Below are 56,990 nucleotides of genomic sequence, written 5' to 3' on the forward strand. Positions count from 1 at the left end.
AGGACCGCAACGTCGAGAAGCATTTCGTCGAATCCGTCGCGGGCGTACCCGTGGCGCCCCACTGCGCGGTACTCTCCGAAGAGGATGCGGCGGGCGTGGACGAAGCGCTCTTCCCCGGCATTCTCAAGACCGCCCGCCTCGGTTACGACGGCAAGGGCCAGTACCGCGTCAAGAACCGCGACGAACTCCTGCAGGCCTTCCGCAGCACGAACGGGGTCGAGTGCGTGTTCGAAAAGATGCTTCCCCTCAAGCTCGAGCTCTCCGTCATCGTGTGCCGCTCGCTTACGGGCGAAACGAAGACCTTCGACGCCGCTGAAAATTACCACCGCAACGGCATTCTTGCCGTGTCGGTGTTGCCCGCGCGCATTTCCGAGGCGATCGCCGAAAAGGCGCGCGCCCATGCGGTGCGCATCGCCGACGCGCTGGAGTACGTGGGCGTTCTTTGCGTCGAATTCTTCCTCCTTGAAGATGACACGCTCCTTGTGAACGAACTCGCGCCTCGCCCCCACAATTCGGGCCACGCCACGATCGACGCGTGCGTGACGAGCCAGTACGAGGAACAGGTCCGCGCGATGACCGGCATGCCTCTCGGCGACACGAGCCGCCACTCCTCGGCGGTCATGCTCAACATCCTCGGCGACGAGTGGTTCGACGCCGAAAACCGCTTCCGCGACCCCGACTGGCAGGCCGTGCTCGCCGTTCCGGGGGCGAAACTTCATCTCTACGGGAAAAAGGAAGCCCGTCGCGCGCGCAAAATGGGGCACGTCACGTGCGTGGCTCCGACGCTCGACGAAGCCTTCGAGCGTGCGCGCGCCGTCGCCCGCATTCTCGGCCTTCCCGATCCCGAGTAACCAACAAGGATTTCCATGACGACTCCTCCCGTCGACCTTCAAGCCGTCGAGCGCGCCCGTGCCATTCTCGAAGCGGGCGGCCTCGTGGCCCTTCCCACCGAAACGGTGTACGGCCTTGCGGCCGACGCCGACAACGAAGCGGCCGTGACGGCCACGTTCGAGGCCAAGGGACGCCCCAAGGATCATCCGCTCATCGTGCACGTGTGCGGTCCCGAGGCGATCGACGCCTGGGCCGAAGACGTGCCGGAGAGCGCCCGGGTGCTCGCGCGCGCCTACTGGCCGGGTCCGCTCACGCTCGTTCTGAAGAAAAAGCCCCGTTGCGGCCTTTTCGTCACGGGCGGTCAGGATACGGTCGCGCTGCGTTGTCCGTCGCACCCCTGGGCGCACGCCCTTCTGAAGGCCTTTGCGGGCCCGACGATGAAGGGGCTCACGGCCCCCTCGTGCAACACGTTCGGTCGGATCAGCCCGTCGTGCGCGGAGCACGTGCGCGAGGACCTCGGCGTCAAACCCGAGGGGAAGCTCGACATGATCCTCGACGGGGGACCGTGCGAATTCGGGATCGAGTCGACCATGGTGAATCTTTCCTCGGGCGAGCCGACGATTCTTCGTCACGGCGTCGTGACGCGCGCGATGCTCGAAGAAACGCTCGGCTGCCCCGTGCCCGACGCGGGCTCGAACGCGCCGCGCGCTTCCGGGCGTCTGAAGAGCCACTACGCGCCGCGCACGAAGCTCGAACTCGTCGCCCCAGAAGCCTTGGCGGAGCGTGTCGCCGCCTGGACGCAGGAAGGCCGCACCGCGGCCGTCATGGCCCGCGCGTCGACCCTTGAAGCGCTCGAGGCACTTGATGCGCCCGTGCGCCTCAAGCTCGTCTCCCCCGAGACGCACCTCGAGTACGGCGCCCGCCTCTACGAAGCGCTCCACGAGCTCGACCACGCAGGCGCCGACCGGATCTTCATCGAGATGCCGCCCGAAGCGCCCGAATGGACCGCCGTGCACGACCGACTCGGTCGGGCGGCCGCCTGAGGTACGCAGCATGACCGCGCCCGCCGCTCCGACCCTTCTTCCGGTGCTCGCGCTCGTCCTGGCGACTTTCTTTTGGGGAAGTTCCTTTCTGACGATCTCGACCGCCCTTGAAGAGACCAATCCGTTGACGCTCGTTCTGTGTCGATTCGGAACGGCCGCGTTCCTGCTTGCGCTCGCTCTCAGGGGACGCATCCGTGCGATCCCTGCGTCGACCTGGAAAGGGGGCGCGTGGTGCGGTCTTGCGATCTACTGCTGCTACACGGCCAACACGGCGGGCCTCATGACGATCGAAAGCTCGATGTCGGGCTTTCTCACGGCGCTTTACGTGCCGCTCACGCCCTTTCTCTACTGGATCGTCTACGGACGCACACCGAGCAAGGCGGCCTTTGCGGGCGCGGGGCTTGCGTTTGCGGGGCTCGTGCTCCTTGCGAACCCCTTCACCCTGAGTCTCTCCAATAACTGGGGCGAATGGGTGACGATCCTCTCCGCGCTCCTTTCGGCCGCGGAAATTCTCATCGTCGGGAAGTTCGCTCCGCAGGCAAAGCCCGCCGAACTCGCGTTCGCGCAGCTCGTCTTCGTCACCCTTTTTGCGGCGCTGGGGCTCGGCGTTGCCATGGCGGCGGGCGTTCCCCTCAAGGAAACCGTCTGGTCGCCCGTCGTCCTCGGCAGCATCGCGTGGCTTGCGGTGATCGTAGCCTTCGTGCAGGTGCTTCTCGCCTACGGGCAGCGCTATGTTCCGCCAGGACGCGCCTGCGTCATCTTCGCCATGGAGAGCGTCTTTGCGGCCGCGCTCGGCTGGCTCGTCGGCGAACGGCTCGGCGTCGGGGGCCTCGCGGGCGGCCTTTGCATCGTGGGCGGCATTCTCCTCTCCGAACTTCCCGCACTCTTCAAACGGACACGCAAATGACCGCTCGCTGCGACACGACTTCGGCTCCCGTAGGACTTTTGGACTCGGGCTGGGGAGGACTCTCCGTGGCGCTTGAAGTGCGACGGGCGCTCCCCGGAGAAGACCTCATTTTCGCCGCGGACTGCGGCTTTGCGCCCTGGGGCGAGAAGCCCGACGCGTTCGTTCTGGAGCGTATCGACGCCGTCGTCGACTTTCTGCTTTCGCGCGGCATCAAGGCGCTCGTCGTCGCCTGCAACACCGCGACGTCGCTTGCCGTCGTGCGCCTGCGGGAGCGGTTGGCGATCCCCGTCGTCGGGATCGAGCCCGCCGTCTTTCCGGCCGTTCGGGAAACCGTCACGGGCACCGTGGCCGTTTTGGCCACGCCCAAGACGATCGAAGGACTCAAATACCGGACGTTGCGCGACGAAGCGCTCGGCTGGGCGCGCGAGCACCGGTCCGTCCCCGTCGACGTGATCGACGTGCCGGCCCCGGGCCTCATGCAGTGCGTGGAACGGGGCGACTTCACAACGCCCGAAACCCGAGCGCTCGTTCGGCACTTTCTCGAGCCCGCTGCGGCCCGAAGCGCCGACCGAATCGTGCTCGGCTGCACCCACTATCCGTTCCTTACCGAAGCGATCCGCGAGAGCGTGCCGGGCGCCGAGCCGATCGACCCCGCACCCGCCGTCGCGCGTCAATTGGTTCGACGCCTCCGGGAAGAAGGGCTCGCAAGCTCCCGCACCGCGGGCGGAACCTCCCGCTTTTTCGCGACCGACCCCACGCCCGAGCGCGAAGCCGTGCTCCGCACGCTCTGGCGCGCGTCGGGCGAGGCGGAACCCCGCCTCGAAGCGCTCGTTTGAGGATGCAATCGCCTCAGGCGCGCAGGCGCAGGGGCGGCGTCGTTTCGTCCGCCGCGTAGGGCGCGAGCTTCGCTCGAAGCTCATCGGGAATCGGCGTCGAGACGAGACGCCCGTTTTCGAGCTTCACGCACACGACCGTCTCGATGCACTGAAGTCGCAGCTCCTCGCCGCAGTGCATCGTGATCGCAAAGCGAATCGACTTCTCGCCGACATGCTCCGCCCAGAGGCGCGCCGTACAGACGTCGCCCACGCGACCGGGCGCGGCGAAGTCGCAGCGCACGCCCGCAACGGGCAAGCCCACGCCGACGGTTTCGACGTCGTTGAAGGTGATCCCGAGCACGTCGCGGAAAAAGTCCTCCATCACGTAGTTGAGGATCGCAAAGTACTGGGGGTGGTAGACGATCCCCGCGGGATCGCAGTGTCCGAAACGGATGCGGACGACGGATTCGTAGATCTGGGTCATGCTTGAAAATCGGGTTTATTGAAGTCGGATGGTCGGAGTCGGGCTCTCATGCGAGCGGACCGAGCGGTCCGCGAAGCACGGCGCGAACGGGCGCCGCATCGAGGCCTACCAACGCCGTCGGGAGCGCCCAAAGCTCGTAGCGCCCTTCGGGGACGCCCTCGAGCACCAGGTTTTCCAGAACGACCGTCCCCGCGGCAAGCGCCGCGCGATGCGCAGGCAACGTCTCGGCTTCGGGTCCCGTTTCGGGGTCGATGCTCGACAATTCCAACCCTATGAGCCGCACGCCCCGTTCGCAAAGCGCCCGCACGAATTGGGAATCGAGTCCCGTGACGGGACGCCCTCCCGTTTTGAAAAGGAGCCGAACGACGGGGCCCGTCCCAGCCGCCTCAACCGCCTCAAACGCATGTTGCAGTGCGCCGGTCGCGTCCTCGAGTCGAACTGAAAAGGGCGCTTCGGGCTCGACACCTTCGGGCGCACGGGAAAGATCGACGACGACGCACTCGCCCGTCAGCACCTCCAGGGGAATCGCGTCCGCGTCGCCCTCGAATCCGAGGTGACTCGGCGCGTCGACGTGGGTGCCCGCATGAACGCTCATCGAAAAAGCCGACACGTTCGCCGCGTCGCCCCGGTCGATCGACGCCGTGCGTCGGAAACGAACGGGTTCGTCCCCGGGATAGACGGGCGTCTCGGGCGAAAGCGGCGCGGTAATGTCCCAAAGCGGCATCTTGGACGGTCCTCCGAAAGGAATCAAGCTTAGCGGAGATCGCACGGAAAAAACGACCTCGAAACGGCGACTTCGACGCCGCCTCTCGGGCCGGACCCCCGCGAATTCCCCGAATTCCCGATTTCCCGCGCGATTCGGCCCGATTCATCTCGAATGCGGCGGACTATACTCGTTCGCAGGGCCCGGGGCGAAAGACGCCCGACCGAAGCCGTCCCGTCCGGGCCGCGTTCACATGCATAGGAGAGAGACCGTGTCGTCGCTTCACAACCTCATCATGCACCGCACCTCGACGGGTGCCAAATACCTCACCGAACCCGCTCCGGGCGAAGCCGAACTGACCCGCGCCGTGACCTGCGCGATGCGCGCCCCCTGTCACGACGCCGAGTTCCCCGTGCGCTTCGTGCGCATCGATTCGCGCGAACGTCTCGCCGACCTCTTCGAAGCGCGCCTTCCCGCCGAGGCGACGCCCGAAGAGCGCGCCAAGGCCCGGTCCAAAGCGACGAAGGGACCGGGGCTCATTGCCCTCGTGATTCGCCGCACCGCCGACAACGCCCGGCTGGAGCGCGAAAACCTCATGACGGCGGGCGCCGCCCTCATGAATTTCCTTCTGAGTCTCGAAGCGGACGGCTTTGCCGCAAAGACCGTGTCGGCTCCCGAATTCGCGGACCCGAAAGGCCTCTACGACCCGGCGACGGAATTGCTTCCGGCCTTCATCCTCTGCGGCACGCCCCGGGAGGACCGCCCCGAAGCCGACGTCGACGAAGTGGACTGGATCGGTCACTGGTGATCGACGGGAAGCGCAAGACGCCGATCGCGCGCCGCGGCTTCGAGTTCCGTACGCCGTTCGCGCTCGAGCCTCCGATCGTTCATCGCCACCACGGCTTGCGCGACCGCCCGAACGGTTTCGGGCGCACAGCCTTCGGCCTTGTTGTTGACTGCCATGAAGGTGGGAGCACCGCTTGCGTGCGCCCGCACGATGAGGCCCGCAAGCGCCGCGCGCGTGGCGGGGTCGGGGGCGGCGACCGCGTTGAAGGGCGACCAGTCGGCCTTCGCGGTGTCGTAGAAGCGGTTGGCCGCAAGCGACCACCGAACGACCAGAGGCCCCGTAATCGGCCAGTCGCCTCTCGGGTCGGCGGCGCGCTCGCCCGTTTCGTAAAAGCGCAGCGCCGTCATCTGCCGCACGAGCGGCGGCATCGCGGGGTGGAGCCCTATCACGGGTCGAATGCCCGCCCGACGCATCGCGCCGTAAAGGCGCGGCGTGACGAATTCGTAATTGCGAAATTCCGCCGCGACGAGGCGTCCGCTCGTGTTGGCTTGCGCGACGGCGTCGAAAAACCGCACGAGCGCGTCGGTCGCGCGTTCGCGATCCTCGGGTCGTCGCAGGGCTTCGTGCGGGAAAGGTGAGAACTGCAGCACCTGCACGCCCGTCTTGTCACCGAGCCCCGCTTCGACGGGTGCGAAATAGGTGCTCTTGAGGCGCTCGACGTTGAGGTAATTGGGATTGGCCCGAAGCGGCCGCCCCGTGGGGGCGCGCAGGTACGGGTCCGTCAGATCGCGCGGCGCCTTGACGATGAAGCGAAAGTCTTCGGGCACCTGAGCGGCGAAGTTCGCGAGCTCCTCGACCGCGTAAGGGCGGTAGAAATTCCGGTCGAGCCCCACCGTGCGAAAGAGCGGCCAGGCCGCGTAGGCTTTGAGCCCTTCGGCGTGCAGGCGCCTCTCCCCCGAGCCCGCTCCGTAGACGAGGCCGAGCCATCCGGGGAAATTCCAGCTCGACGAGCCGAGCCGCACGTCCCGCGGCAGCTGCCGCCCGAGCAGTGCGAGCGCTTCGCCGACGGGTGCGGGCGTCACGCCTCCCGAGCGCGAGGGCAGGTCCTCGAAGAGGTTGCCCGTCGATGCGTTGGCGGCGCCGTACCCGGCGCCATTCGTCGAGAACGTCATAGGGTTGTCTCCGATGGGGCCCGCGCAAAACGCCTCGGGACGCTCGCCCGGCCGGTCCCGCGTTTCGAGCCCCGATTCTCCGATGCGATTTCTGAGAGAATGTCTTTTAAGTCATTATGAGGCAATACGCCCGAAACCGCCGTCCGCACTCCGTGCGGTCGACTCGCCCAGGAACATGACCACTCCCACGCTTTTCCCCGAACTCGTTCCGCCCGAAGTCGCCAAAAACGCCGCCTCGGGGCCCGTCTGGATCATCGACAGCGAAGAAGTCCGCTTTTCGCTCACGTTCGCGCTTTCCCGCAACTACAACGTCATCCCGTTCATGACGCACGACGCGTTCTTCGACTCGGTGGCGCTCGACCGTCCGGGCTGTCTCATCACGGACATCGGCACGCCCGAACTCGAAGATGGTCTGGCGCTCCAGCGCGAGCTTGCGGCCTTGAAAAGCCCGATTTCGATCATCTTTCTCTCGAACGACGATCAGGTCGAAACGGCGGTCGAAGCCATGGCGGGCGGAGCCGTCGACTACCTGCTCAAACCCGTCGACCCCGCGCGACTGCAGCACTCGGTCGACCGCGCGCTGGCGCTCAGCAATCAGAAAGCCCGCAAGCGGCGCATCTACGACCTGCTCAACAGCTTCACGCCGCGCGAGCGTCAGATTTTCGAAAAGCTCTGTCGGGGTCTGCGCAACAGCGAAATCGCCGAGCAGCTCTATCTCTCGCAGCGCACGGTGGAAGTGCACCGCGCGCACTTCAGCCGCAAGATGAACGCGAAACCCGTGAGCGCGCTCCTCTACGAGCTGTGCCTTGCGAACGGCGACGAGATTCTTTGAGGCTCGAACGAAGCCCGAAAGAGACCGACAGAAGGCTCGCAACAAACCGACGAAGAAACAGGCACCGCGCTCGAACGAGCCGCGGCGCCCTTTTTTCGGGGGCTTGGGGCGAAAGGACGCCCGGGGCCGCTTAGCGGCCGAACGCCTTCGTGAGGTCGATCGGCAGCGCGCGGTAGCCGAACGTGCCGTGGAGCTTCATTTCAAAGGCGGGTTCCTTCTCGCCGTAACGGAACTCGGTGAGGACCGGGTTGGGGCCCTGGGCCTTCGGGTCCGTCAGGTCGATCGAAGCCCAGTAGACCACGAACGAATTCTTGTCCTTCTTGTATTCGACCGAGCTCGTCACGGGGCTGTAGAGCTCGTGACCGCGTTCGCGACCGTAGTCCCAAACCTGCTCGACCGTCATCGCCTTCTGGTCGATCTTGTAGAGAACGGCACGGCTGTACTTTTCCTTCGGATCGTCAGGCTGACGGAAGGCGCGCCCGTCGCCGTTGTCGAAGACCGAGAGGTAGAGGATGTCGCCCTTGCTCAGTTCGTCGACCTTCCAGCCCGTGTGCTGCGTCCAGGTCCAGTCGAAGTCGCCTTCGCAGCGGCCGAGTCGGCACTCGAGCTTCTTGCCGTTTTTGTCGACGGGCGTGAGCACCTTGCCGCGCAGCGCTTCGTTCCAGCCGTTCGGGGCGGCGAGGATCCACTTCACCTGCTTGTCGCGACCGATCTTGACGACCGCCGACTGGTGGCGCGAGGAGAGGATGATCGAATCGTCCGCTTCGTCGTAGTCGATCGAATTGACGTGCGCCCAGTTGCGGCCCATGCCCGTACCGGTGATGTCACCGAAGGCGTGCTGGGCTTCGAGCTTGGCGATCTGCGCGGCCGTGAGCGTCTTGCCCGACTGCGACACGTCGACGTTGAGGCACACCGCCCCCTGGTCGATCGACTTCAGGACGATGTTGCGCTGCGGATCGAGAATGTCCCAGAGGCGCCATTCGTCGGTCACGCGGCCGTTGGCGTCGACCTCGATGATGAGGTCGCGCACGGTGCGAACGCGCGTGTCGTCCGCACGGCGCACGTCCGCGCCCGCGACGCGCAGGAAGTAGCGGCCGTCGGGACCGAGCGCCATGGCGTGGCTGAAGTCGGCGTAGCCGTCGGGGAGGCGCCGGTTGAAGACTTCACGGCCCATGAGGTCGTACTTCGCGTAGCGCTGGCCGTAGCCCCACGAGAGCGCGCCGTCCTCGTTCTGATGGAACCCCATCATGATGCCGCTCTTCAACATGTCGCGCGGATCGTAGATCGACTGCGGCTGCATGTACCAACGCACTTCGCCCGTCGTGTCGACGATGGCGTTTTGCGGATAGAAATTCCACTCGAGCGCGCCGCCCGTGGGATTGTTCCAAACGGCGCGCACGCCCTTCGGAGAAGCGGGCAGGAGGTTGTTGATGAAGTAGAGGCGGTCGGCGAATTCCTTCGACGGCTTTTTCGTCACTTCGACGTCGAAGGTCTTGTAGGGGCGGCCGTTCCCCCAGGTGGGTTCGAGCCACACGGGCGGCGTCCAGATGGAATAGGTTTCTTTCTTTTCTTCCTTCACGCCGTGCGCGACGCGGGTGTAGGAAACTTCGACCTTGTTGAGGTAGTCGGCGTAGAGGCCGAAGACCGGGATCCCGCCGTAGGTGCGAAGCGCCGTCGGACCGACGTCGTAGGCGATTTCAACGCCGCCCGTCTTCGGAAGCACGCGCACGTGCGCCTTCAGGAGTTCGTACCCCCCGTTTCGAATCACGGACGTCAGAGGGGCGATGTCGTAGGGGTTGTTCACCACCTCGCCCAATTCGCCCTGGGTTTCAAACGTCACCTTGGTGCCGCTCGCACCGCCGCTCGCCCAGGCGGGCAGGGCGCAAAGCGCCAAAACACAGTGAGCCGCAATCAGGGTTCTTTTCAGCATTCCTCTCTCCACTAGATCGACGGATTCGACGGGAACAGAGCCCGCCGCATTGAATTTCGTTGCAATCATACGGTCTTGCGCCCTGCGTGCGGTAGCGAAAAAACGCTTGGGTTCTCCTGAAATCCCGCAAAAACCGCCGATGCGTCTCAGGTCGGCCTATCGGTCCGATCGGTTCGCGCTTTTCGTTAAAATAGCGAGTTTTCCGATTTTTCGATCGTCCGCTTCGCGGCTTCGGCCCCGGCCGCCCTTTCGCTTTCGCGCCCCGCCGAAGCGCACGATCCGACCGATTTTTTCGTCTTTTCAACTTCAATTTGAGGAACCCGGAACATGGCTCTCAATCCTCTCACCGCGCTCTCTCCGATCGACGGCCGCTACGCCTCGCAGACCGACGTGCTGCGCGACATCTTCTCCGAATGCGCCTTCATGAACGCCCGCGTTCGCGTCGAAGTCGAATGGCTCATCGCCCTTTCCGAAGCGGGCTTCGAAGAGCTGCCCCACCTCTCCGACCACGGCAAGGCCTTCCTTCGCGGCCTCGCCGACAACTTCTCGCTCGAAGACTGCGAAGCGGTGAAGGCGATCGAACGCACGACCAACCACGACGTCAAGGCCGTCGAATACTGGATCAAGGACCGCGTCGCGCACGACGAAGAACTCAAGAGCGCCGCCGAGTTCGTTCACTTCGCCTGCACGAGCGAAGACATCAACAACACCTCGCACGCCCTCATGCTCACGAAGGGCCGCGCCGAGCTCGTCGCTTACCTCAAGCGCATCCACGCGACGATCGCCGACTTTGCCAAGCAGTGGGCCGACATTCCGATGCTCTCCCGCACGCACGGCCAGACCGCTTCCCCCACGACCGTCGGCAAGGAGTTCGCCAACGTCGCCGTGCGCCTCAACCGCGTGATCGAAGCCATCGAAGCCGTGAAGATCTACGCCAAGATGAACGGCGCCGTCGGCAACTACAACGCCCACCTGATCGCCTACCCCGACTTCGACTGGGAAAGCTTCTCGCGCAAGGTCGTCGAAGAACGCCTCGGCGTCGTCTTCAACACGCACACGATCCAGATCGAACCGCACGACTACATGGCCGAACTCTTCCATGAGATCGAACGCGCCAACACGATCCTGCTCGACTTCGACCGCGACGTCTGGGGCTACATCTCGCTCGGCTTCTTCCGTCAGAAGCTCAAGGAAGGCGAAGTCGGCTCCTCGACGATGCCCCACAAGGTGAACCCCATCGACTTCGAAAACTCCGAAGGCAACCTCGGCATCGCCAACGCCCTGCTCGGCCACCTCGCCGGCAAGCTCCCCGTTTCCCGCTGGCAGCGCGACCTCACGGACTCGACCGTGCTGCGCAACCTCGGCGTCGCGTTCGGCTACTGCTTCATCGGCTACAACGCGCTCACGCGCGGCCTTGGGAAGCTCCAGGTGAACGAAGCCCGTATCGCCGAAGACCTCGATCACGCCTGGGAAGTGCTCGCCGAAGCCGTCCAGACCGTCATGCGTCGCTACGGCGTGCCGCACCCCTACGAGCAGCTCAAGGCTCTCACGCGCGGCAAGGGCATCACGCCCGAAACGATGCGCACCTTCATCGAAGGCCTTGAGATCCCCGCCGACGCCAAGGCGCGCCTCATGGAACTCACCCCCGCCACCTACATCGGCAAGGCCCCCGAGCTCGCCCGCCGCTGCTGATCGGCTTGAGGTCCGAGCGTCCCGACGCACATTGAGCGCATTGAGCACATTGAAAGCGTCGGACGCCCCGGATCGACCGGTACCGGTCGGCTTCGACCGGCACCGAAAGCCCTGAAAAAAAAGGCCGCACGATTCCGTGCGGCCTTTTCCGTTTTTTTTCGCGGGATTCGGCTCGGGCGCTCAGAGGACGACGCCGGCCGACTTCACCTGCGCCCAGAGGGTCATGCCCCGCACGAGGCCGAGCTCGTCGACCGAGTGCGCGAGAAGGCGCGCGAGCATCCGTCGGCCGCCCGTTTCCTCTTCGAGTACGACGTGCACGTACGGGTCGTCCGGCCGCTCGGCCGGCACGAACTCCGCAATGCGAACGTGAAGAACGTTGCGAATCGACGTGCGTTCGGGCTTCTCCAGCACAAGACTCACGTCCCGCGCGAGAACGCGAAGGCGAACGCGGCCGCCGGGTCGAAGCGCCCCCGCGGGCACTTCGAAGGTCCAGTCGCCCGCCGCCACCGAGGCCGTATGCCACGCGTCGGAAATCGAGCGCACCTCGCCCTCCAGGACGACCCCGCGGCCGTCGCCCGCGGGAACGGAAACCCTCGGGTCGGCGAGAACGTCGCGAAGCGCCCCTTGGGCAAGCACGCGCCCTTGCGAAAGCACAACGAGGCGGTCCGCCAAGCGCGTCATCTCCTCGGTCGAGTGGGTGACGTAGAGAATGGGGATGCTCAGTTCGTCCTTGAGCTTTTCAAGCCACGGGAGGAATTCGCGCTTTCGCGCCCAGTCGAGGGCCGAGAGCGGCTCGTCCATGAGGAGAATGTCGGGGCGAAGAGCCAGAGCGCGCGCAATGGCGCAACGCTGCTTTTCGCCGCCCGAAAGTTCGTCAACCGACCGATCCAGGAGTCCGCCGATGCCGAGCAACTCCACGGCCTCGGCAAGACGCGCTTCGCCGTCCGTCGTTCGGGCGCGCTTCAGGCCGAAGCGCAGATTCTCCCGAACGTTCAGGTGCTCGAAAAGGCTCGCTTCTTGAAAGACGTACCCGAGGTTGCGCCCGTGGGTGGGAACGAAAACACCCGAAGCGTCGTCCTGCCAGAGGTTCCCGCCCGCAAAGACGCGGCCGCGCGCCCGTTCGAGCCCCGCCACGCAGCGAAGCACGGTCGTCTTGCCGCAGCCCGACGGGCCGAAAAGCACCGTAATGCCTTTTTCGGGAATCATAAAGTCGACGTCGAGCTCAAAGCCCGTCGAGCGCTCGAGCGTGAGGCGCACGCTCCCCGAGGCGTCGCTTGCGCCGTGCGCGGGATGCGCCGAGGGGCGCTTCCCCGTAAAGAAATCGAAAAACGTCATGCCGCACCCCTCAAGAAGCCGCCCGCCGGCGGTTCAGCAGATTGAGCCCCGCCAACACCAGGAAACTGAAAACGAGCATGCCGCCCGCGAGGACGTGCGCCTTGTCGTATTCCATCGCTTCGACGTACGTGAAGATCTCGGTCGAGACGACCTGCGTTTCGCCCGGGATGTTGCCGCCGATCATCAGCACGACGCCGAATTCGCCGATCGTGTGCGCGAAGGTCATCAGCACGCCCGTGACGATGCCATGCCGCGCGAGCGGCATCACGACGCACCAGAAGGCTTCGAAAGGCGGACAGCGCAACGTGGCGGCCGCTTCGATCGGGCGACGCCCGACGGATTCGAAAGCGGTCTGCAGAGGCTGCACCATGAAGGGGAGCGAATAGATGACGGAGCCGATCACAAGCCCCGTGAACGTGAAATTGAGAATGCCGAGCCCGATCGTCTGGGTGACCCACCCGAGCGGGCCCGCGGGCCCCAGGGCGACGAGGATGTAAAACCCCAGGACGGAGGGCGGCAACACGAGGGGGAGCGTGACGATCGCACCCACGATCGCACGCCCCGTTCCCCGCCCGCGGGCGAGCCACCACGCGATCGGCAGCCCGACGAGCAGCAGCACCGCCGTCGTCACCGCGGCGAGTTTGAGGCTCAGGAGAATCGGCTCGAAGTCCGCCGCGGTGAACATGACCGCGCCTTACTTGGCCGTGCCGTAGCCGTACGCTTCGCGAACGCGGGCGGCTTCGGGGCTCGACTTCAGGAATTCGAGGAAGCGCTTCGCACCCTCGTTCTTTTCACCCTTCTTCAGAAGGACCGCGTCCTGAGCGATGGGGTTGTAGAGGTCGCCCGGGATGATCCAGCCCGAACCCGACGTGAAGGCGCCGTCCTTGTAGCACTGCGAGAGCGCCACGAAGCCGGCCTGGGCGTTGCCCGTCTTCACGAACTGGAAGGTCTTGCCGATGTTGTCGCCTTCGACGATCTTGGGGGTCACCGCGGCTTCGATGCCGAGCTTCTGCATCGCTTCGTGGGCGGCGAGGCCGTAGGGCGCGAGCTTCGGGTTCGCAACGGCCACGTGCTTCACGGCGTCCGTCGTGAGAACGGCGGCGTCGCCCTTCACGAGGTTCGCGTCGGACGACCAGAGCACGAGCTTGCCGATCGCGTAGGTGAAGGTCGTACCGGCCACACCGTGGTTTTCCTTCACGGCCTTGGCGGGCGTTTCGTCGTCGGCGGCAAGAAGCACGTCGAAGGGCGCGCCGTTTTTGATCTGCGCGTAGAAAGCCCCCGTCGAACCGAAGGAAAGAAGGAGCTTGTCGCCCGTCGCCTTTTCGTAAATCGGCGCGAGTTCCTGAGCGGGCGCCGCAAAGTTGGCGGCCACCGCCACGCGCACTTCTTCGGCGTTGACGGCCGTGCACGCCACTGCGGCAAGCACCGCACCGAACAGAATGTTTTTCGTCTTCATGCTGAAATCCTCCGACGCAATGACTCCGCCCGTCGCGTTCGGAGCCCGGAATTCGGGGTTCGCCAACGCGCGGTCGGTCTACAATTTCACCCGAGACTTGCCCCGAGCGCTATTCCGAAAAAGAATAGCGAAAGCGTTTTGCTTTCGCAATACGCCGAAAGGGAGGCTCCCGCTACCTCTTACACCCTACCCAAGACCGAACGCTTTTCGAGGTGATCATGGCAACCGACGAAGCCCGAACCGCCAACCCGATCCTTCTCGCGGATCTTCTCAACGAGCAAATCGACAAGCGCATCGACATTTTGCGGCGCATCGACGACGTGGGCTCGATTTCCCAGGCCGCCCGCGGCGCGGGCGTAAGTTACAAAGCGGCCTGGCAGGCGATCGAGACGCTCGGGAACCTCGCGGGCGGTCCACTCGTCGAAAAAGTGGTGGGCGGCGCCCGAGGGGGCGGTACGAAGCTCTCGGCCACGGGCCGCGAAGTGCTGGAGTTGGCCGACGAACTCGCGCGCGCCCGGGCCGAGGTGCTCGCACGCTTCCGAGCGCGCGGCTCGAGCGCCTTCGAGCGTATCGGGAGCACGACGCTCCAAACATCGCTTCGGAATCAGTTCCCCGCCACGATCGTCAAGATGAAGATCGGCTCGGCGCTCGTGCGACTTACGCTGCGCATCGACGACACGCACCTCTTGCGCGCCTCCGTCACGAAGGAGTCCGCCCAACTTCTCGGGCTTGCCGAAGGGAAGTCGGTCCTTGCGCTTACGAAGGCGACCGGCGTCGAAATCACGGCGGATTTTCCAAAAGAGACGCACGGGGGCGAAAACCCCTCGGGCGAAAAGCGCCCCGAAAATCAGTTGGTCGGCGAGGTGATCCGAAGCGAGCGCGCCGCGAAGGGCGGCGAGTGTTCGCTGCGCCTTCCCTCGGGTCTTATCATCGTCGGGTTTGCGAAACGCAACCACGGTCTGCATATGAATCAGAAGGCCGTCGCCTCCATTTCTCCGTCGGCCATCGTCATCGGCCTTACCTCCTGAACTCTTGAAGTCGGTCCTCGGAGCCGAAAAATCTGAGTACTCTTCCTTATTTTGCGGTAGGTATTCGGTTTTTCTTAACGAGTTTTCATCTTTCGATTGATTTCGATCAATCTGCTGTTTCCCTTCTTTACACATTTGCCCATAATATTGCACCTTGCCTTGTGGTCGCTTCTTTGAAGCCCGACCGCAGAATCCTCAGAAAAACAGACCCCGCCTCCACGCGCCTCGCCGGTCCGCTCCGGTTGCAAGCCCGGAGGTTATTCATGAAGGTTCATCCAAATGGAAAAGAACAGCAAATGGTATCTCGCCGGCATCTGCCTGATCGGCGTCGTGGTCGGCATCGTGTTTGTCGGCGTTCTGACGAGCGTCGTGCATTGGGCCGGCACGCCGAAGTTCTGCGGCGAATTCTGCCACTCGATGACGGTGACCTACCAGGCCTACCAGAAGGGCCAGCACTTCCGTACGGCTTCCGGCGCCACGGCCGGCTGCTCGGACTGCCACCTGAAGAACCACTCGAATGAACACGTCGGCCCGATCGACTACGTGGCTCTCCTCCTCGACAAGGCTCACGCCGGTTCCGTCTCGCTCATCGGTCAGATCCAGGGCTCGCTCAGCACGGTCGAAAAGCAGATCGAAAAGCGTCCCCACATGGCCGAAGCCGTTCATCAGCAGATGATCGACCGCAACTTCTCCGCCTGCCGCGGCTGCCACGAAGTTGAAAAGATGTACAACCCGAAGAAGCCGATGGTTGCCGCCATCCACAAGGGCATGGGCCCCGACTCCGAAAAGAAGGTCGACTGCCTTGCCTGCCATCCGACGGCCGGCCATGACTACACGGGCCTCGGCATGGAAGACCTCGTCGCCAAGACGGAAGAACCCGCCAAGAAGTGATTCTCGGCCCGTTCGGAACATTTCCTGAAAAATCCCGAAGCGGAAACGCTTCGGGATTTTTTGTTTTCGTCCCCTTCGGTCGAAGTCGGCGGGCGGTACTCGGTCTAAAATCGAGAAACCGCACGCCCGGCCGACGTTGCGCCGGGCCACTTCCACGAATCTCTTACGCCATGGCCAAGACTACGATTCATCGTTCCGACTACCGCGTCCCGACGCACCTCATCGACACCGTCAAACTCGAGTTCGATCTCGACCCGGAGAGCACCGGCGTCACCAACACGATGCACGTCGTGCCCAACCCCCAGAGCACCGAAAAGGGCGCGCCCCTGGTGCTCAACGGCGAAGAACTCACGCTCGTGAGCGTGACGGTGAACGGGCGCCTCCTGAGCGAAACGGAATACGACGTGTCGCCGACGGCGCTCACGATTCCGAACATCGTGGGCGAAAGCACGATTTCGATCGTCAACCGCTTCAGCCCCGTGCAGAACACCGCCCTCTCGGGCATCTACGTCTCGGGCGGCAACCTCATGAGCCAGTGCGAGTCGGAAGGTTTCCGCCGCATCACGTACTTCCTCGACCGCCCCGACGTGCTCGCCCGCTACACCGTGGCGATTCGCGCGCCGAAGGACCTCTACCCGATTCTTCTCTCGAACGGCAACCGCATGGAAGAGAAGGACCTCGGCGACGGGCGTCACTACGCCCTCTGGGTCGACCCGTTTCCGAAACCCTCGTACCTCTTCGCGCTCGTGGCGGGCAAGCTCGTGTGCCGCAGCGAAATCTTCCCGCTCAAGGACGGCCGCCAGGCTTCGCTTGAAATCTGGGTCGAACCGCAGGATCTCGAAAAGACCGCGCACACGCTTGAAAGTCTGAAGAAGTCCATCCGTTGGGACGAAGAACGCTGGGGGCTCGAACTCGACCTCGAGGGCTTTCGCATCGTCGCGACGAACGACTTCAATTTCGGCGCCATGGAGAATAAGGGCCTCAACATCTTCAACGCCCGTTGCGCCCTCGCCAACCCGAAGGTTGCTACCGACGACGACTATCTGCGGGTCGAATCCGTGGTGGGTCACGAGTACTTCCACAACTGGACGGGCAACCGCGTGACGCTGCGCGACTGGTTCCAGCTCGCCCTGAAGGAAGGTCTCACGGTCTTCCGCGACCAGGAATTCTCCGCCGACATGCTCGGAGAAGCCTCCGCGCGCGCCGTGCAGCGCATCAAGGACGTGCGCTTCCTGCGCACGAACCAGTTCCCGGAAGACGCGAGCCCGATGGCGCACCCGATTCGCCCCGAGAGCTACCTCGACATCAACAACTTCTACACCATGACCGTTTACGAGAAGGGTGCGGAAGTGATCCGCATGCTTCAGACGCTGCTCGGTCGCGAGACGTTCCGTCGCGGGTTCGATCTCTACATCGCGAAAAACGACGGCGGCGCCGCCACGCTCGAAGCGTTCCTCGAAGCCATGCAGGAAGCCGCAGGGCGCGACCTCGGTCAGTTCGCCCTCTGGTTCTCGCAGGCGGGTACGCCGCGCCTGAAGGTCGAAACCCGTTGGGACGACGTGAACCACACCTTCACGCTGAGCGCGACGCAGACGACGCCCGCCACGCCCGGGCAGCCCATCAAGCGTCCGTTCCTGATCCCGTTCCCCGTGGCGCTTCTCGACCCGACGACGGGTGCGGAAATGCCCGTGCAGCTCATTGAAGAAGACGAAGCGCCCGCCCCCGGAACGCGCATGCTCGAACTTCGCGAAACGCATCACGAATGGGTGTTTGCGGGCCTTCCCGCCTGCCCGGTGTCCTCGCTCAACCGCGGTTTTGCGGCCCCCGTCATTCTCGAGGCCGACTACGACGACGCGACGCTCGCCTTCCTCGCCACGCGCGACGGCGACCCCTTCAACCGTTGGGACGCGATGAACGAGCTGATGCTGCGCACGCTGCACGCGCAGGTGCGCGCGAAGCTTACGCACGAACCGAAGGACGTCGACCCGCTCTTCCTCAATGTCGTGGGCGAACTGCTCTCGGCTCCGGACCTCTCGCCCGCCTTCAAGGCCGTGGCGTTAGAGCTCCCGAGCGAACGGCTCGTTTCCGAGCGCGAACCCCTCATCGACCCTCAGGCCGTGCACTACGCGCGCGAATACGTTCGCGCGGCGATCGGCAAGCGCTGGATCACGAAGTTCCTTGAAACGGTCGACGCGAACCGCACGCCCGGCGCCTACTCGCCCGATCCTGAAAGCGCCGGCCGACGCGCGCTCAAGAATCTCGCGCTCGGCTACGCCCACGCCTCCGGGAACCCGCGTGCGACCATCGCGCTGCGCGACCAGTTCAACACGGCCGACAACCTTACCGACAAGCTCGCCGCTCTGCAGCACATGGTGAATTCGCAGTCGCCCGCGAAGCAGGACATGGCGGTCGAGGCGCTGCGCGAGTGGTACGCCGAGCCCTTGCTCATCAACAAGTGGCTCACGATCCAGGCGACGGCTTCGCTCTTCCCGGGCGAAGAACCCGTGCTCGAGCGCGTTCGCGAGCTGATGCAGACGAACTTCTTCTCGATCAAGAACCCGAACAACGTCTATGCGTTGCTCCTTGCGTTCTTCACGCAGAACGCGGCCGAATTCCACGCCGTCGACGGGTCGGGCTACCGCTTCTGGTCCGAGATCGTTCTCGAACTCAACCGCATCAACCCGCACGTGGCGGCCCGCGTCGCCCGCGCGCTTGAGAACTGGCGCCGCTACACGCCTGCACTCTCGCGCCAGATGTACGACGCGTTGCAGTTCGTTTATTCGCGCAAGGACGAGCTCTCCCCGAACGTCCTCGAAGTGATCGAAAAGACGCTCGGCAACCCCGTCTGAGTCGGCTCGCTCTCGGGGAGGCACGCCTCCCCTACCCCCGCTTCGAAGGAATCGCCTCGTACGACGGCGAAGCGATTCCTCAAAACCATCGTCGGCATTCCAACAGCATCCCAAGCATCAAAAGGAATCTTCATCGTGTCCATGTCGCTCCATCAGTACCTCGCCCGCGAAGAGTCGCTTCACGACCTCGATCCGGTCCTCTCGCGTCTCATCGTGAGCGTGTCGGAAGCCTGCAAGGAAATCAGCTTCAAAGTCCGCAACGGCGCCCTGGCGGGCGTGCTCGGTCTGGCCGGGACGGAAAACGTTCAGGGCGAAGACCAGAAGAAGCTCGACGTCATCAGCAACGACATCTTCGTTGACGCCGTGGCCCGCTCGGGTTCGGTCTGCGGCATGGTGAGCGAAGAAATCGACCACGTGATGTCCGTGCCCGAAGAGCTTCCGCTCGGCCCCTACCTCATCTGCTTCGACCCGCTCGACGGCTCGAGCAACATCGACATCAACGTGTCGATCGGTTCGATCTTCTCGGTCCTTCCCGCCGTGCGTCCGAAGCGCGTCGCCGCGGACGAAGACTTCCTCATGTCGGGCCGCAACCAGGTGGCGGCGGGCTACTGCATGTACGGCCCGCAGACGCAGCTCGTTCTTACGTTCGGCCGCGGCGTCGTGATGTTCACGCTCGACCCGACCACGGGCACGTTCCTCCTCACGCAGGAAAACGTGAGCGTTGCGCGCGAAGCGAAGGAATTCGCCATCAACTGCTCGAACATGCGTCACTGGGAAGCCCCCGTGAAGCGCTACATTGCCGAACTCCTCGAAGGCAAGACGGGCGTTCGCGGCAAGGACTTCAACATGCGCTGGATCGCCGCCATGGTGGCCGAAGTGCACCGCATCCTGCAGCGCGGCGGCATCTTCATGTACCCGCGCGACCACCGCGACCTCTCGAAGCCCGGGAAACTGCGCCTCATGTACGAAGCCAACCCGATGGCCATGCTCATGGAAAACGCGGGCGGCGCCGCCACGACGGGCCGCATGCCGATTCTCGACGTCGTGCCGCAGAAGATTCACGAACGCGTGGCGGTCTTCCTCGGCGCGGCCGACGAAGTCGAACTCGTGACGGGCTACCACCGCGAAGCCGACGCGGCCGAAGCGAAGTAACGCCCGAACGTTTCCCTCGGCAAAAGGGACGGCCGTGCGTCGCCCCCTTGCCGAGAACGCCCGAACGAAAAAGCCCCGGACCGTCGACGTCCGGGGCTTTTCGTTCGTTATTCGGGCTTTCAGAAGAGGTCTTCGAAGATTTCCTTCTTCTTCGCTTCTTCAACCACTTCCGCGCGCGGCGCGGGGAGCGCGGCGAGCACGCGCTTTTCAAGTTCGCCGAGCGTGTCGGAAAGCTTCGTCTGCGCTTCCGTCTGACGGCGCTCCTGCGCTTCCGCAAGCGCGTCGAGGCGCTTTTCGAAGGCGGCGTTGCGATCGCGCGTCATCTGCAGAAGTTCGTCCGTGCGATCCGTGAGAAGCGTTTCGAGCTTATCCAGACGGGCGGCGAACTCCGTACGAATTTCCGCCACGCGGCTCTTGTCGGCGTCTTCGGCCACCTGACGGGCGGCGCGGGCTTCTTTGTAGGCCGCGCGCAACTCCATCATCATGCTCGCCTGCTGCCAGACGGTATAGACGGCGAGAAGCAGAACCACGATGCCGAAGCCGCCCACGACCAGGATGCCGAGCGGAGCCTGAATCTCGGTATAGACGAGGTTCACGGTCGTCACTTGGGAGAGCGCTCCCCAGTTGATGATGAGGAACACGGCAAGAACGATGAGGACGAGCAACATCCCAACGGTTCGGAACTTCAATTTTCTCTCCTAAAACTAAACGCACGGCCCTTCGGGCATTCGGCGCACGACGATAGTGCTCCCGAGGTGACAAATCTATAATAACAGGCCGTATCGGTTTCCTTTGGACGCTTCTGGGAGATTCTCACTCATGCAGACCGACTTCCGCTTTCCCCGTCTTCACATCGTCGACCATCCGCTCGTGCAGCACAAGCTCTCGCTCATGCGCGACAAAAACACGTCGACGCGCGACTTCCGCGAACTTCTGAAGGAAATCGCCATGCTGATGGGGTTCGAGCTCACGCGCGACTTCCCGATCGACTACGAAGAAATCGAAACGCCGCTCACCTCGTTCAAGGCCCCCTTCATGAAGGGCAAGAAGTGCGTGATCGTCCCGGTGCTGCGCGCCGGTCTCGGCATGACCGACGGACTGCTCCTTCTCATGCCCTCGGCCCGCGTCGGTCACATCGGTCTTTACCGCGACGAGAACAAGATGCCGGTCGAATACCTCGTGCGCCTCCCCGAACTCGAAGACCGCACGTTCATCCTCGTCGATCCGATGCTTGCGACCGGCAACTCCGCCGCTCACGCCGTCGACGTCCTCAAGAAGCGCGGCGTCCCCGGCGACCACATCCGCTTCATGGCGCTCGTGGCCGCCCCCGAAGGCGTCGGCGTCTTCCAGGAACTTCACCCCGACGTCGACCTCTACGTGGCCGCCCTCGACGACCACCTCGACGAGAACGCCTACATCGTTCCGGGGCTCGGCGACGCGGGCGACCGCATCTTCGGCACCAAGTAAGCCCGCGCTCTCCCGACGAGCGCCCCGACTTCGAACGAGCCCCCGAGGGAGAACCCTTCGGGGGTTTCATTTTGTTCGGTCGTTCGTTTATTTCGTACGCCCCTGCGCGCGGCCCGCGGTCCCGCCCCGTAAAAATTACGTATTTATACTTATTTCCAGAATCGATTTTTCACGGCATTTTTGCAACCACAGATTTAAGGGTTTTTACCCAGTGTCCGCTTACATTTTAAGCAAATTCTGACAATTTCTACTCACTTCAGGGTATTTTTCGCGCTCTTCTCCGAAAAATTTTCGGCTTCTGCGCCTTGCTTCCGGCGCTTTGCTCTTCTTATCCGCAACTTAAAGGAGCATCATTACTCCCGAACGAATTACGCGCATTCCCGGAGCTTTCCTTGTTGCGCGACCTTTTTCCCTTTACCGACCAAACCTTCTAGGACCAGTCATCATGACGACCCCTGATTCCGTCAAGTACAGCAACACCCCGACCGCGACCGAAAACGTCTGGGGCGTCGGCCTCAAGGATGCGAAGCGCCGCAGCAAGTACCTCGCCTACTGCGACGTCGCTCAGTCCGTCACCGGCCTCATCCTCGGTCTCTTCCTCTTCTGCCACATGGCGTTCACGAGCTCCGTGAACTTCGGCAAGGACCTCTTCGCGAACCTCATCGAAACCTCGGGCGGCGCCTTCATCAACGGTGAAGAACACCTCTGGATGCACGTCGTTTTCGTCGGCTTCATCTTCGTTTGTGTCGTGATTCACGCCCTGTGCGCCCTGCGTCGCTTCCCGACCTCCTACCGTCAGTGCCGTGACATCAAGGCTCACTATCGCCTCCTCCGTCACGAAGACACGACCCTCTGGATGGTTCAGCTCGTCACGGCCTTCCTCCTCTTCCTCCTGGTGTTCCCGCATCTCATGAGCATGCTCACGAACCCGGGCGGTTTCGACCCGAACCTCATCGGCGTGCACACCTACCACAACGGTCTGCTCTACACGTTCATCTTCCTCGTCGTGACGGAACTCCACGGTATGATCGGTCTCTACCGTCTCGCCGTTAAGTGGGACATCTTCGCGAAGAACCCCGAACGCGACATCATCGACCAGCGTCAGGGCGACCGTGCCGGCCTTCGCAAGACCATGCTCGGCGTTGCTCTCCTCATGATCGTCATGGGTTCGATCACGATCTGGACGAACTACTCGATTGGCGCCGAACAGGTGGCCAACGGTCAGGAGGCCCAGCGCTACGAACTCCCCGCCGACAAGGCCTGGTTCCACTAAGAACCCACCTCGTTCTCCTCTCGCGGAGGGTTGCCCCGCAACGCTCCGCGCGCGAACAAACAAAGCCCGCCGACTTCGGTCGTGCGGGCTTTGTCTTTTTCAACGCCGCTCAGAGGGGCTTTGCGGCGCGGCTCAGCCACCGGCGTGCGCGCTCCGAGAGGTGCGGGCGCAGACGGCGCGCGCACGCGGCGTTGAAGCGGTTGAGCGCCTCGCGCATCGGGAAGTCCTTGGGAAGCGTGCGAACGTCGACGGGAAGGCACGTGAGGGGTTCCGTGCGCAGGAAGCGCCCGAAGGGCGTCGTGCCGCCCTCGACGACGGCGATGAGGTTTTCGACCCGCACGCCCCAGTGACCCGGTCGGTAGAGCCCTGGTTCGTCCGAAATTACGTTCCCGAGCGCAAGCGGCTCCGAAACGCGCGGCGAAATGCCGCAGGGGCCTTCGTGCACGTTGAGGACGTAGCCTACGCCGTGGCCCGTACCGTGACCGAAGTCGCACCCCGCCTGCCAGAGGTCGTAGCGCGCGAGAGCGTCGATTTGCGAACCCTTCGTCCCCTCGGGGAAGCGGCAGCCGAGCAGTCGAAGCATCCCCGCCGTCACGAGGGCGACGTCGGCCTTCATCGCGGCGCTCGGTTCGCCAACGGCGGTCATGCGCGTGATGTCGGTGGTACCGCACTCGTACTGAGCGCCCGAGTCGATCAAAAGCAGGCCGTTTCCTTCGATGCGCGCGTCTTCGCCGCGATGCGGCTGGTAGTGGGGAAGCGCCGCGTTCGGGCCGAAGGCGCAAATCGTCTCGAAGCTCTCTTCAAGAAATTCCGGATCCTTCGCGCGCCACGCGTGCAGCATCTCGACGACGTCGCATTCGGTCGGGCGTTCGCCCGCGTCGAGCCGCTCTTCGAGTTCGGCGTAAAACTCCGCAAGCGCGATGCCGTCCTTCAGCATTGCTTCGCGAATGAGTTCGAGCTCGGCCGGGGACTTGTGGCTCTTCATCGCGGCAACGGGCGAAGCGCCGTACCGCACGCGGGCACGCTCGGCCGCGCGGGCGTAGGCGCGCGACGTCCGGCGCGGGTCGAGTAGGAGCGTCGTCCCTTCCAGTGCTTCGAGCGCCGTCCCGAGCGCCTCGGGTTCGCGCAGATCGATCCCCGAAGCCGCAAGCGCGGCTCGGGCCGTCTCGTCAAAGCGCACGCCTTCGCTGAAGAGCTCCGCACGGTCGGCGCAAACGAGCATCGCGGCGCCGAACACCGGATTGCAGGGGACGTCCCGCCCGCGCAGGTTCGTAAGCCACGCAATATCGTCGAGCGACGTCAGAAGCACCGCATCCGTCGCCTCCGACGCGAGCGTCTGGCGCAGTACGGCAAGCTTCACCCGCGCATCGACCCCCGGGCGCTTCATGGGACGAACGGCCGACACGACGGGACTCGGCCGATCGGGCCAGATTTCCGGATGCCCCGCGAAGAGGTCGCTCCCGAGGAGTTCGATCCCGACCCCGGCCAGCACGGACGAAATCTCCTCGAAAGCCTCGTGCGAAACGAGTCGCGCGTCGATCGCGACGCGCGCCCCAGCGGGCAGTGTCTTCAGAAGACGCGCCGTCGCTTCCTTCAGAGGATCGCGCTCGGCGCGAAGGAGTTCGACCCCATCGAAGAGCGTTTTTTCGGCCTGCACCCAATAGCGGCTGTCGACCGCGAGCACCGCAAAGTCCGTCGCGACGCAGAGCACGCCCGCGCTGCCTTCGAACCCCGAGAGGTGCGCTCGAAGCGCCCAACTGGGCGCCACGTATTCGGAAAGATAAGGGTCCGCCGTCGGAACGATCACGGCATCGAACGCTTCGCTGCGAAGCGCCTTGCGGGTAAGTTGAAGGGCGTCCATGGTGGTGAAACGGTATGAAAAAAGAGGAAAAGGCGGCCCGAACGGGCCGCCTTCGTTATGGAATTTCGGCGCGCGTCAGAAGAGCTTTCGTACGACGATCGTCACGGGAAAGCCGACGTGGTTGTCACTTTCGGAGTCTTCGCCGATGTCGAGGCTCACGATGCGCCAGCCCGCATCTCGGATTTCGTCGATCGTCGCCGAAACGCCGAGATCGGCGCAGGCAAAGGGCACTTCCTTGATGCGCTGCAGAACCGTCACGGGTTTTTCCGAGGCGCAGCTCGTTTCCGCACGATAAGGCGCGTCGATGAGCGGGTCGTGTCCGCCGCGCGACGCGTCTTCGCGCGCCGTCGTGTCGGGGCCGCCGACGACGTCGCCCGTGTAGTAGCCCGTCCCCGTCGAGCACCCCGCAAGAAGCAGAGCGGCGAGAGTTGCACCCCAAAGAGCGCGCGAGGCACGGATCGGGCGCAAGCCCCGAGAGAAAAACGATGTGGTCACGATACGCAAAGCCAAAACGAGAGGTAAAGCGGCATTCATTGTAGTCGGCAAAGCCCGCCGGGCTTTGCCGCTTCAATTTTTCGTTACGGTTTCCGCGCGAAAGCTCAGTCCTTCGAGGGGCCGCCCCGACGCCCGCCCTTGCGCGCGCGATCGGAGGCGCCCTTCCCGGGGGCGTTCCCCTTGGGGTTCGCACTCGCTTTCGAGGGCTGTCGGGACTTTTGTCCCTTCGAGGACGAGCCGCGTTTCCCCGAAGGCGCCTTGTCGCGCATCGGCGGAATGCGGGCGCCCGAATAGGGGTCGGTGCCGGAGCCGAAGACGTGCACGGACGGCGTCCTTCCGGTCAACCCCGGCATCGTCTGCGGCAGACTGAGCGAACCGTACGGATCGGGCGTGTAGATCCCGAACGAGGTCGCAAGCGGCGACGGGATGCCGTCCGAGGTGCGGGCGTTCTTCGGTCGGGCCTTCGCCGCCTGACGCTCGGCGATCGTTCGGTAGTGAATCGAATTGCCGAAGTCGTCGTCGAGGAACTCCTCTTTCGGTTCGGGCAAAGCGCGGTTGCCGTTCACGTCCCCGGCTTCGTCGCGCTCGGGACGATTCTGCGCTCGGGCAGGCTTTTTCGGACGAGCATCGCGCCGCCCTTTGGCGCCGCGGTTTTTGTCGCTTCGCTCCGAGGGCTTCTCCGCGCTCTTCGCGCGCTTGCCGGAGGAGGATTTCGACCCTTCCGCACGACGGGGTGCTTTCGCGCCGTCCTCTTCGACGGCGGAGGTCGGCAGGTCGGCGGACTTCGGAGCGTTCGGTACCGGGGCTTGCGGAGCGCTCTCGACGCCCTTCGTTTCCTTCGCGACGTCGGTCGGGGCGGAGGTCGCAAGAGCGGCCGAATCGACCGCATCGGTCGCAGCGGCGACATGGCCCGTACGGGCTCCGCGGCCTCGTTTTCCGGGGCGCTGCGTCTTCTTTTTCGCATTCTCGCGACGAGCGGGCTGCGCTTCGGCGGCTTCTGGAGCGATAGGAGCAGCCGGAGCCGACGTTTCGATGGGCTCAGCGGTGCTCTCCGAGGCCCGAGCGGCATTTTTTTTCGCCTGTTCGAGCTTCCAGGCGACGTGAGCCGCGATCGTCTCCTCGGTGACGCCGTAGTTCGAGCGCAACTCTTCGGGCACGTCGCCCGCATAACGCATTTCGGTCTTCGCCTTCGCATAGTACGCCTGGCGGTGGTTGCGACGCGCGAGCTCCAGGTCGATGCGCGCGTTGTGCGCGCGCACGATCGCCTCTTCGATGTTCGTTCCGGTCGGGGATACGATCTTGCTTCGGACGATCTTCTTTGAACGATCGTGGTTTTCTTCGAACCGGCGCAGTTCGTCGCCGACCGCTTCCGGATTGTGCACGCGCAGGGCTTCGAGTTCGGCTTCGGCGCTCGCCGAGTCGCGCTCCGCCTTGGAGAGCTGACGGCTCCGTCGCGCGAGATCGCGCGTCGCGAAGTACACCTTGAAAGCGCCGCGCGAGGCGCTCGTCGCGGGAGGCAAGACGGCTTTTTCGTTGAACCGCACGAGGAGCACGGCTTCGTCGTTCTCGGCGCGGCGCGCGCTGTCGTTTGCCGTCTTGTTCTCGGTCCGTTCGACGCGCTCCGCGCGTTCGGCATTGCGTTCCTTACGTTCCGTACGCACGACGTGCGCGATCGGCCCGGAAGCAGAGGTTTCGGTTTTTTCCGCGCGCTCGCGACGACGCTCGTTTCGCGCCTTTTTCTCATTCCGACGTTCGGACGCTTCAACCTCTTTGCGTCGCGCGACCTTCGACTGCTCGGCGCGCGTTTTCTGCTTTTCGGTTTTGAGACGTTCGCGACAGTCGGGCTCTTTGCGGTCGCGGGCTTTTTTACGTTCCGTCTTTTCCGACATCAGGCCCGTCGAATCGGACGGCAGGTGCGGCATGCGACGCGTACGACGGTTTTTCCCCTGCTCGGCCACGAGCTGATGCGTGAGACGTTCGCTCGTCGCATGGCGACGTTCCGACGCGCGCAGGGCGGCCGAGGACGAGGAGAGCGGCTCCGTGATGACGATTTCCGTTTCGGGCGCGTGCGCCTTCGCCTTTTCTGCAACGTAGTCCGCACGAATCGTCAGCGTGCGACGATGAGGTTCTTCGGCGTGAAGATGTTCTTCGTGCTCGTCGTCGGAGACTTCGGCCCCGTCCGCGCGGTTGGCGTCGCTCGAAACATCGTCCGAGCTTTCCCCGGCGGCTTCGCCTTCCGGGACGGGCGCTTCGAGCGACTCAAGCGGCTCGACATCCTCAATCGGCTCGATCGCCTCGACCGGTTCGGCCTCCTCGTTTTTCACCTCGCTCGTGCGGACCGGCTCGAACGCTTCGTCCGCACGGGTAAAGTCGGTCGAGCGGAGAAATTCGAGCGCGTTGTCGGTTGCCGATTCGCTCTTCGTCGCATTCGATGCGATCGGTTCGACGCTTTCGGGCGACTTCGCCGATTCGGACTTTTCAAGCGGGACGGCCGATGCGGTCCCGACCGGAACGTCGTACTGCGGCCCCTGGTAGAAGGGGTGCAAGGCAGTCCATCGGCGTGCCATCTCGCCCACGGAGAGCTCGTAGGGGAACGCAAACTGCGCGCCGATGGGATTGACGATCTTAAGCTTTCGGTCGAGGTGGAGAGCCAGCCGCTTGCAGGCGGCAAGCTTCTCGGAGATCACCAGGGCCACCGTCACGGGCGCCGCATCGGCCGTTCCCCGACAAGCGGCGCGGGCGTTATCCTCGGGCGAAAGCAGGCTCGGCCACAGGAAGGAGACCTCATAGTCTGACGGCCAAACACTGCGCGACTCGATCTCCTGCAGCGTAGCGGTCGCGATGCGGCCTTTCCACGGACCTTCGCCGAGCAAAAAGCGGTCGCGCTCCTTGTCGTCTTTGGTCACGAGCAGGATTTTTCGGAAACCGTTTTCTTCACTCCAGTGCCACAGGAAGTCGTACATCGAGTACGGGAAGCGGAAGTTCGCTGCCAGGAAGTAGTCGACGGTCCCCGGTACCGGACCCGGATACGAGTCGAACCACTCTTCCGCGCGCGGCATGGCGTCGCGGGCAGTTTTTTCATGGGCTCCTTCCTCGAGCGTTCCGACCGCAGCGGCCTCGGGGAAGATGTTCGTCCACAATGCGTAAGGCTTCGCGGTCTCTTCGGCCACCGACCGATCGAGACGCGGGTAAATGATCGCCTCGATGTGCGAGACGTCGCTGATGCGGGCGAACTCGACCATGCGCGCGAGCGATCCGACCAGGATGTCGGGGCGATGCTTCTCAAGGTGCGCTCGCAGTTTCGCTTCGCTGCGCTGATACGTTAGGTTGAGGATGCGAAGGTCCGTATCCGCCGCAAGGATTTTGAAGCGTTCGACCACCTCGTGTCCCACGCTCAGGCCCACGGGCGGCGTCACGATGACGGCGCGCACGGGCCGCCCCTCCGGAGGCGGCTCCTTCTGCAGGCGTGCGATCAGAGCCACGATCAGAGCCGTGGTTTTCCCCGCGCCGTTCGGCGCGCAAATCAGGACGCGCCGATTGCGCATCACCGACTCGATGATTCTGTTCTGCAGAGGCGTTGCCTCGTGCAGACCGAGCGACTCAAGCGTTCGGAGGACTTTTTTCGTCAAACCGAATTTTTCAAAGGTCACGATGGTTCGCTGTGTTTTTGCAGAGCCGCGTTCCCCGGGCGGATAATAGACCGACGCCGAACGATTCACGATCGACGCGTACGATCGAGCCGCGAACGATGCGAACCGGCATCGATCGGGACGATCCCCGTAAAGAAGGGCAAAATTAACGGAAAGTCCGGGCGGCGTCCGGATCGGGTCGACGGACGCGCATGCAACGGGCGGGACGAAGTCGACCGCCCGAAACGCAGAGAAGGAGCTCCGTCGGCGGAGCTCGTTGCGTTTGAAATTCAGTGTTCCCTTCTCGGACCGGAGTCCGACTCCCGTCATCGTTGACAAAGCGACAAGCCGTCGCACGAGCCGGGAATAGCCTCGGGAACCACAGGGGTAAATTTATCATATCGGTTAGAGCGTCGCCCGCCCTCCGACACGATTCCCGGCGCTTTTTCCGGGGCGCCGTTCGCGCCCCCGAGAGCGCGAACCGTGCTTCGCTACAATGTGTCTGCCCCGACCGGGGTTTCGTCACCCGAACCTACATAAGGATTCTTCATGACCGCCTTCACCGAACTTCTCGTCGAAGAACTTTCTCCGGGCTCCGAACTGCGCGTCGCCGCGGGCGACACCGTCGCCGTTCACTACACGGGGCGCCTTACCGACGGCACCGTCTTCGACTCGAGCTACGAGCGCGGCGAACCGATCGAACTGCCCGTCGGCGTCGGCATGGTGATCGAGGGCTGGGACAAGGGCCTCGTCGGTCTCGCCGAAGGGGGCAAGTACCGCCTCTCGATTCCGTCCGCCATGGGCTACGGCGCTCACGGCGCGGGCGACGTCATTCCGCCCGATGCCGACCTCGTCTTCGAAGTCGAAATCGTCAAGATCGTCAAGGCCGACGCCCGACGGGCTTCGGCGGGCTTTACCGAACTCGGCGTCGAAGAACTCGCTCCGGGCTCGGGCCTGACGGTTGCCGCGGGCGACACCGTTTCCGTTCACTACACGGGGCGCCTCACCGACGGCACCGTCTTCGATTCGAGCTACGATCGCGGCGAACCCATCGAACTTCCCGTCGGCGCGGGCATGGTGATCGAAGGCTGGGACAAGGGCCTCGTCGGCCTCGTCGAAGGGGGCAAATACCGCCTCTCGATTCCGTCCGCCATGGGCTACGGCCCCTACGGCGCGGGCGGCGTCATTCCCCCCAACGCCGACCTCGTCTTCGACGTTGAAATCGTCAAGGTCGCCAAGCCCGAAGCGCGTCCGACCGCGCCCGCCTTCACCGAGCTCGGCGTCGAAGAACTCGCTCCCGGTACGGGCCGCACCGTTGCCGCAGGCGACACGGTCGCCGTCCACTACACGGGCAGCCTCACCGACGGCACCGTCTTCGATTCGAGCTACAACCGCGGCGAACCGATCGAAGTCAAGGTCGGTGCGGGCATGGTGATCGAAGGCTGGGACAAGGGCCTCGTCGGCCTCGTCGAAGGCGGCAAGTACCGTCTCTCCATCCCCTCTGCCATGGGCTACGGCCCCTACGGTGCGGGCGGCGTCATTCCCCCCAACGCCGACCTCGTCTTCGAAGTCGAAATCGTCGGCATCCGCTGACCGGCCGGGCGCCTCCGTCGTGCGACGGAGGGCTTTCCCAAAAAGGGCCGCCCTTCCGGGCGGCCTTTTCTTTGTGCGGGGCGAAGCGGTGCAGTTTCGCGCACCGAGAAGCCCTCAGGAGAAGACCGGACGGCCCGCCCGAGCGAGCACTTCGGCCGCTTCGCGCACCGGAAGGCCCATGATCCCCGTGAAGCTTCCGTCGATGCGCTCGACGAAAACACCGGCCAGGCCCTGAATCCCGTAGCCGCCCGCCTTGTCGAAGGGCTCGCCCGTCGCCACGTAGGCGTCGATTTCTTCGTCGGATAACGCCCGGAAGACGACGCTCGACGTGCTCGTGCGCTCTTGGGCATCCTCAAACGACGTTCCCGCCACCACCGTCGTTTGCACGAGGTGGACTCGCCCCGAAAGGCGATGCAAAAACGCCTTGGCTTCTTCGGCGTCGGCGGGCTTGCCGAGCACCTCGTCGCCGAGACTCACGACCGTATCGGCGGCGAGCACCGGTCCCGCGGGCAGTCCGAGCGCGTCGCGACGCGCCAGGCCTTCGGCAAACTTCGTGCGGGCGGTGCGGCGAACGTACGCTTCGGGCGACTCGCCCGCGAGGCGCTCTTCGTCGCCCGGGAAGTAGCCCGCCGTATGCGCGTTGCCGGCAATCACCGTCACGCGGTAGCCCAACTGCTCGAGAAGCGCCTTGCGGCGGGGGCTCTTGCTCGCGAGGTAAATGTCTTTCTCAGCCATCGTGCGCTCCCTTTTCTCAAGCACGGTGATAGGGGTGGCCGGCGAGAATCGACCAGGCCCGGTAGATCTGCTCGGCAAGGAGCACCCTCGCCATGGCATGCGGAAGCGTCATGGCGGAAAGTCGGATTGTGGCTTTCGCCCGCGCCTTGATCTCGGGCGAAAGTCCGTCGGGACCGCCGATCACGAAGACGATCGCATCGCCTTCGTCGCGCCAGCGAACGAGCGACTTCGCAAAATCGACCGTCGTCAGATCGCGTCCGTGCTCGTCGAGAACCACGACGAAATCGTTCTCGTTGAGGGCGGCGAGGATGCGCTCGCCCTCGGCCGCCATCAGGCGCGCGGGCGTTTGTCCGGCGCGGGGCTCGGTGCGGATTTCTTTCAATTCGACCGAAAAGCCGCGCGGGAAACGCCCGAGATAGTCCTTGACGGCCGAAGCCGCCCAGTCGGCGATGTGTTGCCCGACCGCAATGATCCGGATGCGCATCGCGTCAGTTGTCCGACGGCGCGTGCGTGCGGTTGGGCATCAGGTGCGGGGTGCACTCGGCCTGAGCCTTCATGAAGACTTCCTTGCCGCCCCAAATTTCTTCGAGGTTGTAGTACTCGCGCACGGCGGGCTGCAGAACGTGGCAGACGACCGAGCCGCAGTCGACGAGCACCCATTCGCCCGTGTCTTCGCCTTCCATGCCGATCACGTCGCCGCCCGCCTGCTTGACGCTCGACGAGACGGAGAACGCGAGCGCGCGCGTCTGACGGTTCGACGAGCCCGAAGCGATGACGACGCGTTCGAACTGGTCGGTGAGCTTTTCCGTGTTGAAAACCTTGATGTCCTTGGCCTTGACGTCTTCAAGCGCCTCGACGACGATGCGGGTGAGTTCTTCCGTATTCATACTCAAAACGATGGTGCGGCCCGCCGATGCGGGCCGAAATGAAACTGTTTCTGCAACGAACGCCTCGCGGGCGTCCGAAAAATCCGTGCATTCTAGCGGACTTCAGGGCCGAACCGCCCGCACGTACAGACGGTTTTCTCGAATGTAGCGCGCAACCGGATATGGGAGCCACCCGTCCGTTTCCCGCATCGCATCGGGAAAGGCCGACCGCGCGAAGATGCGCCGCAGGGCGGTGCTCGAAGCGGCGTGCGGGGGCATGTCGAAAAAGGCGACGCGCCCGAAGGCGCCCGCGTCGACGAGCTCGTTCGCCGCGACGGTGCGCGGGGCCGCATGCGCTTCGACGGCGGGCTCGGCCCGGGGCGTTTCGCCCGCACGACGGCAAACGGCCACGTGCGCGTAGTCCGTAAGCCGCTCCCAGTCGTACCACGTGTGGAGGTTTCGCCACTGATCGCTCCCCATGAGGAGTACGAGCGGCACCGAGGGTCCGTAGCGGCGGCGCAGCTTTTCGAGCGTGCGCACCGTGTAGGTGGGACCCGTCTCCAGGAGCTCCGTCGTGTCGACCGAGATGCGCTCCTCCCCTTCCAGGGCCGAGCGCAGCATTGCGAGCCGATGGTGCCCCGGCGTCACCCAGGTTTTCTGCCAGGGGTTGCCGGCGGGGAGCAGCTCGACCCGCATCACCCTCAGAACGCGCAGGGCCTCGCGTGCGAGCGCCAGATGGCCGGAATGGACGGGGTCGAACGTGCCGCCGAGAAACGCGACACCGCGCGGAATCTCAATCGTCATCAGGGGTTCTTCACCAACGAAATGAAGGCCTGCGCGACACGCCCCTTCTCGAAGCGCACGGCGAGCCAGTTGAGTTCAAGCTCCTGGAGGTTGCGGGCGTTGCGCAAAAAGCGCTGACTGAACCAGTAGCTCCAGCCCTGGGCGTCGCGGTAGGAGGGCTTGCCCGCGAGCTCGAGCACTTCCTTTTCCGTCATGCCGAGGCCGACCGGACCGAGACGAACGGGGAGTCGTTCGGGAGCGAGCTTGCGGCAGAAAACGGGCGGCGTATCGTTCTCGGCCCATTCGAGCTGCACCTCCGTCACGTGTACGGTGTCGCTTGCAATCATCCAGACGCGCACCGGACGGCCGGCTTCCGTACCCGCCAGACAGGCAATATCGCGGGCGAAGTCGCCGTGACCGTCGCGAATGCGAGGCGCGCCCGTAAAGGCCGCCGCTTCTTCGAGCGTCGTCACTTCAAGAACGATCTTCGGTTTGCCGAGTCGCACGAAGTCGGCGGGCGGCTCGGTCAACGTGGCGGGTGCCTCAAGGAGCGAACTCGGGTAGGCAAAGGGCAGATTCTGGGCGCCCGCGCAGACCGCGGACAGGAGTCCTGCAGCAAGACATGCGAGCTCTCTCAGGCGGAACATGGACAGTCACCTCGGGTAATCGTGTTCAAGCCTCAACATAACACCGTTTCCGATCGGAAAACGGGGTTTGCAACCCTTCGTAACGGGTTTTTGCCGCAGCGGCTTGATCCGCGCCGACGCATTCTCCCCGCAACCACGGAACGCGCAAACGGAAAAGGGCCGTCCGGCTGCGGCCGGGCGACCCTTTCGTTCGAGCGTTCGAGCGCTTGAGCGGCGCACGCCGCGCGGAAAGTCCCGGGCGTGCGTCAAACTTCGCAATTATTCGGTGAGACGCGCAATCGCACGGTAACCGATGTCGGAGCGCATCTGCATGCCGTCGAACACCACCTCGCAGGCGGCTTCGTAGGCCGTCTGTTGCGCGACGCGGATGTCGTCACCGAGCCCCACGACGCAGAGCACGCGACCGCCCGAGACGACCGTGAGGCCTTTTTCGAACTTCGTGCCCGCGTGGAAGACCATGCGGTCGGCGGTGTTTTCGGGGAGCTTCTCGATCACGGCGCCGCGTTCGGGCTTGGCGGGATAGCCGCGCGCCGCGCACACGACGCCGAGCGCCGTGCGCTCGTCCCATTCGATCGAGGCTTCGTCGAGCTTGCCGTCGATCGCCGCTTCGACCACCGTCGCGAAGTCGCTCTTGATGCGGGCCATGATGGGTTGCGTTTCCGGGTCGCCCATGCGGCAGTTGAATTCGAGCGTCTTCACCGACGTGGTGCCGTCGGCGAGCTGCTTGATCATGAGGCCGGCGTAGAGGAACCCGGTGTAACGGATCCCGTCGGCGGCCATGCCGCGCACCGTCGGGAGAATGATTTCGCGCATCACCTGCTCGTGCACGGCGGGCGTGACGACGGGAGCGGGCGAGTAGGCGCCCATGCCGCCCGTGTTGGGGCCCTGGTCGCGGTCGAGAAGACGCTTGTGGTCCTGCGAGGTCGCCATCGGGAGCACGTGTTCGCCGTCGACCATCACGATGAAGGAGGCTTCTTCGCCGTCGAGGAAGTCTTCGATCACGACGCGGGCACCCGCCTGGCCGAACTCGTGCCCTTCGAGCATCATGTCGACGGCGGCGTGCGCTTCGTCGGCCGTCATCGCCACGACGACGCCCTTGCCCGCGGCAAGACCGTCGGCCTTGATGACGATCGGAGCGCCCTTGCGGTCGATGTAATCGTGAGCGGCCTTCGGATCCGTGAAGCTTTCGTATTCGGCCGTCGGAATGCCGTGACGCTTCATGAACGCCTTGGCGAAGTCCTTCGAGCTTTCAAGTTGAGCCGCGGCCTTCGTCGGCCCGAAAATGCGCAGCCCTTCGGCGCGGAAACGGTCGACGATCCCGGCAGCGAGGGGAGCTTCGGGGCCCACGACCGTGAAGGCCACGTTTTCGCGGCGAACGAAGTCGACGAGTTCGCCGATATCGGTGAGGGGAACGTTTTCAAGGCCGCTTGCAAGTGCCGTGCCGGCGTTGCCCGGAGCGACGAACACTTTCTCAACGCGGCTGCTCTGAGCAAGACGCCAGGCGAGGGCGTGTTCGCGGCCGCCGTTGCCGACAACAAGGACGTTCATGGAAAACCTCTTGAATGCTAGGGGTGGATGGAGGGAGATGTCTGCGGATACGGTCCGCAGGACCGTTCGAATCGGGCTTCGGACGCGTCCGGAGCCATTCTAATCGAAGGCCGCGGCGAGTCCCGAAAATGAAAACGCCGTCCGAGTGCTGGCGCATCCGGGCGGCGTTTCCTCCGTCGGCGAGCTTATTCCTCGTCGAAGACGGCGGAGGTGTAGACCTGCTGAACGTCGTCAAGGTCTTCGAGGGCGTCGATGAGCTTCTGCATCTTTTCGGCGTCGGCCCCGGAGAGCTGCGTTTCGTTGAGCGGGCGGTAGGTGATTTCGGCCATTTCGGGTTCGAGACCGGCCGCTTCGAAGGCCTTGGAGACCGCATCGAAGGCCGAAGGATCGCACGTCACTTCGATCGAGCCGTCTTCGTCCGCCACCACGTCGTCGGCACCGGCTTCAAGGGCGACTTCCATGACGGCGTCTTCAGTGGCCTTGCCCGGCGCGAAGAAGAATTCGCCTTCGTGCTTGAACATGAAGGAAACGGACCCTTCCGTACCCATGTTGCCGCCGTGCTTCGAGAGGAGATGACGAACGTCGGCCACGGTGCGCACGCGGTTGTCGGTCGTGCAGTCGATGATGAGGGCGGCGCCGCCGATGCCGTAGCCTTCGTAGCGGACTTCTTCGTAGGAGACGCCCGGGAGCTGACCCGTGCCCTTCAGGATCGCATTCTGAATCGTGTCCTTCGGCACGTTGCCGCCGCGGGCCTTCACGAGAGCAAGGCGCAGACGGCTGTTCGTGTCGGGGTCGCCCCCGCCCATGCGAGCGGCAACGATGATTTCACGAACGAGCTTCGTCCAGAGGTTGGAGCGCTTGGCGTCCTGGCGCCCTTTGCGATGTTGGATGTTGGCCCACTTGGAATGACCCGCCATGATGGAATCCTTCTTTCTCTGCAAATTGTGAACGCAAGGTCCCGACCGGCCGGAAGGGTGCCGCCCGGAGGCGGTACGGACCGTTGCGGCGAGACCTCGAAAACGGGCCTTTCTCCAGGACCCCTCCGATACGCTCGGGCGAGCCTTGGAAAAAAGGAGCGGTTATTTTAGTCCAAACGAGGGAAATCCTGCTGTTGTTCGGAATTCCCGACGAACAAAAAAACGGACGGCCGAAAAGCCGCCCGCTTTCCTCGAGCCGGAGCGCGGCCCGAAAGCCGCGCCCGAACGCTCGAAATCCGGGATGCGCGTTACCCGAGGATGCGACCGATGACGTTCGCCCAAACGGCGAGACCCGTGTCGAGATCCTTTTCCTGAATGTCGAAGCGCGCCGTGTGGTGGCCCGACGGACGGTCGGAGCCGAGCACGAAGAACGCGGCCTTGCCGCCGTGCGCCTGGACGCGGCGGGCGAGAATCGTCGCGTCTTCGGAGCCGCCGAAGTTCATCGGTTCTTCGCAGACCTTGAGGCCCGGAACCGCTTCGCCCGCGTCCTTCAGCACGGCGACGAGTTCGGGGTCGTTCGTGAGGTCGACGGCTTCGCCCATCTTTTCGATGGTGTACTCGCACCCCTGCGCCAGGGCGCAGCCCTTGATGATCGCGACGGCGCTGTCGTACATGTACTGGTTGATTTCGCCCGTTTCACCGCGCACTTCCATCTTCATGACGGCCTTGCTCGGAATGACGTTGCGGCCTTCGCCGGCGTTGAGCTGGCCCACGTTGATGCGGGTCATGCCGGAGCCGTGGCGCGCGATGCCGAGAAGCTGCACGAACGCATTGCAGGCGGCGGCCATGGCGTTGCGGCCGGCATTGGGTTCGACGCCCGCGTGGGCGGGACGACCCGTGTAGGTGACGTCGAGCTTCGTCGTGCAGAGGAACCCGTACGGGTTGATCGACATTTCACCGGACTTGCACATCATGGCGATGTGGGAGCTCAGGAAGAAGTCCGCGTCGTCGACGACGCCCGAGGCGGCCATGCCGGCCGCGCCGCGCACGCCTTCTTCGGCGGGCTGGAAAAGGATCTTGATGCGACCCTTCATCTGGTCCTTGTTGTCGGCGAACCAGTGCGCGACGGCCAGACCCGTCGAGGTGTGGGCGTCGTGGCCGCAGGCGTGCATCAGACCCGGACGCGTGGAAACGAAGCCTTCCTTGGCGGGCAGGTGATCGCCTTCGGTCGATTCGGTCACGGGCACGCAGTCGATGTCGAAGCGAACGGCGAGCGTGGGACCGGGGCGACCCGTGTCGAGCACGCCGACGCAACCCGTGTAGCCTTCCATTTCGGCGAGGAGCTCTTCGGAGACGCCGTTGGCGCGGGCGTACGCAAGACCGGCCTCGACCACCTTCGGATTGCGACCGAGGCAGTTGTCGGGATTGATGACCTTCGTGCCCGTCAGCACTTCGTAGCCGTATTCGCGCAACTTGCCGATCACGAAGGCCGTGGTCGTAAATTCGCTCCACCCTTCTTCGGGCATCGTATGCAGATGACGACGAACTTCGATCAGCTGGTCATGATAGGCGGACGTGCATGTCATTGTCTTTTCTCCTAGGGGTGTGGCTCCCGTTTCCGTTCGGAAGCTTCTGCACGAATCATTATGGTTGGCTAACCACAAAGGATCATTAGTAGAAACCTTATGTCTTCTAGCCATTCGCGGGGTTTCATGTGAAATGACGTCCGCATTCCCTGATCCGTCGGCGCTCGTTGCGTCCGCGCGCAATGTGAAGACCGTCGTTTTCCTTGCGGTTCGTCACGCCTCGGGCTTTATCCCTACCTATCTCGGGGAGAAGGATCTATATCATAAGGAGTACTTTTCCCCGGAACGATCTTGCGCGAACCCGAGCGCCTTTCGTCCGCCCGCCCCATACCTTCAGGAGTGTTTTCCATGAGAGAAGCCTGTCGCATCGAGGCCGAAGGCCTTGCCTACGCCGAACGGATTTTCAACACCGTGCGGGACATGTCGAAGGACGGTCCCGGGGTCACCCGTCAAGGTTACGGGCCGGTGGAAAGCCGCGTGCTCGATTACCTCGAAGGCCTCGGTCGGGAGCTCGATCTCGAAATCGAAAAGGATCCTGCCGGGAACGTCTGGATGACGCTTCCGGGCGCGGACCGCACGCTCCCCGCCTTCGTTGCGGGCAGCCACGCCGACAGCGTTCCGGAAGGGGGTAATTTCGACGGCCTTGCGGGGATCGTCGCGGCGCTCACCGTTCTCTGGTGGATGCGCCGCACGAACTTCACCCCGAAGCGCGACGTGCGCGCGCTCCTTTTGCGCTGCGAAGAAAGCTCGTTCTTCGGCAAGGCCTACGTGGGTTCGCTCGGCATGATGGGGCGCCTCACCGAAGCGGACCTGCAACTCAAGCACCGCACGACGGGCGAAACGCTCGAGGCGGCCATGCGCTCGCAGGGCGTCGACCCAAGCGCGCTCGTGACGGGTCGCCCCGTCGTCGACACGTTGAAAATAGCCGCTTTCGTCGAACTCCACATCGAACAGGGTCCAATGCTCGATCGCGACCCCGAAGTTCGCACCGCCGTGGTGACGGGCATTCGCGGCAACATCCGACACAAGCGCGTCGTCTGCCGCGGCGAAACCGCGCACTCGGGGGCGCTCGACCGCATTTACCGCCACGACGCGGTGATGGCGACCGCGCGGCTTCTCTCCCGCATGGAAGACCGCTGGACCGAATGGAACGAAGCCGGCAAAGACCTCGTCTTCACAACGGGCGTGCTGACGACCGCGCCGACCGCCGCGATTTCCGTCATTCCAGGCGAAACCGCTTTCACGATCGACATGCGCAGCCTCTCAACCGAGGTGCTCGAAGACTTCCACGCACTGCTTCTTGAAGAAGCGAAGCGCATCGAAGCCGAGCGCGGCGTTCGTTTCGAGTTCGACAACGCCCTGCGTACGGCCCCCGCCGTCGTCGACGCCGCGTTGTCGGATCGACTTGTCGAAAGCGCCCGCCACGCGGGCGTTCCCGCGATGCGCCTTGCTTCGGGCGCGGGTCACGACACGGCCGTTCTCGCCAATGCCGGCATTCCCGTCGCCATGATTTTCATTGCCAACCAGAACGGCTCCCACAACCCGCACGAAGCCATGAAGCTCGAAGACTTCATGGCAGGCACGGCGGTGCTTTGGAACACCATCAAGCGTTTCGACGAATAAGACCAACAAAAAAAGGAGGTGCGGCGTCGGAACCCGGCGTCGCACGGTTTTCCCATGGACTCTCCACGCAAACCCTGCGTCATCGTCGTCGATGACTATCCGCTCTTTCGCCAGGCGATCGCCTCGGTGCTTCACGACTCCGGCGAATTCGAACTCCTCGGCCTCACCGGGGACGGCACGACCGCACTCAGTCTGACGAGCCTTCGTCCCGACATCGCCCTGATCGACCTCGACGCCGAGGGGTTCGATCCGATCGAGCTCCTGCGCGAGATCAAGTACCGTCAACCGAGCTGCAAGGTCGTGATGTTCATGGGGTCCGCGCAGAAGAATTCGAAAATGCTCATGGAAGCCATTCGCTCGGAAGCGAACGGCTACCTCTTGCGCAACATTGAGATTTCCGAATTCCTGGAGCAGATGCGCAACGTCGCCAAGGGCGGCATGGCCGCTTCGGAGAAAATCACCTCGGTGCTTGCCGAGCAGCTTCGCGACGGGGCATTCCCCACGGAGGATTCCGCGCTCCTGCAACAGCTCACGAAGCGCGAATTCGACGTGCTCTGCTGCATTGCCTCGGGCCTCACGAACCATGACATCGGAGAGCGCCTCAACATCTCGGACGGCACCGTGAAGGTGCACGTGAAGCACCTTCTCAAGAAGCTGCGCTTCCGCTCCCGCGTAGAGGTGGCGGTCTGGGCGTCCGAGCGCGGACACCGCATTGCGAAGGATCAGCGTCCTTAACCCGGGCGGCCAGGAGGGCGGTCGCCCTCTCCGCACCCGATAGAAAGCGGGAGCCGGTTCGTCCGGGCTCCCGCTTTCTTTTGTCCGTTCGCTCGGAGGGGTTCGACCCTCGTCCTCGGGAACCGCAAGCTCCAAGTGCGCGATCCGTCACGAAAGGACTCCCCGGCATCCTCTCCCGCACCGAGTCCGGAATAACGGAAAGGGCGCCCTCTCGGAGCGCCCTTTTCGGGTGTTTCGGGAGGCGCTTCGGCAGCGCCTCCCCGACATCTAATTGTCCTCTGAAATGGTTTTCTATTAGATGTAGCCGTAAGCCAGGCCGAGGAAGTAACCCACGATCGAGGCCGTGATCACGCCGATCAAACCCGGAAGGATGAAGGAGTGATTGATCACGAAGCGGCCGATGTGCGTCGTACCCGAGCGGTCGAACTGAATGGCCGCGAGGTCGGACGGATAGGTCGGCAGGATGTAGTAGCCGTAGCAAGCCGACGAGAAGGCGACGACGAGTCCCGGAGGCGTACCGATGGCCAGCGCCACAGGAACGATGGTCGCAATGGCGGCGGCCTGCGAGTTCACGAGCTTCGAGACGAGCAGGAGCACGATGGCGTAGGTCCACGGCATTTCACGCACCCACTCCGTCAGGACTTCCTTCAGGTTGGCCAAGTGCGAAGCGAACATCGTGTCGGCCATCCAGGCCACGCCGTACACGGCCACGATGGCGACCATACCGGCGTTGAAGACGTTGGTCTTCGCAACGGACGAAGCGCGCGTCTTGCAGAAGGCGACCATGAGAGCGCCGGCCGTCAGCATGAACATCTGAATGGCGAGCGTCATCGAGAGGGCCTTGCCGCCCACGACCGGGCGCAAACTCGGGAACATGCCGAGCAGAGCCACCACGACCACGGTGCCGAGGAAGATCCAGAGCGAAGCCCACTGTTCGGGACGGAACTTGACGCCGATGAGGGTCGTCGTTTCGCCGTAGACGTACTTGCGCTGTTCGGGATCCGAGATAAGACGCTGGAACTCTTCGTCCTTGTCGAGGTCCTTGCCGCGGAAGACCGAATAGGTCGCTTCGGCAAAGAGGCCCACGATGGCCGACGGGATCACGATCGCGAAGAGCTGCGTGAAGCCGAAGGGCTTGCCGCCCACTTCATAGCCGTCAAGGAGCGAAATCATTGACACGGCGGCCACGGCGGCCGGCGAGCAGATCACGCCCATCTGAGCGGCAATGGTCGAAGCCGCCATCGGACGTTCCGGACGAATGCCGTTCTTGATCGCCACGTCGTAGATAATCGGGAGCATCGTGTAGACCACGTGACCCGTACCGCAGAGAACCGTCAGGAACCAGCAGATGTACGGAGCCAGGTAGCAGACGAAGCGCGGATGACGACGGAGCATCTTTTCCGCAATCTGCAGAAGGCAGTCGAGACCGCCCGCGGCCTGCAGGGTCGCCGAAGCGCACACCACGGAGAGAATCGTCAGAATGACGTCGACCGGAGGTTTGCCGGGCTTGAGGTGGAAGACGAAGATAAGGATGACGAGGCCCACGCCGCCGATCAGGCCAAGCCCCATGCCGCCCTTGCGGGCACCGTAGAACAGCGCGGCGAGAACCACCAGCAGCTGAATCCAAAAGTCAAAACCGAGAGTCATGTCTAATCTCGCAATGAAGTGAGGACAGGCGAAATGTACCTCCTCGACCACTCCTTTAGAAGTAGGGAATGCCTGATCTTTTGACTCAATACAAATTGTTTCCACAAGGGTAGGCAACCTTTACATTCCCGAGGACGGACCGTCCCGGGAATGCCGACGGAGCAAGCAGAAGTTCCTTATTTTTCAGGAAAAAACTAAAGTAAATTACCTAGCACGAGGCTCTGTAGGCACCCCTTCGATCCTTCGCTTTTTGTTACACCATCAGTGACAACCCCTACCTATATCTGTGTAGATTCTTCCGATTCCGCCTACCCTCGGGACGGACGCAAAAAAGCTCCGTCCGGCTTGGATCGGACGGAGCTTCCGAGAGGGGCGCACTCCCGATGGGGAGGCGCCCGGAGCGCTTTTCGCGATTACTTCGCGCAGGGCTTCACTTCAATCGTACGGGGCTTCAACTGCTTGAAGAAGTCGTTGCCCTTGTCGTCGACGAGGATGAAGGCCGGGAAGTCCTCGACTTCGATCTTGTAGACCGCTTCCATGCCGAGTTCGGCGAATTCGACGCATTCGATGCTCTTGATGCTGTCGCTCGAGAGCACCGCAGCCACGCCGCCGATCGTGCCGAGGTAGAAGCCGCCGTGCTTCTTGCAGGCTTCGGTGACGACGTCGGTGCGGTTGCCCTTGGCGATCATCACCATCGAACCGCCGTGGCTCTGGAAGAGGTCCACGTACGGATCCATGCGGTTGGCGGTCGTCGGCCCCATCGAGCCGCAGGCGTAGCCTTCGGGGGTCTTCGCCGGGCCCGCGTAAAGCACCGGGTGGTTCTTCATGTAGTCGGGCAGGTCTTCGCCGCGGTCGAGCCGTTCCTTCAACTTGGCGTGCGCGATGTCGCGCGCGACGATGATCGTGCCCGAGAGCTGCACGCGGGTCGAAACCGGATACTTCGTCAGATCGGCGAGCACGTCCTTCATCGGACGGTTGAGATCGATGCGGATGCCGCCCGCTTCGCCCGGATTGCGCAGCGCTTCGGGAATGAGGCGGCCGGGATTGTCGTCGAGCGTTTCAACCCAGAGACCGTCCTTGTCGATCTTGCACTTGACGTTGCGGTCCGCAGCGCAGGAAACACCCATGCCGACCGGGCAGCTCGCGCCGTGGCGCGGCAGACGAATGACGCGCACGTCGTGCGCCATGTACTTGCCGCCGAACTGAGCGCCGAGGCCGATCTTCCAGGCTTCTTCGAGGAGGGTCCGTTCGAGTTCGACGTCGCGGAAGGCGCGACCCGTTTCGTCGCCCGTGGTCGGCAGGTCGTCGTAGTAGTGGCAGGAAGCGAGCTTCACGGTGAGCATCGTGCGTTCGACCGACGTGCCGCCGATCACGAACGCGATGTGATAGGGCGGGCAGGCGGCCGTGCCGAGCGTCTTCATCTTTTCGATGAGGTACGGAACAAGCTTCTGGGGATTGAGAATCGCCTTCGTTTCCTGGAAGAGGTACGACTTGTTGGCAGAGCCGCCGCCCTTCACGACGCAGAGGAACTTGTATTCCATGCCTTCCGTCGCTTCGATGTCAATCTGGGCGGGAAGGTTGCACTTCGTGTTCACTTCTTCGTACATCGAGAGCGGAGCGTTCTGCGAGTAGCGCAACGCCTCTTCGGTATAGGTCTTGTAGACCCCCTTCGAGATCGCTTCTTCGTCGCAGAAACCCGTCCAGACGTTCTGACCCTTTTCACCGTGAACGATGGCCGTACCCGTGTCCTGGCAGTAGGGGAGCACGCCCTTGGCGGCGGCTTCGCCGTTGCGCAAAAGCGTCAGCGCCACGTACTTGTCGTTTTCGCTCGCTTCGGGGTCGGTGAGGATCTTGGCCACCTGTTCGTTGTGCTCGCGGCGCAGTTTGTAGTTCACGTCCGTGAAAGCGCGGTTCATGAGGAGCGTGAGACCCTCGGCCTCGACCTTGAGAACGGGGTGTCCTTCGAACTCGGAAACCGACACGTAGTCCTTCGAAACGAGCGTGTATTCGGTTTCGTCCTTGCCGTGCTGGAACATGGGCGCGTACTTGAATGCGGGAGTCTGAGCCATGGTTGATGCCTTTGTCGTATTTCGCTCATCCCTTGCGGGAAGCTTTCTCTGTAGGTTGGGTCCTCGGCCTCGAGGGCCGGTTCGGTCGCATTCGGGGTGTCCTTTGCGGCCTCAACTGTCCTGATTATCTACCTACAGAGGGAGTGTGACAATGAAACCTTCGTTCAAGACTTCTACAAACATCGTTTTGTTTGATAAGGGTTCAATCCTCGAAAAAAGCTTACGTTCAGCAATGCCCGGCTTCGATCGGGCACGCACCCCGCAGCGCGGTTTTGCATAAATATTGGGGTTATTACTCTACCCCTTTCGTGGTGGTTATTTTTTTTCGATTCGAGGCCTGAACGAACCCGAAACCGACGCGACGGAACCTTCCCTTTCGACACATTTTGATACAGGGCTTTACGCGACCTTGATTTTCAGGCGGGCAGGCCGCCTTGAGGGCTCGGCGGGGCTCGTCCATACTTTTCCCTGTTTTTTTCCTCACGCGAAGGCGTTCGCCTCCGCTGCATTGCCTGCCTCATGTTTTCAAAGATCCTCTTCGCCCTGACGTCCGCCGGCCTGCTCCTTGCCGGATGCTCCAAAGAAGCCCCCGCTCCCGCAGCACCCGCGCCGCTGCCCGTTGAAACCGTCGTAGCCGAATCCACGGACGAGCCGCGCTGGATCGAACAGCTCGGGCAGGCCGAAAGCGGCCAGGGCGTGGAAGTTCGGGCTCAGGTGGGCGGGATCCTCAAGGAGCTGCACTACCGCGAGGGTGAAGCAGTGAAGGCGGGCGACGTGCTCTTTACGATCGATGAGGCGCCCTACCGGGCCCGACTCAATGCGGCCGCCTCGGCGCGCCGCAAAGCCGAGGTGGATCTCTCGCAGGCCGAACGCGAACTGCGCCGCACCGCGGCGCTCTTCAAATCGGGAGCGGCGAGCGCCAAAGAGCGCGACGACGCGCTCTCGGCGCGCGATCAGGCAAAGAGCCTCCTCGCCGAAGCCGAAGCGACGGAGAAGGACGCCGCCATCAACCTCGAATGGACGAAGGTGCGCGCACCCGCTTCGGGCATCGCCGCACGGTCCGTGCTCAACCCCGGCGCCCTCGTCGCCGCTTCGACCACACTTCTGACGACGATCACGCAGCTCGACCGTGTGCGCGTCTCCTTCGCGCCCTCGGACCGCGACTTGAAGGGGGCGAACGTCACGCTCGAGAACCGCGTCGTACTCCTCAACGCCGACGGTACGGAAACCCCTGTCGCGCTCGACTACGTCGCGCAGGAAATCGACCCCGCGCTCGGCACGCGTCTCATGCGCGTGCGGCTCCCCGAAACGAGCCGCGTGCTACCCGGCGAATTCGTTCGCGTGCGTCTCATGGTCGACACCGACCGCAACGTATTTCGAATTCCTCAGAAGGCCGTCGTGCAGCTTCCCGACGGCTCCTACGCGGTGTACGTTGCCGAGAACGGCAAAGCGGTGCGGCGCGTCGTCACCGTCGGTCTTTGGAGCGGAAGCGACTGGATCGTGCGCACGGGGCTCAAAACGGGCGACCGCGTGATTACGAATCAGTTGCTCAAACTTCAAGACGGCGCGGCCGTTCGCCCGTCGAACGCCGAAGGCACCGAAACCCAAGCCCGTCCCGAGTAAGCCGGAAGGAAAACCGACATGTTGAGTCAGTTCTGCATCCGCCGGCCGATCTTTGCGACGGTCCTCTCGATTCTGATCGTGCTCGCGGGGCTTCTCGCCCTGCGGGTGCTCCCGCTTTCCCAGTACCCGAACATCACGCCCCCGACCGTGCGCATCTCCGCCACGTACGAAGGGGCCGACAGCCGCACGATGGCCCGTACGGTCGCTCAACCGATCGAGGACCAACTCTCGGGGATCGAAGGGCTTCTCTACTACACGACGAGCATTCGCAGTAACGGCGAAATTTCGATTGCCTGCGTCTTCGACGTCGGCACCGACGCCAACGACGCCATGCTCGAAATCAACAACCGCGTGCGTACCGCCGAACGACGTCTGCCCGACACGGTGCGCAATCAGGGCGTCTCAGTGCGAAAGCGCAACGAAGAAAGCCTTCTCATGATGGCGCTCTGGTCGCCCGACGGCTCGATGCAGGCCACCGACCTCGCCGACTACGCGAACCTCAACATCGTCGACGAACTGAAGCGTCTGCCCGGAATCGGTGACGTGTCCGTGTTCGGCAACGCCCAGTCCGCGATGCGCATCTGGCTCGACCCCGAACGGATGGGCCGCTACGGCATCACCACAGCCGACGTTGAGCAGGCGATCGAAAACCAGAACAAGCAGCGTACGGCGGGCCGCGTCGGTACGATGCCGACCGTCGACGACCAACAGATCTACTACACGATCAACGCTCCGGGGCAACTGCTCACGCCCGAGCAGTTCGGCAACATCGTCGTTAAGGCCGACGGCGCGAACGGCTTCATCCGCATCCGCGACCTCGCCACGACCGAAATCGGCAAGCGGTCCTACGACTTCCGCGTCGACCTCAACGGCAAGCCCGGCGTCAATATCGGCGTCTACCTGCAGACGGGCGCGAACGCCATGGCCGCGGCGAGTGCCGTCAAGGCGAAAATCACCGAAATCGCCTCGCACTTCCCCGAAGGCAAGATCGACTACCTCATCACGGACGACACGACGGTGTTCGTGAGCGCCTCGCTCAACGAGGTCTACAAGACGCTCGTCGAAGCAGGCATCCTCGTTCTGATCGTCGTTTTCCTCTTCCTGCAGAGCTGGCGCGCCACGCTCATTCCGATGCTCGCCGTGCCCGTGTCGCTCATCGGGACGATGGCGGGCCTCTGGCTTCTCGGCTTTTCGCTCAACACGCTCACGCTCTTTGCGATGACGCTCTCGATCGGGATCGTGGTCGACGACGCCATCGTGGTTCTGGAGAACATCGAACGCCTCATGCGCACCGAGGGGCTCTCCCCCTTCAAGGCCGCTCAAAAGGCCATGAAGGAAGTCTCGGGGGCGCTCGTTGCGATCGTACTCGTGCTTTCCGCCGTCTTCATTCCCGTCGCTTTCCTCGGCGGGATTGCGGGCGAACTCTACCGTCAGTTCGCGGTGACCGTGACCGTGTCGGTGGCGATTTCGGGCTTCGTCGCGTTGACGCTCACCCCCGCACTCTGCGCGCTCATTCTGAAGCCCGAAGCACCCGAGGAGCGCCCCGCCGTCTTTCGTGCTTTCAACCGCTTCCTCGCGGCCTTCACGATGCGCTTTTTGCAACTCGTGCGCATTGCGCTTCAACACCGCGTGATCTCCGCCCTGACTCTCGTCGTCGTGTCGGCGGCGAGCTGGCAGCTCTTCGTGCGCACCCCGACCTCCTTCGTCCCGACGGAAGACCAGGGGCTCGTGCGCATGGCCGTGCAACTTCCCGAAGGCGCGGCCTTCCCGCGCACCGAAGCCGTGTCGGAGGGTTTTCTCAAGGAAATCCGCTCGATCGATGCCGTTCGCTCGGTTGTTACCATGATGGGCTTTGACACGATGTCGAGCGACGTGCGCTCGAACGCGGCCACCTTCATCGTACAGCTCAAGCCTTGGGAAGAGCGCACCGAATCCGCCCGCGACGTGCAGACGAAGCTCCAGCAGCTCGTACGTTCGAGCCCCGACGCGCGCGGTGTCTCGTCGACTCCCGCTCCGATTCCCGGCCTCGGGAGCACGAACGGCTTCTCGGGCTACGTGCTCGCGCACGGCAACGACGACCCGCTCGTCCTGCAGGAAGTGGTCGACCGCTTCCTCGCCGAACTCGGCCGGCGTTCCGAGCTGACGGGGCTTCGCAGCTTCCTCACGGCCGACACGCCGCAACTCAAACTCACGCTCGACGAAGACCACGCGTTCGCGCTCGGCGTCGACGTCGCCGACGTCTACGACACGATCTCCACCATGATGGGGGGCACCTACGTCAACGACTTCACGCGCAACGGCAAGACCTATCGCGTCGTCATGCAGGCCGACGCCAAGTTCCGCCGCACGCCCGAAGACATCGGCCGAGCCTACGTGCGCTCCTCGAGCGGCGCCATGATCCCGATTTCGACCCTTGCCCGAATCGAACGCGTCTCGGGGGCCGAATCGATCGGGCGCATGAACGGGTACCTCGCCGCGCAGTTCATGGGGGCGGCCGCAGGCGGCGTCTCCTCGGGCGACGCCATCCGGATCGTCGAAGAAACGGCCGCTCAGGTCCTTCCCGAGGGCTATACGATCGAGTGGACCGGTCAGGCCTACCACGAAAAGCGCATCGGCGCTTCGTCCGCCGCGGCGCTCGGTTTCGGCGTTCTCATGATGTTCCTCATCCTCGCCGCCCTCTACGAACGCTGGTCGCTGCCGATCGCCGTCGTGCTTGCGGTTCCCTATGCGTTCCTCGGCGCCATGACGGCGGTTTGGATTCGCGGTACGCCCAACGACATCTACTTCCAGATCGGGCTCCTCGTGCTCATCGGCCTCACCGCTAAAAACGCCATTCTGATCGTCGAATTCGCCGCTCAAAAGATGGCCGAAGGGAAGGGCCCGTTCGACGCCGCCATCGAGGCCGCGGGCCTGCGATTCCGTCCGATTCTGATGACGTCGCTCGCGTTCGTGCTCGGCGTCGTGCCCCTCCTTCTTGCGACAGGCGCGGGCGCTGCGGCGCGCCACTCGATGGGCACGGGCGTCTTCGGCGGCATGATCGCGGCGACCTTCGTTTCGACGATTTTCGTCCCGGTCTTCTTCACGTGGTTTGCGAGCCGCAAGGCACATCGCAGCTGACCGGCGTTCGCCGACTCCGAGCCCGGGCGTCCCGGGCTTCGGAAAAGGGCCGTTTCCCCGTACGGGAAACGGCCCTTTTCACATGCTCTCTTTCGAACCGATGTCGGACTCAGTCCGAATCGCTTCGGAAGAAGTTTTTCATGCGGTCGAGGAACGATTCGGCACGCGGATTGTGCTTTTCGCCCCCTTCCTTCAACGACGCTTCGAAGTCGCGCAGGAGCTGCTTTTGCTTGGCGGAGAGGTTCACCGGCGTTTCTATCGCCACGTGAATGTAGAGATCCCCCTTGTCGCCCGTACGGACGTTCGCGACGCCCTTGCCGCGCAGACGGAATGTCTTGCCGCTTTGCGTACCTTCGGGCAGCGTGATACGCGTGTCGCCTTCGAGCGTGGGCACGCGGATTTCGCCGCCGAGCGCCGCCGTCGTGAAGGAAATCGGCAGGTCGGTGTGCAAATCGTCCCCGTCGCGCTCGAAGATTTCGTGCGGACGGATGCGGATTTCGACGTAGAGGTCGCCCGGTTCTCCGCCGTTCGTCCCGGGTTCGCCCTTGCCGGACAAGCGGATGCGCTGCCCGTCGTTGATACCGGCCGGAATGCGAACCTGAAGCACCTTCGTCGTGCGCACGTGGCCCGTGCCGTGACAGTCGCTGCACGGTTCGGCGATCACCTGACCCGCGCCGTGGCAGTGCGGGCAGGTCTGCTGCACGTGGAAGAGCCCGTTCGACATGCGAACGACGCCCGCGCCCTGGCAGGTCGGGCACGTCTTCTTCGACGTCCCCGGACGGCACCCGGTGCCGTGGCAGGTCTTGCATTCGTCCCAGGCGGGCACGCGAATGTCCATTTCACGGCCGCGCGCGGCGTCTTCAAGCGAAATCTCCAGATCGAACCGCATGTCGTTACCGCGATACGCCTGGGGACCGGCCGCCTGACGGCCCTGAGCGCGACCGCCCCCGAAGAGGTCGGAGAAGATGTCGCCGAACGCTTCGCTGAAGTCCGCGCCGCCCATGTTGCCGAAGCCCCCGAAGCCACCTCGACCGCCGAAACCGCCCGCCGCCGACGGATCCACGCCCGCTTTGCCGTAGCGGTCGTAGGCCGCACGCTTTTGATCGTCGGAAAGCACCGCGTAGGCTTCGCCGATCTGCTTGAACTTCTCTTCGGCCTGCTTGTCGCCCTGATTGCGGTCGGGGTGGTACTTCATCGCCAGGCGACGGTACGCCTTCTTGATTTCGTCGGCCGTGGCGGTGCGGGATACGCCGAGTACCTCGTAATAGTCCTGATCAGCCATGTCGTCCTCGTAAAAATAAATCGGACAAAGGGTCGGCCGACGAATCGACCGACCCTTGCCTCGAGCTTTTTGAAGGGTTCTTCAGAACCCCTCAGCGCTCCGAGCGGTTCCGGTTACTTGCGTTCCGTGAAGTCGGCGTCGACGACGTCGTCGTCCTTGCCCTGAGCCTGCTGCTGGGCGCCCTGGGCGGCCTCGGCGCTCTGAGCGGCCTTGTTCATCTTTTCACCGATCTTCTGGGCGGCGTCCATGAGGCGTTCGACGGCCTTGTCGATCGCTTCCTTGTCTGCGCCCTTCACCTTTTCTTCGACGTCCTTGATGGCGTCTTCGCAGGCGATGCGGTCGGCGCTTTCGATCTTGTCGCCGTATTCCTTCAGGGTCTTCTGGACCTGGTTGACGGCTGCGTCGGCGGTATTGCGGGCCTGAGCGAGTTCGAAGCGACGGTGGTCTTCGGCCTTGTTGGCTTCGGCGTCCTGAACCATGCGTTCGATTTCGTCTTCGGAAAGACCCGAGCTCGCCTTGATGGTGATCGTGTTTTCCTTGCCGGTGGCCTTGTCCTTGGCAGCCACGTGCAGGATGCCGTTGGCGTCGATGTCGAACGTCACTTCAATCTGCGGGAGACCGCGCGGAGCGGCCGGGATCCCTTCGAGGTTGAATTCGCCGAGGAGCTTGTTGCTCTGCGCCATCTCGCGTTCGCCCTGGTAGACCTTGATCGTGACGGCCGGCTGGTTGTCTTCGGCCGTCGAGAAGACCTGCGAGTGCTTCGTCGGGATGGTCGTGTTGCGCTTGATCATCGGGGTCATGACGCCGCCGAGCGTTTCAATGCCGAGCGTAAGCGGCGTGACGTCAAGCAGGAGCACGTCGTGGCGTTCGCCCGTCAGGACCGAACCCTGAATGGCCGCACCGATGGCAACGGCTTCGTCGGGATTGACGTCCTTGCGCGGATCCTTGCCGAAGAATTCCTTCACGACGGCCTGAACGCGCGGCATGCGGGACTGACCACCCACGAGAATCACGTCGGTGATTTCCGAGACCGAGGCGCCGGCATCGCGCAGAGCCTTGCGGCAGGGTTCGATCGTGCGCTGAACGAGGTCTTCGACGAGCGCTTCGAACTTGGCGCGCGTGATGTTGATGTTGAGGTGCTTCGGACCCGTAGCATCGGCCGTGATGTAGGGCAGGTTGACTTCCGTTTCCTGACGGCTCGAGAGTTCGATCTTCGCCTTTTCGGCAGCATCCTTCAGGCGCTGCAAAGCGAGGATGTCCTTCGAGAGGTCGACGCCCGTATCCTTGCGGAATTCGGTGATGATGTAGTCGACGAGGCGCTGGTCGAAGTCTTCGCCGCCGAGGAACGTGTCGCCGTTGGTCGAGAGCACTTCGAACTGCTTGTCGCCGTCGACGTTCGCGAGGTCGATGATCGAGATGTCGAACGTGCCGCCGCCGAGGTCGTACACGGCGATCTTGCGGTCGCCCGAGCCGCCCTTGTCAAGGCCGAAGGCCAGAGCCGCGGCGGTCGGTTCGTTGATGATGCGCTTCACTTCGAGACCGGCGATGCGGCCGGCGTCCTTCGTAGCCTGACGCTGGCTGTCGTTGAAGTAGGCCGGAACCGTGATCACGGCTTCCGTGACGGGTTCGCCGAGGTAGTCTTCGGCGGTCTTCTTCATCTTGCGGAGCACTTCCGCGCTCACCTGCTGCGGAGCGAGCTTCTTGCCCGACACTTCAACCCAGGCGTCGCCGTTGTCGGCACGCGTGATCGTGAAGGGCATCAGATCGAGGTCCTTCTGAACTTCGGCGTCGTCGAAGCGACGACCGATGAGGCGCTTCACCGCAAAGAGGGTGTTCTTCGGGTTCGTCACGGCCTGACGCTTGGCGGGCGCACCGACGAGGATCTCGCCGTTGTCCATGTACGCGATGATCGAGGGCGTCGTACGGGCGCCTTCGCTGTTCTCAATCACCTTGACGTTGTCGCCTTCCATGACCGCGACGGCGGAGTTGGTCGTGCCGAGGTCGATACCGATGATCTTAGCCATAGTTCCTTGTTCCTCATGTCAGCCGCTCCCTCAAGGCCCGTGCGATCGCCTTCCGGAGACGTTGCGGGGGGAAGCGGGTTCCTGAAATCCTTGTTCCGACACCCCCGAAGGGCCTCGGAACGCTCTTTAATCCGTATATGGGGACGGGGTTTTTCTTTTCAAGGGGCGAGCCCGAAAAAAGTCCCCGTTTTGCATCTCGTTACGTCTCGCGACGTTCGCCGCGTTTTCCGGGGCGTCTTTCGAGGCGCCCGAAAAAGAAAAAAGGGAACGCCCTTTCGACGGACGCTCCCTTCGGGCGCACGAGGCGCCGGGCGGGCGACAAGCCTCAACCCTGAGCCACGCTCACCATGGCCGGACGCAACACGCGATCGGCGATCGTCCAGCCGCGCTGGAAGACTTCGACCACGACGCCGGGCTCGACCCCTTCGGGGGCGGGAACCATGGCAATCGCCTGGTGGTGATGCGGGTCGAACTTTTCACCCTTCGGATCGATCGGCTTCATGCCGGAAATGTCGAGGGCGTGAACGAGCTGACGGTAGGTGGCGAGCATGCCTTCGCGCATCGGGTTCTCGCCGTCGGCCTTCGTGAGTTCGAGCGCCTTTTCGAGGCTGTCGACCACGGGAAGCAGATTTTCGGCGAACTTTTCGATGCCGAACTTGTGAGCCTTCTGCACTTCTTCGCTCGCGCGGCGACGCGTGTTCTCGAGTTCGGCCATCGCGCGGACGTAGAGGTCGTAGTGTTCGATCACCTTGGCCTCGGCCAGCTTCAGGGCCGTCTGGAGATTTTCAACGGTCGCTTCGGGCGTTTCTTCGCCCTTGTCGCACTCGCCGCACGCGCCTTCACCGCACGCACAGCCGCCGGCGGGCTCCTGCGCGCCGCAGCAGGTCGCGGGCGCTTCGGCCGTCGTTTCTTCGGGCTTCGTTTCGTTCTGGTTCTGCGTCGTCATTGCTGAAATTTCCTCCGAAGCCGGCCCGAACGGACGGGCTCGGCTGCGATTGATAGATGCGTTTTTCTTTATATGGGGACGGGAGGTCGGAAAGTCAAGCCTTGTCCGACCACAATTCGCGCTCGAGAATTTCGACGTAGGCGTCGATCGCCTCGGCGCTCGCGTTGAGAGCGGGGATATAGCGGAATCGCCCTTCGTCGCCCGCGGGGCGCGCCGCGAGGAAGGCTTCGCGCAACTCGTCGTCGATCTCTTCGATCGTCTCCAGGCAGTCGGCGGCAAAGCCCGGGCACACGACGTCGAGCCGCTTAACGCCCGAGCGGGCGAGCTCCTCGGCGAGCGGCAGCGTATAGGGCTTCAACCACTCGTCGCGCCCGAAGCGGCTCTGGAACGACATCACCCACTGATCGTCCGCGAGGCCGAGCGCGTCGGCAAGCGCACGCGCCGTTTCACGGCACTCCTTCTCGTACGGGTCGCCGAGGTCGGAACTTGCCTGCGGGATGCCGTGGAAGCTGACCATGAGCTTTCCGTCGCCCGCGTCGAAGGGACGCCCTTCCCGCGCCCAGAAGTCTTCGACGTGACGCGCGACGGCGCGAACGTATGCGGGCTCGCGGTGGTAGCCGCGAACGACGCGCAGCGCGGGGACGCGCCGCTCCTTCATGAGCGCGCGAAAGACCGCATCGCACGCGGCCGCATTCGTCTGCGCGGCGTACTGCGCGAACATGGGCAGAACGAGCAGCCGCTCGACGCCCGATTCGACGAGTTCGCGAACGACCGACTCGATCGACGGCTTCCCGTAGCACATCGCCCAGGCGACCCGAACGCCTTCGAGCCTCAAACCGAGCGCCTCGGCCGTGCGTCGCGTGTGAACGATCAGGGGCGAACCCTCGTCGGTCCACACGCCCCGATAGCGTGCCGCGGACTTGGCGGGACGCGTGCGCAGGATGATGCCGTGCAAAATCGGCAGCCACTTCGTGGGCGGAAGCTCCACGACGCGGCGGTCCGAGAGGAACTGCGCGAGGTAGTCGCGAACGGCCGGCGCCGTCGGCGCCTCGGGCGAACCCGTATTGATCAGCAGGACCGCGGTGCGGCTCGGCTCCGGGGTGTGAGCGGCTTGGTTCGTCATAACGAATTGGGGGCGAAAATGGAAAAACGACGCATTTTCGCTCGATAAACTTAATGAGTGCTTTAGAAAAGCGGCCCGAACTCAACTTCCGGTTTCGAAAAAGCGCCAAACGCGCCCGGGAAGATAGGTGAGTTCACCCGGGAACCGGTGCCCGGCCGGGAACCCCACGTGACCGCCCTCCTTCGGGTAGTCGAGCGTGACGGAGGACGAGACCTCGTTTTCCTTCGGCAGCGACCAGGCGGGCAGGAACGGATCGTTCTGAGCGTTGAGCACGAGAAGCGGCACGCGCACGTTCGCGAGGACGTTTTTGGCGGAACACTTCTGCCAGTACTCCATCGCCGAGCGGAACCCGTGCACCCGCGACGTGTAGATTTCGTCGAAATCGAACATGTTGCGGCATCGCGCGACGTCGGCCGCACGGATCACGTCGGGAAACATGCGGGCCTTGGCCTCAAGCTTCTTTTTGAGGGTATCGAGGAACATGTTCGCGTAGAGGATGTTCATCCCCTTGCTGATGCGCTCGCTCCCCGCCACGAGGTCGAGCGGCGCGCAGACGGACACGCCGCCCGCGACGAGCCCCGACGCTTCGTGACCGATGTCGCCCAGGCACTTCGAGAGCTGATTGCCCCCGAGGCTCACGCCCACCGCGTAGCGGGGCGCTTCGGGGTAGCGGTCGCGCACCGTCTTCAAGACCCACAGATTGTCCTCGGTGTCGCCCGCGAAGTACGCACGGGGTTTGCGGTTCATGAGGCCGCCGCACGTGCGGTAGTGCGCCACCACGCCGCGCCAGCCGCGCCGAACGCACTCGTGCATGAACGCTTCGGCGTAGTGACTGTCGCTTGCCCCTTCGAGACCGTGAAAATGAATCAGCACGGGGGCGCGCGGGTCGGCGGGCTCGGGCGTTACCCAATCCCAGGCCACGATGTCGTCGTCGGGCGTCTCCACGATCTCTCGCCGGTAGGTGACCTTCGGGCGCGGCGTCACGCGGGCGGGAATGACCGTCTGAAGATGAGACCCCGGGCACCAGCCCGGCGCCTTGTAGTCGGAAACGGTAAGCGGCATGAGATCGACCTTTCGTTGTGAGGCGGGCGCCGTTCGGCGCCCGAGGAAGAAAAAATATAGCACTCGGCGGCGGGCGGCTTTTCGTCCCCGCCCGTATATCCGCGCACCCTCGGGCTTACGTCAGGCGCGCTCGGGGCCGTCCGTTTCGAAAACCGTACGCCAGAGCGAGCGCACGGCCCGAATTTCGTCCGCGACGAGTTCGCGCGGAACCCGCGCGGGCATGCCTTCCCCGGCGTTGAGGCGGATTTCGTGCTGCAGCATGCGATAGCGCCGGTAGGCGGCCACCGCTTCGAGCGCCGACTGCTCGTCGACCAACCCCGAGCGGGCTGCCATCTCCAAAAGCAGGATGTTGCCGAAATTGTTCATGAGCTCGGGGTGCGTCGCGGCGTGCGTCAGAACGAGGCACTGCACCGCAAACTCCACGTCCACCATGCCGCCCCGATCGTGCTTCAGGTCGAACGCTTCGGAGCGGTTGGGGTGCCCTTCGAGCATTTTCTCGCGCATGGAAAGGACGTCCGCGCGCACGCTCTCGGGCGTGCGGGGCATTCGAAGCACTTCGCACCGTTCGCGTTCGAACCGTTCGCCGAGCGCGGCGTCGCCCGCCACGAAGCGCGCGCGGGTAAGGGCCTGATGCTCCCAGAACCAGGCGCCGTTCCCGTCGGCGTTGCGCTGGTAGCGCGAAAACGCGTCGAAGGAGCAGACCGCAAGGCCGTTTTCCCCGTTCGGGCGCAGGCGCAGGTCGACGTCGAAGAGCTTGCCGGACGAGGTCTGCACCGTGAGCCAACTCATCATGCGCCGCACGAGCCGGCTGTAGAGCCGGTCGGCGTCCGGATCCGGATCGTCGTAGACGAACACCAGATCGAGGTCGCTCTGGTAGCCGAGCTCTTTGCCGCCGAGCTTCCCGTAGCCGATCACCGCAAAGCGCGCGGGACGCACTTCCGGGTCGTCGACGACGCTCGCCCAGGCGAGTTCGACCGTTTCGGCAACCGTTGCGTCCGCCAAGGCCGAGAGCTGATCGGCGAGGCGCTCCACCGTGAAGTGCCCGTCGAGGTCGGCGATGAGAAGCCGGAAGACGGCCGCGTGGTGCGCGTCGCGCAAAAGGTTCATCTGACGTTCGACGTCGCCCTCGGCCGCGCGCAGCGACCGGTGCAGCTCGTCGCGCCACGCGCTCCAGTCGACGGGCGAAAAATCGTCCATCTCGCGAATGCGCCCGTCGACGAGTTCGTCGAGTACGATCGGATGGCGCACCATGTAGTCGGCGCTCCAACGGCTTGCCGCGAGCACGCGCCCGACGCGCTCGGCCGCCCGCGGGTACTGGTAGAGAAGCGCCACGTAGGTCGAGCGCCCCGCAATCGCTTCGAGGAGCTTCAGGTAGCGCCCGAGCACTTCGGCGGGCGGCAGAATCCGGGCGCTTGCGGCGCCGCACCAGGAGGGCGCTTTCTCAACGACGAATTCGACGAGTCGGCGCATGCGTCCCTGCGCCTCTTCGGAGCGCAGAGCCATGCGGGAGGTGACGAGCGCGGCGATGCGCTCGGAGAGTTCCGCGAGGTGCTCTTCGGGGTAACCGAGTTCGAGCAGTCGCGCGCCGAGCGCCGAGCGCGCGGTACTCGTTCCCGTGTACCAACCGACGGGCCAGCCCGAGGTGCCCGAGGCTTTTTCGGCCCCGACCTGAAAGACGCTGTCAAACGCACGCGCGACGAATTCCCGAACGGATTCGATCCGCTCCCAGAGCGCTTCGGGGGTAAGGCCCAGGAGCCCCGCCGCTCGTTCGAGGACCTCCCCCGAGCGGGGCAGCCACTGCGTTTGTTGGTCGTCGACGTACTGCAGCGCGTGCTCCACGTCGCGCAAAAAGACGTACTCCTCCCGCAGGCGTCGCGCCGTTTCGCGGGGAACAACCCCTTCGTCGGCAAGGGCCGAAAGCATGGCGAGCGTTTCCTTGCCGCGCAGCCGTTCGTCGCGACCGCCGCGGATCACCTGCTGCGTTTGGGTGATGAATTCGATTTCGCGGATCCCGCCGCGGCCGAGCTTCACGTTGACGCCTTCGAGGCCGCGCGCGAGTTCCCGCCGGTCCGTTTCCGCACGGACCATTTCATGGAGTTTCGTGAGCGACGCGATCGCGCCGAAGTCGAGGTACTTCCGGAAAACGAAGGGCCGCACGATCGAGGCGACGGTCGCCGCGTGCCGCGCAAAGACGTCGGGACTTGAGAAGACGGGCCGATTGACGATGCGGCCTTTGAGCCACGCGAAGCGCTCCCAGTCGCGCCCCTGCGCGTAGAGGTATTCCTCCAGCATGTCGCTTGAGCCCACGATGGGACCCGATTCGCCGTTGGGCCTCAAGCGCATGTCGACGCGAAACACGAAGCCCGGCCCCTCGATGTCGTTGAGCGCGGGGATGATCCGTCGGGCCGCGCGCTCGTAGAACTCCTGCACGC

45 protein-coding genes and 2 pseudogenes (2 of these 47 running past the window's edge) are annotated in these 56,990 nt (G+C 63.9%); 20 read left to right on the top strand and 27 right to left on the bottom strand.

Features of this window, described 5'->3' with window-relative positions; genetic code table 11:
• The 4 genes in view from S6FBBBH3_RS10645 to murI are tightly spaced (at most 15 nt apart) and all read left to right on the top strand, a layout consistent with a single transcriptional unit that may run on beyond the window.
• Window positions 1-851, top strand: the 3' portion of a protein-coding gene (locus S6FBBBH3_RS10645; protein ID WP_120177698.1) for a 5-(carboxyamino)imidazole ribonucleotide synthase. The gene continues 322 nt to the left of window position 1, outside the view; 851 of the gene's 1,173 nt are visible here — the last part of the coding sequence; its start codon lies beyond the left edge, outside the window; the stop codon is at window positions 849-851.
• A gap of 15 nt (window positions 852-866) precedes the next feature.
• Complete coding sequence (locus S6FBBBH3_RS10650; RefSeq protein ID WP_120177699.1) at window positions 867-1,874, top strand: L-threonylcarbamoyladenylate synthase; 1,008 nt, start codon at window positions 867-869, stop codon at window positions 1,872-1,874.
• 10 nt (window positions 1,875-1,884) lie between these two features.
• Entirely contained in the window at window positions 1,885-2,781 is an 897-nt protein-coding gene (locus tag S6FBBBH3_RS10655) for a DMT family transporter (protein WP_120177700.1), read from the top strand.
• Window positions 2,778-3,617 (top strand): glutamate racemase, encoded by an 840-nt coding sequence (gene murI / locus S6FBBBH3_RS10660; protein ID WP_120177701.1) that lies wholly within the window; start codon window positions 2,778-2,780, stop codon window positions 3,615-3,617. Before S6FBBBH3_RS10655 ends, murI begins: the two co-directional genes overlap by 4 nt.
• Before the next feature lie 13 nt (window positions 3,618-3,630).
• Here the strand turns inward: murI and S6FBBBH3_RS10665 are convergent, their stop codons facing one another.
• Window positions 3,631-4,080 (bottom strand): acyl-CoA thioesterase, encoded by a 450-nt coding sequence (locus S6FBBBH3_RS10665; protein WP_120177702.1) that lies wholly within the window; start codon window positions 4,078-4,080, stop codon window positions 3,631-3,633.
• A 46-nt stretch (window positions 4,081-4,126) separates the two neighbouring features.
• Complete coding sequence (locus S6FBBBH3_RS10670; protein WP_120177908.1) at window positions 4,127-4,804, bottom strand: cyclase family protein; 678 nt, start codon at window positions 4,802-4,804, stop codon at window positions 4,127-4,129.
• Between the two features lie 250 nt (window positions 4,805-5,054).
• On the opposite strand from S6FBBBH3_RS10670, the gene S6FBBBH3_RS10675 reads away from it, so the two are divergent.
• Window positions 5,055-5,591, top strand: coding sequence for a nitroreductase family protein (locus S6FBBBH3_RS10675; RefSeq protein WP_170143916.1), 537 nt, complete (start codon window positions 5,055-5,057; stop codon window positions 5,589-5,591).
• Here the strand turns inward: S6FBBBH3_RS10675 and S6FBBBH3_RS10680 are convergent.
• Window positions 5,582-6,742 (bottom strand): DUF72 domain-containing protein, encoded by a 1,161-nt coding sequence (locus tag S6FBBBH3_RS10680; protein WP_120177704.1) that lies wholly within the window; start codon window positions 6,740-6,742, stop codon window positions 5,582-5,584. The two genes, S6FBBBH3_RS10675 and S6FBBBH3_RS10680, sit on opposite strands and share 10 nt — an antisense overlap.
• 175 nt (window positions 6,743-6,917) lie before the next feature.
• Here S6FBBBH3_RS10680 and S6FBBBH3_RS10685 point away from each other — a divergent pair, with 175 nt between their 5' ends.
• Complete coding sequence (locus S6FBBBH3_RS10685) at window positions 6,918-7,574, top strand: response regulator transcription factor (protein WP_170143917.1); 657 nt, start codon at window positions 6,918-6,920, stop codon at window positions 7,572-7,574.
• 130 nt (window positions 7,575-7,704) lie between these two features.
• Here the strand turns inward: S6FBBBH3_RS10685 and S6FBBBH3_RS10690 are convergent, their stop codons facing one another.
• The gene (locus S6FBBBH3_RS10690; RefSeq protein WP_120177706.1) at window positions 7,705-9,504 is read right to left on the bottom strand and encodes an aryl-sulfate sulfotransferase; all 1,800 of its coding nucleotides are present in this window, start codon (window positions 9,502-9,504) and stop codon (window positions 7,705-7,707) included.
• 327 nt (window positions 9,505-9,831) lie between these two features.
• Here S6FBBBH3_RS10690 and purB point away from each other — a divergent pair, with 327 nt between their 5' ends.
• Window positions 9,832-11,196: an adenylosuccinate lyase gene (purB, locus tag S6FBBBH3_RS10695; protein ID WP_120177707.1), complete on the top strand. Its 1,365-nt coding sequence runs from the start codon at window positions 9,832-9,834 to the stop codon at window positions 11,194-11,196.
• A gap of 180 nt (window positions 11,197-11,376) precedes the next feature.
• Here the strand turns inward: purB and modC are convergent, their stop codons facing one another.
• Genes modC through modA form a run of 3 tightly spaced genes read right to left on the bottom strand, consistent with a single transcriptional unit; the run spans window position 11,377 to window position 13,987 of the window.
• A complete protein-coding gene (modC, locus tag S6FBBBH3_RS10700; protein WP_120177708.1) occupies window positions 11,377-12,531 on the bottom strand; it encodes a molybdenum ABC transporter ATP-binding protein in 1,155 nt (384 codons plus the stop codon).
• 10 nt (window positions 12,532-12,541) lie between these two features.
• The gene (gene modB / locus S6FBBBH3_RS10705) at window positions 12,542-13,216 is read right to left on the bottom strand and encodes a molybdate ABC transporter permease subunit (protein WP_120177709.1); all 675 of its coding nucleotides are present in this window, start codon (window positions 13,214-13,216) and stop codon (window positions 12,542-12,544) included.
• Window positions 13,217-13,225: 9 nt separating this feature from the next.
• Window positions 13,226-13,987, bottom strand: a complete 762-nt coding sequence (gene modA, locus S6FBBBH3_RS10710; RefSeq protein WP_120177909.1) for a molybdate ABC transporter substrate-binding protein — start codon at window positions 13,985-13,987, stop codon at window positions 13,226-13,228.
• 218 nt (window positions 13,988-14,205) lie between these two features.
• Here modA and S6FBBBH3_RS10715 point away from each other — a divergent pair, with 218 nt between their 5' ends.
• The 4 genes from S6FBBBH3_RS10715 (at window position 14,206) to S6FBBBH3_RS10730 (ending at window position 19,907) form a co-directional block, all read left to right on the top strand.
• Window positions 14,206-15,015, top strand: a complete 810-nt coding sequence (locus S6FBBBH3_RS10715; protein WP_120177710.1) for a TOBE domain-containing protein — start codon at window positions 14,206-14,208, stop codon at window positions 15,013-15,015.
• Between the two features lie 279 nt (window positions 15,016-15,294).
• Window positions 15,295-15,906 carry a cytochrome c3 family protein gene (locus S6FBBBH3_RS10720; protein ID WP_120177711.1) on the top strand — a complete coding sequence of 204 codons (612 nt, stop codon included), beginning with the start codon at window positions 15,295-15,297 and terminating at the stop codon, window positions 15,904-15,906.
• Between the two features lie 170 nt (window positions 15,907-16,076).
• Window positions 16,077-18,755, top strand: a complete 2,679-nt coding sequence (pepN, locus tag S6FBBBH3_RS10725) for an aminopeptidase N (RefSeq protein ID WP_120177712.1) — start codon at window positions 16,077-16,079, stop codon at window positions 18,753-18,755.
• Between the two features lie 141 nt (window positions 18,756-18,896).
• Window positions 18,897-19,907 (top strand): class 1 fructose-bisphosphatase, encoded by a 1,011-nt coding sequence (locus tag S6FBBBH3_RS10730; protein WP_408646506.1) that lies wholly within the window; start codon window positions 18,897-18,899, stop codon window positions 19,905-19,907.
• 119 nt (window positions 19,908-20,026) lie between these two features.
• Here S6FBBBH3_RS10730 and S6FBBBH3_RS10735 read toward each other — a convergent pair whose 3' ends face one another.
• Window positions 20,027-20,596 carry a lipopolysaccharide assembly protein LapA domain-containing protein gene (locus S6FBBBH3_RS10735; protein ID WP_123957696.1) on the bottom strand — a complete coding sequence of 190 codons (570 nt, stop codon included), beginning with the start codon at window positions 20,594-20,596 and terminating at the stop codon, window positions 20,027-20,029.
• A gap of 130 nt (window positions 20,597-20,726) precedes the next feature.
• On the opposite strand from S6FBBBH3_RS10735, the gene upp reads away from it, so the two are divergent.
• Together upp and S6FBBBH3_RS10745 are read left to right on the top strand one after the other, a co-directional pair.
• On the top strand, window positions 20,727-21,374 hold the full coding sequence (upp, locus tag S6FBBBH3_RS10740; protein ID WP_120177715.1) for a uracil phosphoribosyltransferase: 648 nt from the start codon (window positions 20,727-20,729) through the stop codon (window positions 21,372-21,374).
• A gap of 445 nt (window positions 21,375-21,819) precedes the next feature.
• Complete coding sequence (locus tag S6FBBBH3_RS10745) at window positions 21,820-22,647, top strand: fumarate reductase cytochrome b subunit (RefSeq protein ID WP_120177716.1); 828 nt, start codon at window positions 21,820-21,822, stop codon at window positions 22,645-22,647.
• A 109-nt stretch (window positions 22,648-22,756) separates the two neighbouring features.
• Here S6FBBBH3_RS10745 and S6FBBBH3_RS10750 read toward each other — a convergent pair whose 3' ends face one another.
• The 3 genes from S6FBBBH3_RS10750 to S6FBBBH3_RS10760 all read right to left on the bottom strand — a co-directional run bounded on the left by S6FBBBH3_RS10750 (window position 22,757) and on the right by S6FBBBH3_RS10760 (window position 28,632).
• On the bottom strand, window positions 22,757-24,508 hold the full coding sequence (locus S6FBBBH3_RS10750; protein ID WP_120177717.1) for an aminopeptidase P family protein: 1,752 nt from the start codon (window positions 24,506-24,508) through the stop codon (window positions 22,757-22,759).
• Window positions 24,509-24,583: 75 nt separating this feature from the next.
• Entirely contained in the window at window positions 24,584-25,003 is a 420-nt protein-coding gene (locus S6FBBBH3_RS10755) for a hypothetical protein (protein WP_232008790.1), read from the bottom strand.
• A gap of 104 nt (window positions 25,004-25,107) precedes the next feature.
• On the bottom strand, window positions 25,108-28,632 hold the full coding sequence (locus S6FBBBH3_RS10760) for a DEAD/DEAH box helicase (RefSeq protein ID WP_170143918.1): 3,525 nt from the start codon (window positions 28,630-28,632) through the stop codon (window positions 25,108-25,110).
• A 549-nt stretch (window positions 28,633-29,181) separates the two neighbouring features.
• Here S6FBBBH3_RS10760 and S6FBBBH3_RS11180 point away from each other — a divergent pair.
• The 3 genes and pseudogenes from S6FBBBH3_RS11180 to S6FBBBH3_RS11185 form a co-directional block, all read left to right on the top strand.
• A pseudogene (locus tag S6FBBBH3_RS11180) lies at window positions 29,182-29,511 on the top strand (FKBP-type peptidyl-prolyl cis-trans isomerase); the annotation flags it as partial.
• Window positions 29,509-29,865, top strand: a pseudogene (locus tag S6FBBBH3_RS11305) (FKBP-type peptidyl-prolyl cis-trans isomerase); the annotation flags it as partial. The pseudogenes S6FBBBH3_RS11180 and S6FBBBH3_RS11305, both read left to right, overlap by 3 nt.
• Window positions 29,854-30,225: an FKBP-type peptidyl-prolyl cis-trans isomerase gene (locus S6FBBBH3_RS11185; protein WP_232008867.1), complete on the top strand. Its 372-nt coding sequence runs from the start codon at window positions 29,854-29,856 to the stop codon at window positions 30,223-30,225. The pseudogene S6FBBBH3_RS11305 and the gene S6FBBBH3_RS11185, both read left to right, overlap by 12 nt.
• A 114-nt stretch (window positions 30,226-30,339) precedes the next feature.
• On the opposite strand, the gene S6FBBBH3_RS10770 is transcribed toward S6FBBBH3_RS11185, so the two are convergent.
• The 8 genes from S6FBBBH3_RS10770 to S6FBBBH3_RS10805 all read right to left on the bottom strand — a co-directional run bounded on the left by S6FBBBH3_RS10770 (window position 30,340) and on the right by S6FBBBH3_RS10805 (window position 37,307).
• A complete protein-coding gene (locus tag S6FBBBH3_RS10770) occupies window positions 30,340-30,960 on the bottom strand; it encodes a Maf family protein (RefSeq protein ID WP_120177719.1) in 621 nt (206 codons plus the stop codon).
• A 16-nt stretch (window positions 30,961-30,976) separates the two neighbouring features.
• Window positions 30,977-31,444: a 23S rRNA (pseudouridine(1915)-N(3))-methyltransferase RlmH gene (rlmH, locus tag S6FBBBH3_RS10775; protein ID WP_120177720.1), complete on the bottom strand. Its 468-nt coding sequence runs from the start codon at window positions 31,442-31,444 to the stop codon at window positions 30,977-30,979.
• 4 nt (window positions 31,445-31,448) lie between these two features.
• A complete protein-coding gene (gene rsfS / locus S6FBBBH3_RS10780; RefSeq protein ID WP_120177721.1) occupies window positions 31,449-31,847 on the bottom strand; it encodes a ribosome silencing factor in 399 nt (132 codons plus the stop codon).
• Window positions 31,848-31,949: 102 nt separating this feature from the next.
• Window positions 31,950-32,630 (bottom strand): nicotinate (nicotinamide) nucleotide adenylyltransferase, encoded by a 681-nt coding sequence (gene nadD / locus S6FBBBH3_RS10785; protein WP_120177722.1) that lies wholly within the window; start codon window positions 32,628-32,630, stop codon window positions 31,950-31,952.
• Entirely contained in the window at window positions 32,630-33,256 is a 627-nt protein-coding gene (locus S6FBBBH3_RS10790) for a hypothetical protein (RefSeq protein ID WP_120177723.1), read from the bottom strand. Before S6FBBBH3_RS10790 ends, nadD begins: the two co-directional genes overlap by 1 nt.
• A 258-nt stretch (window positions 33,257-33,514) precedes the next feature.
• Entirely contained in the window at window positions 33,515-34,804 is a 1,290-nt protein-coding gene (purD, locus tag S6FBBBH3_RS10795) for a phosphoribosylamine--glycine ligase (protein ID WP_120177724.1), read from the bottom strand.
• 185 nt (window positions 34,805-34,989) lie between these two features.
• Window positions 34,990-35,721 (bottom strand): YebC/PmpR family DNA-binding transcriptional regulator, encoded by a 732-nt coding sequence (locus tag S6FBBBH3_RS10800; RefSeq protein WP_120177725.1) that lies wholly within the window; start codon window positions 35,719-35,721, stop codon window positions 34,990-34,992.
• A 308-nt stretch (window positions 35,722-36,029) separates the two neighbouring features.
• Window positions 36,030-37,307 (bottom strand): amidohydrolase, encoded by a 1,278-nt coding sequence (locus S6FBBBH3_RS10805; RefSeq protein WP_120177726.1) that lies wholly within the window; start codon window positions 37,305-37,307, stop codon window positions 36,030-36,032.
• A gap of 348 nt (window positions 37,308-37,655) precedes the next feature.
• Here S6FBBBH3_RS10805 and S6FBBBH3_RS10810 point away from each other — a divergent pair, with 348 nt between their 5' ends.
• Window positions 37,656-38,930, top strand: coding sequence for a hydantoinase/carbamoylase family amidase (locus tag S6FBBBH3_RS10810; RefSeq protein WP_120177727.1), 1,275 nt, complete (start codon window positions 37,656-37,658; stop codon window positions 38,928-38,930).
• Between the two features lie 54 nt (window positions 38,931-38,984).
• Window positions 38,985-39,665 carry a LuxR C-terminal-related transcriptional regulator gene (locus tag S6FBBBH3_RS10815; protein ID WP_120177728.1) on the top strand — a complete coding sequence of 227 codons (681 nt, stop codon included), beginning with the start codon at window positions 38,985-38,987 and terminating at the stop codon, window positions 39,663-39,665.
• Window positions 39,666-39,959: 294 nt separating this feature from the next.
• Here the strand turns inward: S6FBBBH3_RS10815 and S6FBBBH3_RS10820 are convergent, their stop codons facing one another.
• Entirely contained in the window at window positions 39,960-41,312 is a 1,353-nt protein-coding gene (locus S6FBBBH3_RS10820; protein ID WP_120177729.1) for an anaerobic C4-dicarboxylate transporter, read from the bottom strand.
• Window positions 41,313-41,725: 413 nt separating this feature from the next.
• Window positions 41,726-43,381: a fumarate hydratase gene (locus tag S6FBBBH3_RS10825; RefSeq protein ID WP_120177730.1), complete on the bottom strand. Its 1,656-nt coding sequence runs from the start codon at window positions 43,379-43,381 to the stop codon at window positions 41,726-41,728.
• Window positions 43,382-43,900: 519 nt separating this feature from the next.
• Between S6FBBBH3_RS10825 and S6FBBBH3_RS10830 the strand changes: the two genes are divergently transcribed.
• Both S6FBBBH3_RS10830 and S6FBBBH3_RS10835 read left to right on the top strand, forming a co-directional pair.
• Entirely contained in the window at window positions 43,901-45,004 is a 1,104-nt protein-coding gene (locus S6FBBBH3_RS10830) for an efflux RND transporter periplasmic adaptor subunit (RefSeq protein WP_120177731.1), read from the top strand.
• Between the two features lie 18 nt (window positions 45,005-45,022).
• Window positions 45,023-48,121: an efflux RND transporter permease subunit gene (locus tag S6FBBBH3_RS10835; RefSeq protein WP_120177732.1), complete on the top strand. Its 3,099-nt coding sequence runs from the start codon at window positions 45,023-45,025 to the stop codon at window positions 48,119-48,121.
• Window positions 48,122-48,230: 109 nt separating this feature from the next.
• Here the strand turns inward: S6FBBBH3_RS10835 and dnaJ are convergent, their stop codons facing one another.
• From dnaJ to glnE, 6 genes are all read right to left on the bottom strand, one after another.
• Window positions 48,231-49,403, bottom strand: a complete 1,173-nt coding sequence (dnaJ, locus tag S6FBBBH3_RS10840) for a molecular chaperone DnaJ (protein WP_120177733.1) — start codon at window positions 49,401-49,403, stop codon at window positions 48,231-48,233.
• 113 nt (window positions 49,404-49,516) lie between these two features.
• Window positions 49,517-51,427, bottom strand: coding sequence for a molecular chaperone DnaK (dnaK, locus tag S6FBBBH3_RS10845; RefSeq protein WP_120177734.1), 1,911 nt, complete (start codon window positions 51,425-51,427; stop codon window positions 49,517-49,519).
• A gap of 325 nt (window positions 51,428-51,752) precedes the next feature.
• Complete coding sequence (gene grpE / locus S6FBBBH3_RS10855; RefSeq protein ID WP_120177736.1) at window positions 51,753-52,373, bottom strand: nucleotide exchange factor GrpE; 621 nt, start codon at window positions 52,371-52,373, stop codon at window positions 51,753-51,755.
• Between the two features lie 94 nt (window positions 52,374-52,467).
• On the bottom strand, window positions 52,468-53,496 hold the full coding sequence (gene hemH / locus S6FBBBH3_RS10860; RefSeq protein WP_120177737.1) for a ferrochelatase: 1,029 nt from the start codon (window positions 53,494-53,496) through the stop codon (window positions 52,468-52,470).
• 81 nt (window positions 53,497-53,577) lie between these two features.
• On the bottom strand, window positions 53,578-54,558 hold the full coding sequence (locus S6FBBBH3_RS10865) for a YheT family hydrolase (RefSeq protein WP_120177738.1): 981 nt from the start codon (window positions 54,556-54,558) through the stop codon (window positions 53,578-53,580).
• Window positions 54,559-54,678: 120 nt separating this feature from the next.
• Window positions 54,679-56,990: the 3' portion of a bifunctional [glutamate--ammonia ligase]-adenylyl-L-tyrosine phosphorylase/[glutamate--ammonia-ligase] adenylyltransferase gene (glnE, locus tag S6FBBBH3_RS10870; protein WP_120177739.1), read on the bottom strand. 523 nt of this gene lie beyond the right edge of the window; the window shows 2,312 of its 2,835 coding nt (coding positions 524-2,835); its start codon lies beyond the right edge, outside the window; its stop codon occupies window positions 54,679-54,681.

The sequence above is a fragment of the Sutterella megalosphaeroides genome (assembly GCF_003609995.1).
GTDB classification, from domain to species: domain Bacteria; phylum Pseudomonadota; class Gammaproteobacteria; order Burkholderiales; family Burkholderiaceae_F; genus Sutterella; species Sutterella megalosphaeroides.

Excerpts from the sequence above, each read along its gene's own strand:
- upp (WP_120177715.1), top strand. The coding sequence starts at position 20,727 with ATGCAGACCGACTTCCGCTTTCCCCGTCTTCACATCGTCGACCATCCG.
- S6FBBBH3_RS10830 (WP_120177731.1), top strand. The coding sequence starts at position 43,901 with ATGTTTTCAAAGATCCTCTTCGCCCTGACGTCCGCCGGCCTGCTCCTT.
- S6FBBBH3_RS10690 (WP_120177706.1), bottom strand. The coding sequence starts at position 9,504 with ATGCTGAAAAGAACCCTGATTGCGGCTCACTGTGTTTTGGCGCTTTGC.
- hemH (WP_120177737.1), bottom strand. The coding sequence starts at position 53,496 with ATGACGAACCAAGCCGCTCACACCCCGGAGCCGAGCCGCACCGCGGTC.
- purB (WP_120177707.1), top strand. The coding sequence starts at position 9,832 with ATGGCTCTCAATCCTCTCACCGCGCTCTCTCCGATCGACGGCCGCTAC.
- S6FBBBH3_RS10815 (WP_120177728.1), top strand. The coding sequence starts at position 38,985 with ATGGACTCTCCACGCAAACCCTGCGTCATCGTCGTCGATGACTATCCG.
- nadD (WP_120177722.1), bottom strand. The coding sequence starts at position 32,630 with ATGACGATTGAGATTCCGCGCGGTGTCGCGTTTCTCGGCGGCACGTTC.
- S6FBBBH3_RS10810 (WP_120177727.1), top strand. The coding sequence starts at position 37,656 with ATGAGAGAAGCCTGTCGCATCGAGGCCGAAGGCCTTGCCTACGCCGAA.
- pepN (WP_120177712.1), top strand. The coding sequence starts at position 16,077 with ATGGCCAAGACTACGATTCATCGTTCCGACTACCGCGTCCCGACGCAC.
- S6FBBBH3_RS10835 (WP_120177732.1), top strand. The coding sequence starts at position 45,023 with ATGTTGAGTCAGTTCTGCATCCGCCGGCCGATCTTTGCGACGGTCCTC.
- grpE (WP_120177736.1), bottom strand. The coding sequence starts at position 52,373 with ATGACGACGCAGAACCAGAACGAAACGAAGCCCGAAGAAACGACGGCC.
- S6FBBBH3_RS10790 (WP_120177723.1), bottom strand. The coding sequence starts at position 33,256 with ATGTTCCGCCTGAGAGAGCTCGCATGTCTTGCTGCAGGACTCCTGTCC.
- S6FBBBH3_RS10715 (WP_120177710.1), top strand. The coding sequence starts at position 14,206 with ATGGCAACCGACGAAGCCCGAACCGCCAACCCGATCCTTCTCGCGGAT.
- modB (WP_120177709.1), bottom strand. The coding sequence starts at position 13,216 with ATGTTCACCGCGGCGGACTTCGAGCCGATTCTCCTGAGCCTCAAACTC.
- dnaJ (WP_120177733.1), bottom strand. The coding sequence starts at position 49,403 with ATGGCTGATCAGGACTATTACGAGGTACTCGGCGTATCCCGCACCGCC.
- dnaK (WP_120177734.1), bottom strand. The coding sequence starts at position 51,427 with ATGGCTAAGATCATCGGTATCGACCTCGGCACGACCAACTCCGCCGTC.
- modA (WP_120177909.1), bottom strand. The coding sequence starts at position 13,987 with ATGAAGACGAAAAACATTCTGTTCGGTGCGGTGCTTGCCGCAGTGGCG.
- rsfS (WP_120177721.1), bottom strand. The coding sequence starts at position 31,847 with ATGAATACGGAAGAACTCACCCGCATCGTCGTCGAGGCGCTTGAAGAC.
- S6FBBBH3_RS10865 (WP_120177738.1), bottom strand. The coding sequence starts at position 54,558 with ATGCCGCTTACCGTTTCCGACTACAAGGCGCCGGGCTGGTGCCCGGGG.
- S6FBBBH3_RS10720 (WP_120177711.1), top strand. The coding sequence starts at position 15,295 with ATGGAAAAGAACAGCAAATGGTATCTCGCCGGCATCTGCCTGATCGGC.
- S6FBBBH3_RS10770 (WP_120177719.1), bottom strand. The coding sequence starts at position 30,960 with ATGGCTGAGAAAGACATTTACCTCGCGAGCAAGAGCCCCCGCCGCAAG.
- purD (WP_120177724.1), bottom strand. The coding sequence starts at position 34,804 with ATGAACGTCCTTGTTGTCGGCAACGGCGGCCGCGAACACGCCCTCGCC.
- murI (WP_120177701.1), top strand. The coding sequence starts at position 2,778 with ATGACCGCTCGCTGCGACACGACTTCGGCTCCCGTAGGACTTTTGGAC.
- S6FBBBH3_RS10665 (WP_120177702.1), bottom strand. The coding sequence starts at position 4,080 with ATGACCCAGATCTACGAATCCGTCGTCCGCATCCGTTTCGGACACTGC.
- S6FBBBH3_RS10655 (WP_120177700.1), top strand. The coding sequence starts at position 1,885 with ATGACCGCGCCCGCCGCTCCGACCCTTCTTCCGGTGCTCGCGCTCGTC.
- S6FBBBH3_RS10805 (WP_120177726.1), bottom strand. The coding sequence starts at position 37,307 with ATGACATGCACGTCCGCCTATCATGACCAGCTGATCGAAGTTCGTCGT.
- S6FBBBH3_RS10650 (WP_120177699.1), top strand. The coding sequence starts at position 867 with ATGACGACTCCTCCCGTCGACCTTCAAGCCGTCGAGCGCGCCCGTGCC.
- S6FBBBH3_RS10685 (WP_170143917.1), top strand. The coding sequence starts at position 6,918 with ATGACCACTCCCACGCTTTTCCCCGAACTCGTTCCGCCCGAAGTCGCC.
- S6FBBBH3_RS10820 (WP_120177729.1), bottom strand. The coding sequence starts at position 41,312 with ATGACTCTCGGTTTTGACTTTTGGATTCAGCTGCTGGTGGTTCTCGCC.
- modC (WP_120177708.1), bottom strand. The coding sequence starts at position 12,531 with ATGACGTTTTTCGATTTCTTTACGGGGAAGCGCCCCTCGGCGCATCCC.
- S6FBBBH3_RS10750 (WP_120177717.1), bottom strand. The coding sequence starts at position 24,508 with ATGGACGCCCTTCAACTTACCCGCAAGGCGCTTCGCAGCGAAGCGTTC.
- S6FBBBH3_RS10825 (WP_120177730.1), bottom strand. The coding sequence starts at position 43,381 with ATGGCTCAGACTCCCGCATTCAAGTACGCGCCCATGTTCCAGCACGGC.
- S6FBBBH3_RS10730 (WP_408646506.1), top strand. The coding sequence starts at position 18,897 with ATGTCGCTCCATCAGTACCTCGCCCGCGAAGAGTCGCTTCACGACCTC.
- rlmH (WP_120177720.1), bottom strand. The coding sequence starts at position 31,444 with ATGCGCATCCGGATCATTGCGGTCGGGCAACACATCGCCGACTGGGCG.
- S6FBBBH3_RS10745 (WP_120177716.1), top strand. The coding sequence starts at position 21,820 with ATGACGACCCCTGATTCCGTCAAGTACAGCAACACCCCGACCGCGACC.
- S6FBBBH3_RS10670 (WP_120177908.1), bottom strand. The coding sequence starts at position 4,804 with ATGCCGCTTTGGGACATTACCGCGCCGCTTTCGCCCGAGACGCCCGTC.
- S6FBBBH3_RS10680 (WP_120177704.1), bottom strand. The coding sequence starts at position 6,742 with ATGACGTTCTCGACGAATGGCGCCGGGTACGGCGCCGCCAACGCATCG.
- S6FBBBH3_RS10800 (WP_120177725.1), bottom strand. The coding sequence starts at position 35,721 with ATGGCGGGTCATTCCAAGTGGGCCAACATCCAACATCGCAAAGGGCGC.